Origin of the sequence: Alloalcanivorax xenomutans, from assembly GCF_900217905.1 — a bacterium.
Taxonomy (GTDB): Bacteria; Pseudomonadota; Gammaproteobacteria; order Pseudomonadales; family Alcanivoracaceae; genus Alloalcanivorax; species Alloalcanivorax xenomutans.
In genome coordinates, this window is record NZ_OBMO01000009.1 from 1 (window position 1) to 57,050 (window position 57,050).

Sequence of the window (57,050 nt, forward strand, 5' to 3'; positions counted from 1 at the left end):
CAAACTCGCTCGCATCGCCTTCGCCCTGATGAAGCACAAAACCACCTACCAATCGGAGACCCAAATCGCTTGATCTCCAACATAGAATCTCCCACGGTGGCTTCGTAGCACAATTGTAGGAGCCAGCCCTGCTGGCGAACCGCTTTCCTCAACTCCTCATCAACTCTCCGCCGGTTCCGGCAGTGCCTCCGTCCCTTCGTCACCGTGCCCTTCGTTGCGGCCCAGCAGCATGTACATGGCCGGTACCACGAACAGGGTGAACAGGGTGCCGATGGTCATGCCGGCGGCCACCACCAGACCGATGGCGAAGCGGGCGCCACCGCCGGGGCCCGCGGCGATCAGCAACGGAATCATCGCCAAGACCAAAGCGGCGGTGGTCATCAGCACCGGACGCAGGCGCACGGCGGCGGCGTGTTCGATGGCCTCCCGCTTGCCCATGCCCTCTTCCTGCATCTTGTTGGCGAACTCCACGATCAGAATCCCGTGTTTCGATATCACCCCGATCAGAGTCACCAGCCCCACCTGCGTGTAGATGTTGAGCGTGGCCAGACCGAGGCTGACGAAGATCATGGCGCCGCACACGGACATGGGCACCGTGATCAGCATAATGATCGGATCACGGAAGGATTCGAACTGGGCCGCCAGAACCAGATAGATCACGATCAGGGCGAAGAAGAAGGTGATCATCAAATCGCTGCCTTCCTTCTTGAACTGCCGCGACTGGCCGGAATAATCCACGCTGTAGCCGGGGGGAAGCACTTCCTGTGCCGCGCTTTCCAGGATGCCGAGCGCTTCGCCCAGTGTCACCCCGGGGCGTTGTACGCCGGAAATGGTCACCGAGTTCAGCTGTTGGAAGCGTTTCAACTGTTGCGGCTGCACGGTTTCTTCCAGGCGCACCAGAGTGGCCAGTGGAATCAGATCGCCGGAGCCGGTGCGAATGTAGTACTGCTGCAACTGCTCTGGCGTCAGCCGGTCGCCGCGCTGAACCTGGGGAATCACTTTGTAGGACCGGTTTTCCAGGGAAAAGCGGTTGGCGTAGGCGCCGGACAGCATGGCGCCCAGTTCCTGCGCCAACTGGCGCATGGTGATGCCCAGCGACGCGGCTTTCTCCCGGTCGATCAGAATGTTGTAGCGCGGTTTGTCGATCTTCAGGTCCGTGTCCAGGAAGATGAACTTGCGGCTCTCCTGGGCTTTGCCCAGGATCTGGTTGGCCAGTTCCTGCAGATTCTCGGTCGGTTCGGTGGTGCCGATGACGAATTCCACCGGCAACATGCCGCCGCCGCTGGGCAGGGACGGCGGGACAAACACCGCTGATTGCAGACCGGCGATGCTGTTCACCTGCCCGGACAACTGTTCCTGGAATTCATTGGTGGTGACGTCCCGCTCATTCCAGCTGTCCAGTACGAAACCCGCCAGGGCGGTGTTGGAGGCGGCGGTGCCGGCGCCGCCGCCGAGACCATTGAGCAGGAAAATGTTTTCCACCGCCGGGGTGTCGGCGGCAATCTGTTCCAGCTCCCGGGTGAACGGCTCCAGATAGTCCAGCGTCACGTAGGGGTCGGCGGTAGCGGACACCAGCACAAAGCCCTGGTCTTCCTTGGGTTCCAGTTCGCTCGGCGAGGTGACGAACAGGAAGTAACAGGACACCAGAATGATCAGACCGAACACCAGCACCGTGGGCACGTCGTTCAAAGCGCCGTGCAGTCGCCGCTCATAGCTGCCGGCCAGTTTCTCGAACTGGCGATTCAGCCAGGCCTCGAAGCGATTGCCGCGATGCTCCGGGTCGTGGGCCTTGAGAATTTTGGCGCACATCATCGGCGACAGGGTCAGTGCCACCACGCCGGAGAGCAGCACGGCGCCGGCCAGGGAGAAGGCGAATTCCACGAACAAGGTGCCGGTGAGCCCGCCCATGAAACCAATTGGCAGGTACACCGCCACCAGTGTGGTGGTCATCGCCACCACCGGCCAGGCCAGCTCGCGCGCGCCTTTAAGTGCCGCGTCCTTGGGCGAGAGCCCTTCCTCTACATGGCGATGCACGTTTTCCAGAACAATAATGGCGTCGTCCACCACGATGCCGATGGCCAGCACCATGGCCAGCAGGGTCAGCAGGTTGATGGAGAAGCCCATCAGCAGCATCAGGAACAGCGCGCCGACCATGGAGAGCGGCACGGCGATGGCCGGGATCAGTACCGACCGCAGAGAACCGAGGAACAGGTAGATCACCAGGATAACGATGATCACCGCTTCCACCAGGGTCTTCACCACCTCATCGATGGAGTCCTGGATATACTCGGTGCCGTCGTAAGGAATATTGCCTTCCAGGCCCTCCGGCATTTGCGGGAAGATCTCGTCTTCCAGAACCTTCCTTACCTCGGCGATCACGTCCAGGGAGTTGGCGTCCGGCGCCACTTCAATGCCCATGAACGTGGCCTTCTGGCCGTTGAAGGTCACCGAGGCGGCATAGGACTCCGAACCCAGTTCCACGTCGGCCACGTCCTCGAGACGCACGATGGCATTGTCCTGGGCGCGGATTACCAGACGGCGGAAGCCGGCGACGTCGTTGAGGTCGGTTTCCGCCTTGAGATCCAGAGCCACATTGGTGCCCTTGGTGCTGCCCACCGCGGCGAGAACATTGTTTTGCTCCAGCGCGGCGTAAACGTCGGAAGGGGTAATGCCCAGCGCCGCCATGCGCTCCGGTTTCAACCAGGCGCGCATGGCGAAGGTGCGGTCACCGAGAATTCGTGCCCGTTGCACGCCGTTGATGGTGGCCAGTTTCGGCTGCACCACGCGCACCAGATAGTCGGTGATCTGATTGTTGTCCAGCACCTCGGAGGAAAACGACAGGTACATGGCGGCGATATCATCGCCGATGGCCAGCTCCACCGTGGGGTCCTCGGACTCCTCCGGCAGTTCGCTGCGCATCTTGTTCACCTTGGCGACGATCTGCGTCAGAGTTTCGTTGGGATCCTGGCCCAGCCGTACATAAGCCTGGATTGAGGACGCCCCCTGCAGGGAGGTGGAAACCAGATAGTCGATGCCGTTCGCCGAAGCGATTTCCTGTTCCAGCGGCGTGGTGATAAAGCCCTGAATCAGATCCGCGTCGGCACCGGTATAGATCGTGGTGACGGTGATCACCGCGTTTTCCAGCTCGGGATACTGGCGCACGTTCAGTTCCGTGGCGGCGCGTAACCCGAGCAGGAAAATAAACAGGCTGACCACCGAGGCCAGAACCGGTTTATTGATGAAGATATCCGTGAATTTCATGAGCGACCTCAGCTGTTCGCCGGCTCGGGCGTGGCTTCCGCGGAAGGCTGTACGTCATTCTCAATGGCCACCGGTGCATCATTGCGCAACTTGAGCAAGCCACTGGTGGCAACGATTTCTCCGGGTTCCAGACCGGATTCCACCACCACCAGGTCGCCGCGCTGGCGGCCCAGTTTCACGAACCGCTTGCGCACTATCTTGCCGGCGCCGTCCCCGCTTTGCTGTTCGGCCTGTTCGCCTTCTTTCGCCGGCGCGTCCTGGATCACGAACACCGCGTTTCCGTAAGGGGCGTAGGCCACCGCCGTACGAGGGATCACCACCACCGGTTCGGATTGCGGCAACTGGATCGTTACGTTGGCGAACATGCCCGGACGCATACGCTGATCCGCGTTCTCGAAGGATGCCTGAATGGTGACGTTGCGGGTGGTCTCGTTGACGCCCGGTTCGATGGCGGTGATGGTGCCCTCGAACGTCTGATCAGGGTAGGCGTCCAGAGAAGCGCGGACGGTCAGGCCGGTTTCGATTTTGCTCAGCGTTTGTTCGGGCAGGGCGAAGTTGACGAAGATCGGATCCAGTTGCGCCAGGCTGACCACCGGGGTGCCGGGTTGCAGGTACTGGCCGATATCCACGCGGCGGATCCCAAGGACCCCGTCGAAGGGCGCGCGAATGGTCTTGTAGCTGAGCTGCTGCCGCTGCGCGTCCGCCTGGGCCATGGATTGATCCCGCTGGGCGCGCCGGTTGTCCAGCTCGGATTGCGAGATCGAGCCTTGCTTGAATAGCCGCTGATAACGATCGTATTCCTGGGCGGCCAACTGAGCGGTGGCTTGCAACGCCTTCAACTGAGCCTGGTCGGCGCGGGATTCCAGCCGCACCAGCAGGTCGCCTTTTTTCACCTGGTCGCCGGAGGTGAACTCGATGGCCGCCACTTCGCCGCCGACCTGGCTGGTGACGTCGACGCCGTTGACCGCTTCCACGGTGCCCACCGCTTCCAGTGACAGCGCCCATTCGTCCCGGGTCGCCTCGGCGGTGGAGACGTTCGCCACCGGCATGGGCATATTGTCGAAGAAGCCCGTCATCATATGGTTGATGAACGCCTTCCAGCCAAAGATGGCGCCGAACAATACGCCAACGCAGACCAGCATAATCACCATGCGTTTTGTCATGATCCAAACCCCGATGTGCAACCTGCTTGTTTAGATATTTTCGTTGCCTGCCAGCTTTCCACGGACCGGACTACGAAGCCGCTGTGGGAAGCGGCCTTGGCGCGAATGCGCCTGGGCCGTTGGTCATTCGCTTGCAAGCAAGCTTCCCACAGCGGCTTCGTAGCATGATCCGTGGAAGCCGGCTTGCTGGCGAATGGCGCGCTGGAGCTTGCAAGGCAGCATACAAGCTCCTACAGCGGCCCTGATACCTGCCGATGGCTATGAATCATTTGGCGAACCGGCGAAACCGGAAACGGATAAAGCTGCGTCCCTGTGGTTTTGATTTTTTCTTTCCTGGCTGGGTCGCTCGGGGCAAGGGCAAATCGACAAAGCGGATCGGAATAATGAGGGCAAACCCGGCGGCCACGGCGTCCAGAATGCCCGAGTGTGCCCAGAAATCAGGCAGGCATCAAGAGGCAGAGAGGGATTCCCCAATAAGCGCCAACACGGTGTTGAGGTGGCGTAATCCCAAAGCGGTGCAAACGATTTGATCCGGATCCGGTTGCAGCAGGTCGCGTTCACGCAAGGGCGCCAGCAGGGCCGCGATGCGTTCCTGATCCACGCCGCTGTTTTGGCTCAATGTGCATGAGGGAACGCCGTTGGTCAGACGCAACGCGTTCATCAATGCTTCGAACAGAGGATCTTCTATGGCGGTGATACTACGGCGTGTCTGTTCCGGTGTCCGAAGATAGGCTTCCGGTTGCCGGGTTTTTTGATAGCGTAAACGTTGTCCGTCACGGCGTGTCAGTTTGCCGTGGGCGCCGGCGCCGATCGCCAGATAGTCGCCGAAGCGCCAGTAGTTGAGATTATGACGGCAGCGGCGATCCGGCCGGGCAAAGGCGGAAACTTCATAACGCTCATAGCCATGGCGCCGCAACAGGGCAAACCCCTGTTCCTCGATGTCGGCCATGGTGTCCTCGTCCGGCTGGGTCGGAGGGGCGCGGTAGAAGGCGGTATTCGGTTCAATGGTGAGTTCATACCAGCTCAGGTGAGCGGGTGACAACTCGATGGCCGCTTGCAGATCCGCCAGCGCCTGGGCCGGCGTTTGTCCGGGCAGCGCGTGCATCAGATCCAGATTGAAATTATCGAAACCGGCGGCGCGGGCCAGGGCCACGGCACGGCGGGCTTCCTCGGGGCCGTGAATACGCCCAAGAGCCGCGAGCTGGCCGGGATCGAAGCTCTGTACGCCGATGGACAGGCGGTTGATGCCGGCCTCGCGGAAGCCTTCGAAGCGGCCCGCTTCCACGGTGCCGGGGTTGGCCTCCAGGGTGATTTCCACGTCGTTGGCCATTGGCAGGCGCTGGCGTAGGCCATCCAGCAGGCGCCGGTAAAAATCGGCGCTCATCAGGCTCGGTGTGCCGCCGCCGATAAAGATCGAAACAACGGGCCGGTCCAACTCACCTTCCAGCCAGCGCCGGTCCGCGTCGAGATCCGCCAGCAGGGCGTCGAGGTATTGGGTTTCAGGGAGTGTGTCGCGCTGATGGGAATTGAAATCGCAATACGGACATTTGCGCACGCACCAGGGTACGTGCACGTATAACGCCAGGGGCGGCCGCTCCGGGGTCACGGCAGTGGATGCTCCCGCAGTTGCGCGATCAGCTGCTGCAGAGCGCGAGCGCGATGGCTGACGCGGTTTTTCTCTTCCGGCGGCATCTCGGCGGCGGTGCGGCCGTCACCACTGATCTGAAAGTGCGGATCGTAGCCAAAACCGAACTCGCCGCGTGGTTCAAGAACGATTTCCCCTTCCCAACTGCCCTGGCAGACCAGCGGCGTCGGATCCTCGGCGTGGCGCATCAGTACCAGCAGCGCCTGATAACGGGCGGTGCGGGGAGCGTCGGGCAGGTCGCCGAGCATCTCCACCAGCAAGGCGTTGTTTTTCGCGTCGCTGGCACCGACACCGGAGAAGCGGGCGGAATAAATACCGGGGGCGCCGTTGAGGGCGTCCACTTCCAGGCCGGAGTCGTCGGCAATGGCCGGCAGGCCGGTGTGCCGGGCGGCATTGCGGGCCTTGAGAATGGCGTTCTCGACGAAGGTCAGACCAGTCTCTTCCGCTTCCGGCACATCGAAATCGCTCTGCGGCACGATGGTCATGTCCAGCGGCGCCAGAATGGCGTTCATTTCCTCCAGCTTCTTGCGATTGCCGGAAGCCAGAACCAGGGTTGCCATGGTCTCTCCTTGAATAGGGGGGGCGGTTACCGGGTCACCCGATAGATGGCGATCTCGCCGAACAGATTTGGCAGCAGCCGGGGCAGGGTGCTGCTGCGGTGATCGCGGTTGACCACTTCCCGCTGAATGATGCGGATGTCGTTTTTGCGACAGTGCGTCTCGAAGTCATTCACCGTGCACAGATGAATGTTGGGGGTATCGTACCACTCATAAGGCAGCGCGGAAGACACCGGCATGCGGCCCTTGAAGGCGAGATAACTGCGCACCCGCCAGTGGCCGAAGTTGGGAAAGGTGATGATCGCCTCGCGACCTACCCGCAACATTTCCGCGAGGATGCGGTCCGGGCGTAACACCGCCTGCAGGGCCTGGGTCATCACCACGTAATCGAAGCGGTCGTTCTGGAAGTTGTCCAGGCCATTGTCCAGATCCTGCTCGATCACGTTGACGCCGTTCTCGAAACAGGCGGCCAGGTTGTCCTGGTCGATCTCCAGGCCGTAACCGCGCACCCCTTTGTTTGCTTTCAGGTACGCCAGCAGCGCGCCGTCACCGCAACCCAGGTCCAGCACCGTGGCATTGCGCGGAATCCAGTCGCTGATCAGGCTCAGGTCGTTACGCTCCGGCATCCACTCGCGGATCCGCCGTACATCATTGGCCATCGGCATCCACCTCATCGGCCACCCGGCGCAGGTAGGCGCCGAACAGTTTCACATACTCCGGGATCGGCAGCAGGAACGCATCGTGCCCCTTGGGCGTATCGACCTCGGCGTAGCTCACGTCCCGGCCCACATGGGTCAGAGCGTTGACGATCTCGCGGCTGCGCTCCGGCGAGAAGCGCCAGTCGGAATTGAAGGACATCACCAGGAAGCCGCAACGGGTACGCTCCAACGCTTGTTCCAGGGTCCCGCCCTGCTCGCGGGCGGGATCGAAGTAATCCAGCGCCTTGGTCATCAGCAGGTAGGTATTGGCGTCGAAATTGCGGGAGAAGGTTTCGCCCTGGTGACGCAGATACGACTCCACCTGGAATTCCACATCGAAACCGAAATGGAAGCGGCCGGAGCGCAAGTCGCGACCGAATTTCATGCGCATGGCGTCGTCGCTGAGATAAGTGATGTGCCCGACCATGCGCGCCAGGATCAGGCCCTGACGGGGATAGGTATCGTGCAGATAATAGCGGCCGCCATGGAAGTTCGGATCGGTGAGAATGGACTGCCGGGCCACCTCGTTGAAGGCGATATTCTGCGCCGACAGTTTGGGCGCCGCGGCAATGACCACGGAATGGCGCAGGCGCTCCGGGAAATCAATCGCCCATTGCAGGGCCTGCATGCCGCCGAGGCTGCCGCCAACCACCGCCGCCCATTGCTCAATGCCCAGTGCATCCGCCAGCCGCGCCTGGCTCTTGACCCAGTCCTTCACCGTCATCATGGGAAAATCCGGGCCCCAGAGCTGGCCGGTCTCCGGATTGGTGGAGGTGGGGCCGCTGGAACCGTGGCAGCCACCCAGATTGTTCAGGCACACGACGAAGAAACGGTTGGTGTCGATGGGCTTGCCCGGGCCGATGCAGCTGTCCCACCAGCCCGGACGTTTCTCGTCCATGCTGTGATAGCCCGCGGCGTGGTGATGGCCGGACAGGGCATGGCAAATCAACACCGCGTTACTGGCGCTGGCATTGAGGTTGCCGTAGGTCTCGTAGACAAGATCGTAGGATGGCAACTGACGCCCACATTCCAACTCCAGCGGCTGGTCCACATGGAGGGTATGGGGCTGTACCAGGCCCACGGAGTCCTGGGGGATTGATTCGGGCATTTCGGGTCATCATCCAAAGGTGAGGCAAAGTCTATCGACCCCCCCCAAGGCATGCAATGCGGCCACCCCGGTATCGTGGTCCATGGACTCCGGGTTACCACGCCGCTGTGGGAGCTTGCCTGCAAGCGAATCGGGCTCCGAGCCCCAAAAAATTCGCTTGCAGGCAAGCTCCCACGGCGGCTTCGTAGTGTAATCTGTGGGAGCCAGCTTGCTGGCGAATACGGCTTCCGGTGTTGGGACATTCGCTTGGGTGAAAAGGGGACATGATGAGCAACGGGAACGTTCATGGCGCGGGGACGCGGGCAACGGTGGACCGCCTTTATGCCCTGGTCGCCAACGACGAGGATGCGCGTACCTGTACCGATATCAGTGAAGAAGCCTGCCGCGAGGTGCCAGGCAACTTCTTCAAGATCATTGTCGCCAATCTGCTTTCCAAGGTCGGAGATCTGCTGATCAATCCGAAAACCATCCTCGCCTGGCTGATCGGCGCGGTGGGGGCGCCGGGGTTTCTCACCGCCGCCTTGGTGCCGATCCGCGAATCCGGATCGCTGATTCCGCAGTTGCTGATCGGCGCCTGGATGCGCCGGCATCCGGTGCGCAAGGGGTTCTGGGTGCTGGGTTCGGTGATCCAGGGGATCTGTGTTCTGGGCATGGCGTTGTCGGTGTGGCAGTGGCAGGGGTTGGCCGCCGGTCTGGCCATCGTCGGTTTGCTGGTGGTGTTCAGTCTCGGGCGGGGCTTCTGCTCGGTGGCGATGAAGGATGTGCAGGGCAAATGCATTCCCAAGGCCCGGCGCGGCCGTCTTACCGGCCTTGCCGCGACCCTGTCCGGTCTGGTGACCCTCGGGGTTGGCGTGGTGCTGTTCCGCGGTGGCCAGGATCCGGGCATGGTGTTCTATTCGGTGTTGCTGGTGGGGGCGGCCCTGGCGTGGCTGCTGGCGGCGGGAGTATTCGCCTCGGTGGATGAATTCGCCGGCGAAACCGCGGGTGGCGGACACGCCCTGAGGGATGCCTGGCGCAGCCTTGGGTTGCTGATCAGCGATGCGCCTTTCCGTAACTTCGTGATCGCCCGGGCTCTGCTGATGGCGTCCGCTCTGGGTTCGCCGTTTCTGGTGGTGCTGGCGCAGAAACAGAATTCCGGCGCCGCGTTGCTGGGTGGGTTTCTGGTAGCGTCGAGTCTGGCCAGTACCGTCTCCGCCAGTGTCTGGGGGTTCATGGCCGACGCCTCCAGCCGCAAAGTGATGATTCGCGGTGGCGGTCTGGCCTCGGCCACCTGCCTGCTGGTGGCGGTGTTGGCCCTGGCCGGCGAAGGCGCCGCCGCCTGGTTTTATCCTTTTGCCTTCTTCGTGCTGGCTATTGCCCATGCCGGTGTGCGTATCGGCCGCAAGACCTATCTGGTGGACATGGCCGGTGGCACCAAGCGCACCGACTACACCGCGGTGAGCAATACCGTGATCGGTGTGCTGCTGCTGGTGGCCGGTGGTATCAGCGCGGTGGTGTCGCTGCTGGGCACTGAGTGGGCGTTGATCAGCCTCGGTGCGATGGGCGTGCTGGGGACGCTGTGGTCGTGGAAGTTACCGGAGGTGGAGTAGAGCGCTGTCGTGGGTTGACTGAGTGTGGATAGGGCGCTGTTTTTTCGGCCTTGGCGTCACGGTGACCTGTGCTAGGATTTGCGCTTCGGCCTCGATTTGGGGGAGGCCGGATCACAATAACCAACGGAGGGAAACCGTGAAAAAATCAATTGTCCAAATACCCGTTGCTCTGGCCGCTATCGCGGCGACGCTGTCCCCTCTCGCCCATGCCGAGGACCCGCGCCTGCTGGTCGGCGGCTCGCTGATGCGTGACGAGAGTAATCTGGATGAGGTGGTGGAAAGTATTGATCCGCTCATCCGTGCCAGTGCGCCTGATGCGGAATGGGGGACGGACCTTTATGTGGGGGTCGCCTTCAATCAGTATTTTCAGGTCCGTTTCGGGCATCGCCTGTTTGGTGATTCCGAAACCCGGATTTACGGCGGCAAGATGGAGGTGGAAGCGGACGGGGTCTATGTGGCTCTGGATGGTCTGATGCCGGTGACGGAACGGTTGTCACTGGGGGGGACGCTCGGCATACAGAGTGTGGACGTCACCCTGAAAGTCAGCGATGGCTACAACGGCTTTAAGGACGATGACGATGCCCGTGATTTCTTCTACGGCTTGCGGCTGCAGTATCTGGTAACCGACCAGCTCGCGCTGACCGCGGCCTATAATCGCTACAAGTTCGAGATCGACGCCAACGGCGTGGATGATCTGGAATATGACAGCGTGGGGATCGGCGCTCAATACCGGTTCTAGGCATTACTGACCGGACTACGAAGCCGCTGTGGGAGCTTGGTCCGGGCGGCGGGCCGCTGCAAGCGAATCTTTTTCCGAGAGCCCATTCGCTTGCAGGCAAGCTCCCACGGTGGCCTTAAGGACCGAGCCACGGTTCGCTGGTTATACCGCCTCGAACAACAGATCCCAGACGCCATGCCCAAGCCGCTCGCCGCGGCGTTCGAACTTGGTTTCCGGCCGCCAGGCGGGGCGTTCGGAAAACTGGCCGGTGCCGGCGAGATTGCGGAAGCCCGGTGCCTGGTTCATTACCGCCATCATGTGTTGCGCGTAGTCTTCCCAGTCGGTGGCCATGTGCAGCGTGCCGCCTTCCTTTAATTTGCCGCGCACCAGCGCCACCCACTCCGGTTGGACAATGCGGCGCTTGTGATGCTTCTTCTTGTGCCACGGATCGGGGAAATAGAGCTGCACCCGTGACAGGCTGTGATCGGGGATGCACAGTGTGAGGATGTCCACCGCGTCATCGCAGTAGCTGCGCAGGTTGCTCAGACGCTGTTCCTCGATCTCCATCAGCAGCGCGCCGACACCGGGCCGGTGCACTTCCACGCCAATAAAATCCTGCTCCGGGGCGGCCGCCGCCATGGTGGCGAGGGAATGGCCCATGCCGTAGCCGATCTCCAGTACCCGGGGGGCGTCGCGGCCAAACACCGCTTCCGGTTCCAGCTGGCCGCCGGCACGTTCCAGACCATAACGCGGCCACAGTGTTTCCAGGGCGTGACGCTGGCCAACGGTAAGGCGGCCTTCACGTAGAACGAAGCTGCGCACCTTGCGCATCACCTTGCCGGTGACCGGGTCTTTGTCCTGGTTGATGAAATCGAGCATGGCGATTACCGGCTCACGCCATCCAGCGGCGAGGACGCGGCGGCATAGGCCTTGCGTGGCATGCGGCCGGCCAGGAAGGATTCGCGGCCGGCTTCGATGGCCTTGCGCATGGCGGAGGCCATCAGAACCGGCTTGTTCGCATGGGCCACGGCGGAGTTCAGTAGCACACCGTCACAACCCAGCTCCATGGCGATGGCGGCGTCGGAAGCGGTGCCCACCCCGGCATCGACGATGATCGGCACTTCCGCCTCTTCCAGGATCAGGTGGATATTGTGCGGGTTGAGGATGCCAAGGCCGGAGCCGATCAGCGAGCCCAGCGGCATCACCGCCACGCAGCCCATGGATTCCAGTTCCTTGGCCACGATCGGGTCGTCGTTGGTGTACACCATCACCTTGAAGCCGTCGTCCACCAGGGTTTGGGCGGCTTTCAGGGTGTGGGTGATATTCGGATACAAGGTCTTCTGGTCGCCCAGCACTTCCAGTTTCACCAGGTCATGACCGTCCAGCAGTTCCCGTGCCAGCTTGCAGGTGCGCACCGCGTCGTCGGCATTGAAGCAGCCGGCGGTGTTGGGAAGGATGGTGTACTTGTCCGGGCTGACGAAGTCCAGCAGGTTGGGTTCGTCGGCGTTCTGCCCGATATTGGTACGGCGAATCGCCACGGTGACGATTTGCGCGCCGCTCTCCTCGATGGCCGATCGGGTCTCCTCGAAATCCTTGTACTTGCCGGTGCCGATCAGCAGCCGGGAGGAATAGGTTTTTCCTGCGATATCGAGTAGGTCGGACATGATGGCCTCGGTTGAGATGGGTGGGTTAAGGAGAAGGGGGAGCCGGAGGCTCACCCACCCCCTATGGCGTGCACGATTTCCACGACATCCCCGTCGCTCAGCAGATGATCGGCGTGGGCGCTTTTGGGGACGATATCCCGGTTCACTTCCACCGCCAGCCGTCGTCCGCTCAGGTTCAGGGCCTGAACCAGGTCGGCCACGGTACGGCCGGAAAGGGAAAAGGGTTCGCCGTTAACGGTCAGGGTGGTCATCATTCAATCCACGGAACGGAACAAAGCCCAGGCCAGCATCAGCCAGCCCACGATCAGGGCGACACCGCCAAGGGGTGTGATCGCGCCGAGCCAGCGTTGGCCGCTGAGTACCAGTACATACAGGCTACCACTGAACACCACCATGCCGGCAAACATCACCCAACCGGCGGTGATGGCGGCGCCGGCGGAGAATTGACGGGCCAGCAGGCCAGCCAGCAACAGGGCCAGGGCATGATAGAAGTGGTATTGGCTGGCGGTCTCCCAGATGGCCAGATCGGCGGGACTGACCCGTGCCTTGAGACCGTGGGCGCCGAACGCGCCCAGCATCACCGCGAGGGCACCGTTGAGCGCGCCGAGAGTGAGTAACGCATTCATTGAGAGTCATCCCTCATGCGTGGGTGATCGGGAGAGTGTCGCCGGGTAGCGGAAAAACGCCGGGATTATAACGCAAACGCCACCCGGAGGTGGCGTGCAAAAGGCAGAAAAAGCAAACAAAGCAAAAGTAACAAAAACAAAATCAGCGCATTACGGGTTCGTGCAACGATCAGGCAGCTATGGCGTTACGCAGCTTTTTGATCGCGTTGTTCTCCAACTGGCGGATCCGCTCGGCGGACACGCCGTACTCATCAGCCAGCTCTTGCAGGGTGGACTTGCTGTCCGCCAGCCAGCGGCGTTCGAGAATGTCGCGGCTGCGATCATCCAGCGCCAGCAGGGCGGAGCCCAGCTTGCGGGAGTTACGGTCCTGATCGTCCTGCTCGGCAAGCAGTTCAGCGGGGTCGCTGTTGTCGCTGTGCAGGTACGCGGCCGGTGACGGAATGGTGTTGTCCTCATCGTCGTTGATGGGGCCGTCGAAGCTGGCGTCATAGGCGCCCAGCCGACCTTCCATTTCCTTCACCTGTTCCGGGGTTACCCCCAGATCATCGGCTACCCGGGCGGCTTCTTCCGGCGTCAACCGGCCCAGACGTTTCTTCTGACCACGCAGATTGAAGAAAAGTTTCCGCTGGGCCTTGGTGGTGGCCACTTTGACGATACGCCAGTTACGGATCACGTATTCGTGAATCTCCGCTTTGATCCAATGCACCGCGAAGCTGACCAGGCGCACACCCTTGGCCGGATCAAAGCGTTTCACCGCCTTCATCAGACCCACGTTGCCTTCCTGGATCAGATCGCCCAGCGGCAGACCGTAGCCGGTGTAGCTGCGTGCGATATGCACGACAAAGCGCAGATGGGCCAGTACCAGATTGCGGGCGGCATCCAGGTCTTCCTGAAAGTACAACCGCTCCGCCAGTACCCGCTCTTCCTCGGCACTGAGCACCGGCACGGCGTTGACCGCGCGGATATAGGCGTCCAGGTCATTACCCGGTACCGCCAGCGGCATGGCCTGTGCACGTTGCAGTTGTGTGTTCATGTATCCCTTCTCCCTTTTGGATGGGAAAGATATTAGCACTCGGTCCCTTTGAGTGCTAATAAGGGTTTTGGTTCCCCGCTATCGTCGGAATCAATAATGACCCCGCTCTCCCCATCGGACCCCGATCTGGATCAATGATTCCATGGTTGGATGACGAATGGATGTAACGGGAAGTAAAAAAGCAGGATCGCGAACTCGGATATGGCTACGAAGCTCCCACAGCGGCCTCGTAGTCCGGTCTTTGGATAGCCGGCTGTCCGGCGCCTAGAACTGCGGCTCGATCTCGCCCAGGTGCCTGCTCACCGCCAACCAGGCGCCGAGCAGGCCCAGGGCGCCGCTGAACAGCGGCAGGATCAGAGCGGTTGCCGGGGACATCCCTGTGAGCGAATGCTCACTTTTGTACAGATCCAGCAACTGATTGACCGGGCCGCCCAGCCACCACAGGGCGGTGCCGACCAGGATCAGCGCCCCCAGCCCGCCGGCGAAACCGCAACAGAAGCCGCTATAAAGGAAGGGACGGCGGACAAAGCCGTCGGTGCCGCCGACGATCTTGATCACCACGATCTCTTCGCGGCGGCTCTCGATGGCCAGCCGTACCGTATTCACCACCACCAGCACCACGGCGGCGGCCAGGGCCAGGGTCAGCACGCCGATCAGGCGCTGCCCCAGCTCGATAATGGCATGCAGGCGCCGCACCCAGGCCACATCCAACTGTGCCAGATCCACTTCCGGCAGCTTCGACAGGCGTTGCTGCAGGGCCTCCAGCGCCGCCGGCTCATTGTTGGACGGGAACACCACGATCAGCGGCGGCAGCGGGTTGTCCGGCAGGGCTTCGAGCACGTCACCGAAACCGGATTGTTCACGGAATTCATCCAGCGCCTGCTGGCGGGTGATGACTTCGGTGTCCGCCACGCCGTCCAGGGCTGCCCAATCCTTGGCCAGAGCCCGTTGCCGCTCCTCGTTGACATCCATCTTCAGAAAGACGGACAGATGGGCGCGGCCATCCCAGCCCTGGGTGATGACCCGGGCGTTGTCCAGCAGCACCGACAGGCCGGTGGGCAGGGCCAGGGCGATGGCGATCACCAGGATGGTGAGCAGAGTACTGCCGGGAGTACCGCGCATGCGCCCCAGCGCGTCCGCCAGCGAGTCCCGGTGATGGTGCCGCCAGGCGGTGAAATGATCGCCCAGGGAGGTGCGGGCGCTGCGGGCGCCGGCGGGGCGTTTCGGGTTACGCGCCATACCAGTCTCCCGCGGCCGGGGTGGCGCTCTCGACGCCATCGTGGATCAGATTGCCTTCGCGCAGAGTCAGCAGGCGGTGGCGGTAGCGGGCGATCAGCGACAGGTCATGGGTGGCGATCAATACCGCCACGCCAACCCGGGCGAAGTCGTGGAACAGGTCCATGATTTCCGCGGACAGGGCCGGGTCCAGGTTGCCGGTGGGCTCGTCGGCCAGTAGCAGAGGTGGCTTGTTGACCACCGCCCGGGCGATGCCCACCCGCTGCTGTTCGCCGCCGGAGAGCATGATCGGATTCTGCTTCTCCTTGCTGAGCAGGCCCACTTTGTCGAGGGCGGCGCGCACCCGTTTGCCGATATCCGCCTTGGGGAAACCGGCGATCACCAATGGCAGGGCCACGTTGTCGAACACACTGCGATCGAACAGCAACTGGTGGTTCTGGTGGACCATGCCGATTTTGCGGCGCAGCAAAGGGATATGGCGGTTGCCGAAGCCATTCAGGTTTTGCCGGCCGACGAAGATCTGCCCCTGAGTCGGGCGCTCGATCATCATGATCAACTTGAGCAGGGTCGATTTGCCGGCGCCGGAATGGCCGGTAAGAAAGGTGAGCTGCCCGGCGGGCAACTCGAACGACACCCTGCGCAGGGCATCCTTGCCGCTGGCGTAGCGCTTGCTGACCCGGTCGAATTTGATCATGGATGCTGGTCTCGTTGAGCGTGCTGGGGAGCTTCGATCAGGAGGTCACGTCCTCGAACAGGGCCTGCACGAATTCCTCGGCGTTGAAGGGCCGCAGATCCTCCAGGCGTTCACCGACACCAATGAAGCGGATCGGCAGACCGGTGCGTTTGGCCAGAGCGAACAGGATACCGCCTTTGGCGGTGCCATCCAGTTTGGTCAGCACCAGGCCGGTGACACCGGCGGTCTCACGGAATTCCAGGGCCTGGTTGATGGCGTTCTGGCCGGTACCGGCGTCCAGCACCAGCAGCACCTCGTGGGGCGCTTCCGGGGACAGCTTCTTCATCACCCGGGTGACCTTGGACAGCTCCTCCATCAGGTTGCCGCGAGTATGCAGGCGGCCGGCGGTGTCGGCGATCAGTACATCCGCCTGGCGGGACTGGGCGGCCTGCACCGCGTCATAGATGACACTGGCGGAGTCGGCGCCGGTATGCTGCGCCACCACCGGAATATCGTTGCGCTCGCCCCATACCTGCAATTGCTCCACGGCGGCGGCGCGGAAGGTGTCGCCGGCGGCCAGCATCACATTGCGGCCCTCCGCCTTGAAGCGGCAGGCCAGCTTGCCAATGGTGGTGGTCTTGCCGACGCCGTTCACGCCCACCATCAGGATCACGTGGGGTTTGTGCGCGCCGTCGATGACCAGAGGCTGATCCACCGGCACCAGCAGCTTGCGCAGTTCTTCCTGCAGCGCTTCATAGAGGGCATCGGCATCCACCAGCTCCTGGCGGCCGACGCGCTCGGTCAGCGCCTGGATGATCACGTCGGTGGCTTCCACGCCGACGTCCGCCACCAGCAGCTGGGTCTCGATCTCCTCGAAGATCTCGTCGTCGATCTCCTTGGCGCCCACCAGCAGATCCGCCAGACCCTTGCCCAGGTTCTTGCTGGTCTTGCTCATGCCCGCTTTCATGCGGGCCCAGAAACCGGCCTTGTCTTCTTCCTCGCTCGCTACCGGCGCGGTGGCTGGAGGCTCGGGCGCGGCCACGGGTTTCTCCGGTTCCGCGCTTTCCGCGGGCTCCGGTGTGGTTTCACGCCGCTCCGCCGGAGGGGCGGTGGAGGCCGGTTCGCTGGACTCTGTCTCGTCCGCGGCGGGTCCGGCCGGAGCCGCTTCCTCGCGGTCGCGGCGGAACATGCGCGAGAAGAAACCGCCTTTCTTTTGTTCCTTCTCGGCAGGGTTATCGTCGTCGCGGGAAACTTCGTCGTTCATGATCAGTCGTATCCATCGGGTTGTCCGGCCGCGGCCGGAAGAACCCGCCCTGGTGGCGGATTCGGAAAAAGCGTCGCCCGCGTCGGCGGGCGAGCGGGTATCCTACCACTGTCGCGGAGCCTGTTCATGGCCTATGCGACGCCACCGTGAACGCGGTATGGCGGCCGCTGCCCAACCGGCCGTTGGTGAATAAGGGGGGAGCCGGCGCGCTGGTGGTGTGAGTCCGGCATTTCCGATCAGAGTATGAGAGGACGTTTGATGAGAATCCTGGTGGTAGCGTTAGTGTTGGGGATGTTGTCATCCCTGGCCCGGGCGGACTTGCCGACCCACGAATTCAGTCTGGATAACGGTCTGCGCGTGCTGGTGCGCGAGGATCACCGGGCGCCGGTGATCACCGTGATGATCTGGTTCAAGGCGGGCAGCATCGACGAGGCCCCCCATGAAACCGGGCTGGCCCATTTACTCGAGCACATGATGTTCAAAGGCACCAAACATCTGGGACCGGGAGAATACTCACGGATCGTGGCCCGCTTTGGCGGTAGCGACAACGCCTTCACCAGTTACGATTACACCGCTTATTTCCAGCAGTATGAGTCCTCGCGTCTGCCCCTGGCGCTGGAGCTGGAAGCGGAGCGCCTCAAGAATCTGGAGATCGACGACCAGGAGTTCCATCGTGAGCTGCAGGTGGTGATGGAGGAGCGCCGGCAGCGCACCGACGATAACCCCAATGCTCTGGCCTGGGAGAAGTTCCAGGCGGTGGCGCGGCCCGGCACCGGTTACGCCCACCCGATCATCGGCTGGCGCGACCTGCTGGCCCAGCTGCAACCGGAGCAGGCGCGCAGCTGGTTCCAGCGCTATTACGTGCCGTCCAACGCCACCCTGGTGATTGCCGGCGACGTCACCGAGGAACAGGTACGGCCACTGGTACAACGCTTTTTCGCCAAGCTGCCGGCCGGGGAGACGCCGCCAAGGCCGAAACTCAGTCTCGAGCCGCCCGCCGGAGAGCGGCGCCTGTCCCTGCGTCTGCCGGTAAAAGTGCCGGCCCTTTACATGACCTATAACGTGCCGTCGCTGACCACCGCCGAGGACAAGAAAGTGTTCTATACCCTGACCATGCTGGCCGGGGTTCTGGATGGCGGCCTCAGCGCCCGCATTGAAACGGAACTGGTGCGGGGGCAGCGTCTGGCCGCTGGCGCCGGCGCTGGTTACAGCGGTTTGCAGCGGGGCAGTGGGACCTTCACCTTCACCGCCACGCCCAATCCGGAGGTAACCCTGGAGCAGTTGGAACAGGCCTTGCTGGATCAGATCCGTGCCCTGGCCGAAACGCCGCCCAGTGCGCGGGAAATGGAACGGGTGCGCGCCAGTGTCACCGCCAGCCAGGTGTATCAGCGGGATTCGGTGATGGGCCAGGCCATGGAACTGGGCATGCTGAGCACACTGGGTCTGGATTGGCGGCTGGCCGGCGAGTTCGAGGCCAACCTTGCCAAGGTCACCGCCGAGGATGTGCGGGACGCCGCCCGCCGGTGGCTGGTGGATGAGCGCCGCACCACCGCCTTTGTGTTGCCAGAGAAGGCGCAGCCAGAGAATGCACAGCCGGAGGAACAATAATGCGCGCGATGAAAGTAGCGATTTGGAGTGTGATGTGCGCGTGGTTGTTGGCCGGCTGCGCCAGCTTCCCCGCCTCGGAGCGGCAGGTGCGCCAGGCGGAGCCGGCGGCGCCGGAGCTGGATATCCAGTCCTGGCATACCTCCGGAGGCGCCCGGGTGATGTTCGTCCAGAGCGAGGCGCTGCCCATGCTGGATGTGCGTCTGGTAATGAACGCCGGAGGCGCCCGTGACGGCGATCTGCCGGGGCTGGCGGCCATGACCAGCGCGCTGATTGGCGAGGGGGCCCAGGGGTTGAGCGTGGACGATATCGCCCGGGGGTTCGAGGACAAGGGCGCGCAGTTTTCCTCTGGCAGTTACCAGGACATGGCCGTGATCAGCCTGCGTACCCTGTCCGAGCCGCAATGGCGGGACCCGGCTCTGACCCTGCTGGCGCGGGTGGCGGGCCAGCCCACTTTCCCGCGGGACGCTCTGGAGCGCATTCGCACCCAGATGCTGCAGGGACTGAAAATGGAGCGGCAGGTGCCGGGCCCGCAGGTTCAGAAAGCATACCAGAAGCTGCTGTTCGGCGATCATCCCTATGGGCATGCGGAGGGTGGCACCTTGGAGAGCCTGCCGCGTATTCAGCGTCAGGATCTGGTGGATTACCACCAGCGCTATTACACCGCCGGCAATACCGTCATCGCCCTGGTTGGCGATGTCAGCCGGGCACAGGCCGAGCGGATCGCCCAGCGTCTCAGCGATGCTTTGCCACAAGGCGGCGCGGCGCCGGCGTTGCCCCGCGCCAGGACGCTGTCCGCCCGCAAAGTGGAACATCTGACTTTTCCGTCCACCCAGACCCATATTCTGCTCGGCAACCAGGCCACCTGGCGTGGTGATCCGGACCATGTCGCCTTGTATGTGGGCAATTACATTCTCGGCGGCGGCGGCTTCGCTTCCCTGCTGACCCAGGAGGTGCGCGAAAAGCGCGGCTATGTGTATGGCATTTCCAGCCACTTCAAACCCATGGCCGCCGGCGGTCCGTTCACAGTACAACTACAAACCGCCAACGATAATGCCAGCGATGCGCTCGCTCTGACCCTGGATCAGATCCGTCGTTTCATCGCCGAAGGGCCCAGCGAGGAAGAGCTGGCCATGGCCAAGGACAACATTCTTGGTGGCATGGCACTGGAAACCGCCGACAACAGCGATATCATCGGCCAGCTCGGCGCCATCGGCTTCTACGATCTGCCTCTGGACTATCTGCAACGGTTCAACCAGCAGGTGCGGGATCTGACCGTGGCGGACATTCAGGCGGCAATGCGGAAGGCGGTGGATCCGGATCATCTGGCGATTGTCAGTATCGGCCCGGAAGCGCCCGCCCTGCCCGCCATGCAAACGGTCGAAAGTAATGAAAGCCAAGGGAAAGACCAGTAAAGGGCAGGTGCGGATCATCGGTGGCGAATTTCGCGGCCACCGTCTGCACTTCGTCGACCAGGGGGGCGATCTGCGCCCCTCCGGGGACCGCCTGCGCGAGACCCTGTTCAACTGGTTGCAATGGGAGTTGTCCGGGGCCCGGGTGCTGGATCTGTTCGCCGGCTCCGGAGCTCTGGGCGCGGAAGCGCTGAGCCGAGGTGCCGAGCGTGCCATCCTGGTGGAGAAAAAAAAGGAGCGCTGTTCCGACCTGTCCCGCCAACTGCGCCCCTTGTTCGGGGAGCGGGTGGTGATACAGTGCGCCGACGCTTTGAAATGGTTGCCGAGGACGGCGGAGCGCTTTGATCTTGTGTTCGTTGACCCGCCCTATGATCTGGGGCTGGCGGAACCCGCCTGCCGCGCCCTGGAGGCGCTCAAGCTGCTGATGCCGGAGGCGTTGATCTACGTCGAATCCCGGCGCCAGGACGGAGCGCCGGAAGTGCCGGAGAATTGGCGGCTGCTGAAGGAAAAGAGCGGCGGCGACGTGCTGGCCCGGCTGTTCCAGCGGGAATGATGACTGGGATAAGGGCGCTACAAGGCCGCTGTGGGAGCTTGCCTGCAAGCGAATGGGCACTGAAGCCCGAAAAAATTCGCTTGCAGGCAAGCTCCCACAGCGGCTTCGTGGTGACCCGGAACTGCGGCGTGCCAGCGAATTGCGAATAGCAGCGGTCCTCTTCATGGAAGAAGGGAGCGCGAGGTTTCAAAAACACTGAGGAAAGTATATGTGGCTTGCCGTGGCGGCAGTGGTTGCCGGCCTGATTGTTCTTGTCTGGAGTGCTGACCGGTTTGTTGATGGCGCCGCCACCACGGCCCGTTACGCGGGCATGCCGTCCTTGCTGATCGGCATGGTGGTGATCGGTTTTGGCACCTCGGCGCCGGAAATGGTGGTATCCGCCCTGGCCGCCGCGGATGGCAATCCGGGGTTGGCATTGGGTAACGCCTACGGCTCCAACATCACCAATATCGCTTTGATCCTCGGCCTGGTGGCGGCGATCAGTCCGATCGCCGTGCATTCCTCTGTGCTGCGCAAAGAACTGCCCATACTGCTGGTGATCACTCTGCTGTCCGCGGCGCTGATCCATGACGATCTGGTCAGCCGCATGGACGCGGTGGTGTTGCTGCTGGTCTTCGCGGCGCTGATGGGGTGGTCCATCTATCAGGGCATGCGGGGAGAAGGCGACCCTCTGGGTGGAGATGTGGACCAGGAGGCGTTCGCCCATCCGATGAGCAAGGGACGGGCTCTGTTCTGGATGCTGCTGGGGCTGGCCTTGCTGGTGGTCAGCTCCCGTATTCTGGTCTGGGGCGCGGTGGAAATTTCCCAGGCGCTGGGGGTCAGTGACCTGATCATCGGTCTGACCGTGGTCGCCATCGGCACCTCCCTGCCGGAACTGGCCTCCAGCCTGGTGGCCATCCGCAAAAACGAGCACGATCTGGCGCTGGGCAATGTGCTAGGCTCCAACCTGTTCAATACCCTGGCGGTGGTGGGGATCGCCGGCGCGATCCATCCGGTGGCGGTGGAACCGGCGGTGCTTTATCGGGACTGGGCGGTGATGACCGGCCTGACCCTGCTGCTGTTCGTGTTCGGGTATGGCTTCCGTGGCCGGGGGCGAATCAATCGCTTGGAAGGCTCGGTATTGCTGGTTATTTATCTGGCCTACACCGGTTATCTTGTGACCACCATGGTGCCTTGACGCGGTGACGATGGCGGCGAGCAAAAGAAGGTGGGCCGCCGGGGGGCGCCCGGCCGTGAAAGCCACGGCGAAAAGAGGACAATGGAATGCGTGAGCGTCTGGAGCAGCAGTCTTTTCTGGCTTTTCTGATTCTGGTGACGGTGGCCTTCTTGTTGCTGCTGCGCCCTTTTTATGCGCCGGTGTTCTGGGCCTTCGCGGTGGCACTGATCTTTTTTCCGATGCAGCGCCGTCTGTTGGCGCGCTGGCCGGGGCGGCGCAATCTGGCCGCCATGATCACCTTGCTGTTGAGCATCGTGGTGGTGGTCATCCCGGTGCTGGTGGTGGCGGCCTCCTTCATCCGGGAAGGGCTGGCGGTGTATGACCGCGTGCAACAGGGGGAATTTGATCCGGCCAGCTATCTGCAAAAACTGGAGATGGCCTTCCCTTCCGCCCATTACTGGTTGCAACGTCTGGGGGTGGATTTCTCCGATCTGGGCGCGCAGTTGATGTCGGGCCTGAAGGCCGCCGGCCAGTTCCTGGCCAAGCGGGCGCTGGATGTGGGGCAGAATACGTTCCAGTTCTTCGTCAATCTCGGCCTGATGTTGTATCTCACCTTCTTCCTGCTGCGTGACGGCCCCGCTCTGGTGAACCTGTTGATCCGGGCGTTGCCGCTGGGCGATGACCGGGAGCGGATGATTTTCAGTAAGTTCGCCGAAGTGACTCGCGCCACGGTGAAGGGCAACCTGGTTATCGCGGTGATACAGGGGGCACTGGGGGGCCTGATCTTCTGGATCCTGGGTATGCCGGCGGCGGTGTTGTGGGCGGTGGTGATGGCGCTGCTGTCGTTGATTCCGGCCCTGGGGGCCAGTCTGGTCTGGGTGCCCGTGGCGCTTTATATGTACGCCGTCGGAGACGTCACCGAGGCGCTGATTCTGGTGTTGTTCGGTGTATTCGTCATCGGACTGGTGGATAATCTGTTGCGCCCGGTCCTGGTGGGCCGGGACACCAAGCTGCCTGACTATCTGGTGCTGTTTTCCACCCTGGGTGGATTGACCCTTTTCGGCATCACCGGTTTCGCCTTGGGGCCGTTGCTGGCGGGGCTGTTCGTCTCATTCTGGCAAATCTTCATTCAGGAGTTCAATGTGGAGCCGGCCGGGAACCTGGCCGCCACGGACGGGTCCACTGAGGAACAATCGGTGCCGGAAACCGAAGTCCGGATTCCGGGGGGAAATAAGGACGACAACGGTAATAACGAGGGATAATGATGAAATTCCTGCTGCTGCCCATGCTGCTGCCTTTTTTGATGGCCATGACCATGTCCGGTTGCGAGGACGAGGATGGTGATGGCGGCGGCCGCTTCCGGTCCGAGGCCACGATTCACTATTACAATCAAATTACCAGTCAGGGTGCGGCGGATGAGAACAATCTGACCGCGAATATCACACTGGAAAACGAAGACGAGAGCGACAGCGCCACTGGGATCGGCTACTCACGGGAAAGCGAAGGCCCGGAATTGTCCGTGCGTATCGATGATACCAACGACAATGAAGACAACAGCGTGTCATTTGAAGGCGTTAATCCCAACGGAGGGCAGCTTTTCCGTGAGCGCCTGCGCCTGGCCAATGACACCCGCTACACGGCGGTGTCTTACGGTGATACCTCCACGGGTAACACCGACGCGCTGGTGATCCAGCAGGATCAAAGTGATGTGGAATCCGGTTCGTCCCGTTTCCGGGTGATCAACACGGTGGACCCGGACAATGTCGGCGCCTTCTCCTTTGATCTGCGCTATAACGATGCCGGTTCCGGCAACTACTTCGCTTCCGACCTGGATCGTGGCGAGGATTCCGGCTATCAGACCACCAATGCCGGAGGCCTTAATCTGGTGGTGGTCAGCAATGGCTATTCCCCTGAGCGCGTCCTGGCTCGGGTGGACTGTTCATTGAGCGGCGGGCGCGCCTACGATGTGATCCTGGCGGCGAGCGATCCTCTGAACCCGCCGTTGACCGAGGGGGAGGCGGAGGACGGACTGGTTATTTATTGCCATCCTCATGAACGCGACTGATTGACCTGATTCGCCCGTGGTGATCGCCGCGGGCGCAAGCCCCGCCACACTACTCGCCCGCTATGGCGCCCGCCCGGCTCCGGTATATACTCGCGCTCCTTTGATCCTGTTCCCATCCCGTTCCGTGGAGACCGTCGATGTTCAAGGTTAACGAGTATTTCGATGCCAAGGTGGCGTCCATTGCCTTCCAGACCGAGGATAAGCCCGCCACCGTCGGCGTCATGGCCCCGGGCGACTATGAATTCGGCACCAGCCAGCATGAAACCATGACCGTGGTCAGCGGTGCCCTTACCGTGCAACTGCCGGGCGCGGAGGACTGGCGCACCTACGCCGCCGGCGAGACCTTCGAAGTGGAGGCCGATCAGCGCTTCCAGGTGAAAGTGGCGGTGGATACCGCTTATCTGTGCCTGTACGGCTGATCGAAAAACGCGGTATTCGCTGGCAAGGCAGCTTCCCACGGAGGGATACTACGGAGCCGCTGTGGGAAGCTGCCTTGGCAGCGAATCGGCGTGTGGAAGTGCTCGCCCCATGCTCCCCCACTTTTGCCCCACCTCCCCATTCTGATTAGTATTCCCTGCTTTCCAACGCCAGGAGTTGACGGTGCCCGCTATCCATACCCGCGAACCGGCCCTGATCCTTCGTGCCGGTGATGAGGCCATCGCGCACATCCGCGAGCATGGGCTGCGCGCGGAAGACATCGAGGTGCTGCCCGGTGCCGCCGGCGGGCCCAAGGGAATCGGGATTGCTGGTCTGGATCAGGCTATTTTCGGCGACTTTTTGTCGCGGGCGCCGCGCCGGCGCACCTTGATCGGGGCCTCCATCGGCAGCTGGCGCTTCGCCGCCGTGGCCAGTGGCAAGGATGGCGCCGCGCGCTCCGGGGCGCTGGCGCGGCTGGCGGAGCTGTATACCCGCCAGCGTTTCCCCAAAGGCATTACCGCCCACGAGGTCACTCGCCGTTGTGCCGCCATGCTCTCCGAGCTGCTTGATGAGCAGGACCACACCATCCTCGACAACCCGGACTATCGTTTGGTGGTGGTGGTGATCCGCAGCCGTGGCCTGATGACGCGGGACGGCGGCCTGGGGTTGGGGTTGGGACTGGCCGGAGTGATTGGCGGTAATTTACTGAGCCGCCGGGCGCTGGGTGCTTTCATGGAGCGTGGCCTGGTCTACACCGGTGGCCAGGACAACCTGCCGTTGGCGCCGCTGGCGGATTTCGCCACCCACCATGTGCCATTGACCGCCGACAACCTGCGTGCCGCCCTGCTGGCCAGCGCCGCCATTCCCATGGTGCTGGAAGGGGTGCGGGATATTCCCGGGGCCCCGCCAGGCGTCTACCGGGATGGCGGCATGCTCGATTACCATCTGGACTTGCCGTACCGCACGGAAGGGCTGGTGTTGTATCCGCATTTCACCGACCGGGTGATTCCCGGCTGGTTCGACAAGCCGCTGCGCTGGCGCAATGGCGACCCCGGGCGTTTGTCCCGCACCGTATTGGTGTCGCCGTCACCGCAGTATCTGGCCAGCCTGCCGCATGGCAAGCTGCCGGATCGCACCGACTTCAAGCGTTATCTCGATGATGACGCCGGCCGTGAACGCTATTGGCGCATGGCCATCGATGAAAGCCGGCGCCTGGGAGATGAATTTTTGCAACTGGTGGAGAGCGGTCGTTGCGCCGATCGCCTGCATCCTCTGCTGGGCCGCCGGCCCGCGAACTGATTTGGCCCGCAGGTTGCACGGCCAGGCTCCGTGTTTTCCTCATAGTCACGGAGTTTGTCATGTCCTCATCCGATGATTACCCGCTGAGCGCTGTTCCCGAGGACCAGCGTAAGGGGTTGCTGTCCACCTCGGTGGTGCTGCTCGGCTTCACGTTCTTCACCGCCACCATGTGGGCCGGCGGCAACCTGGGGACCGCGTTCTCGTTCCCTGAACTGCTCATGGTGATCCTGGTGGGCAACCTGCTGCTGGGAGCCTACGCCGCCGCGCTGGCCTATATTGCCTGCCGCAGCGGACTGAACACCGTGCTGATGGGGCGCTACTGTTTCGGGGAGAAGGGCAGCAAGCTGTCTGACTGCTTGCTGGGCTTTACCCAGATCGGCTGGTACGCCTGGGGTACCGCCACCATCGCCATTGCTCTGGTGAAGATGACGCCGCTGCCGCAATGGCTGGAGTTGCCGTTGATGGTGGTGTTCGGCTTTGGTTTTTGTGTCACCGCCATGGTGGGGTATCGCGGGCTGGACTGGCTGTCCCGGTTCGCGGTGCCGGCCATGCTGCTGTTCATCGGTGTCAGCCTCTACCGGGGCGTGGTCGATGTGGGCGGATTCGAGGCGCTGAGCGCTCGCGCCGGCGGCGGTGATATGGGCTTTGCCGCCGCCATCACGGTAGTGATTGGCACTTTTGTCAGTGGCGGTACCATGGCGACCAACTGGAGCCGCTTTGCCCGCAATGGCCGTATCGCGGTGATCGCCACCCTGGCGGCGTTCTTCCTCGGCAACGGTTTGATGGTGCTGGTCGGCGCCATGGGCACGCTGATTTACCAGCAGGCCGATATCGTCGACGTGATGATTACCCAGGGCTTCGTGGTGCTGGCGCTGTTGATGCTGTTCCTGAACATCTGGACCACTCAGGACAATACCATCTATAACTTCTCGGTGGCCGGCTGCAATCTGCTGCGCACCGACCGGCGTCGTGTGGTAACCGTCGCCGGGGCCGGTATTGGTACGCTGCTGGCGGTGTTCGGCATGTACGATCTGCTGGTGCCGTTCCTGATCCTGCTCGGCACCTTCATTCCGCCGCTGGGCGGGGTGATCATGGCCGACTTCTGGGTGCGTTTCCGCGGCCAATACCCTTCTCTGGAGGGTACGGTATTGCCGGCTTTCCAATGGTCTGGTCTGGGCGCCTACGCTCTCGGCGCCCTGGCGGCCTGGAGCTCGCCGGTATTGCCGCCGGTGGTCGGGGTGGGGGTGGCCTTCCTGGCCCATGCCCTGATTTCCCGCCTGTTTCCAGCGGCGGAGGGCGTCCCGGAGCAATCGTGAGCTTTTTTCAGCCTTGAGCCCGTTTTTGGAGTGATCATGGAAATCGTCAACGTCCGTCTGCGTCAGCAACCTGATCTGTACACTTTGCGTATCGAGGAGGGGCGCTTCGCCGCCATCGAGCGCCAGCCGGGTTCGGTGGCGGCGGCACAGGGGCAGCGGGATGGTCAGGGACGGTTGGCCTGTGCGCCTCTGGTGGAACCGCACATCCATTTGGACGCGGCCTTTACCGCCGGTGAACCGGCCTGGAACCAGAGCGGCACCCTGTTCGAAGGCATCGAGCGCTGGAGCGAACGGCGCCCCATGCTCAGCAACGAGGACGTGCGCCAGCGCGCGCTACGCACCATGGAACTGCTGGTGGGACGGGGTGTGCAGCACATCCGCACCCACGCCGACACCACCGATCCGGACCTGGTGGCGCTGCGGGCGTTGTGCGAACTACGCGATGAATTGAAGGATTATATCGACCTGCAGGTGGTGGCGTTTCCCCAGGAGGGGCTTCTGTCCAGCCCGGGTGGGTTGGAGCGCATGGAGCAGGCGCTGGAAATCGGCGCCGACGTGGTCGGCGGCATTCCCCATTTCGAGTTCACCCAGGAGCTGGGCAACGCCTCGATGAAGAAAGTCATCGAACTGGCGATCCGTTATGACCGGCTGGTGGACGTTCACTGCGACGAGATCGACGATCCCAATTCCCGTTTCCTGGAAGTGCTGGCCAGCGAGGCGCTGTTCAACGGGCTCGGCGGGCGTGTCACCGCCAGCCACACCACCGCCATGCATTCCTATGACAACGCCTATTGCTCCAAGCTGTTCCGGTTGCTCAGGCAGTCCGGCATCAACTTCATTTCCTGTCCCACCGAGAGCCTGCATTTGCAGGGGCGTTTTGATAATTATCCGAAACGGCGCGGCCTGACCCGGGTGAAAGAACTGAACGCGGCGGGCATCAATGTGTGCTTCGGCGAGGACTCCATTTTTGACCCCTGGTATTCCCTCGGCAACGGCAGTTTGCTGCGAACGCTGGATTTCGGGCTGCACATCTGCCACATGATGGGCTATCAGGACTTCAGCCGGGCGTTGGACCTGATCACCGACAACAGCGCGCGAACCCTGAACATCCATGACCGCTACGGCATCGCCGTGGGTAAGCCGGGTAATTTCATTCTGCTCGATGGCGAAGACGACTATTCGGTGCTGCGGCGTCAGGGCGAGGTGCTGCTCTCGGTGCGCGGCGGCAAAGTGATCATGGAGCGCGAACCTTCCCGCCTGCTGACGCCCGCCTATCTGCCCGGCGCGGAATAATCCGCGCCGGGAATCTGTGCTACTCTTGCTCACCGCTTCCGCGATTCGCTGGCACGCACACGACAAAGGCAACTACAAGGCCGCTGTGGGAGCTTGCCCGCAAGCGAATTGGACTCGCTTCTGAAGAATTCGCTTGCGGGCAAGCTCCCACAGTGGCTTCGTAGCCCCTCCCGTGGGAAGGGCTGATCAACAGCGACAACCTGACTCTCAACCCTTGACCGATTCGTGCAATCACAGTCTCTGACACGCCAAATATGGCGGCAAACCTGGCCGATGACCCTGGGCGTGATGTCGCTGCTGGGGTTCAATCTGGTGGACAGCGTTTTCGTTGCCCGCCTGGGCACCGAGCCGCTGGCGGCGCAGTCGTTTACCTTCCCGCTGGTGTTTCTCAGCATTGGCGTGCAGGTCGGCGTGGGCATCGCCATCGCCGCGCTGATCTCCCGTGCCATCGGCGCGGGCGAATCACATCGGGCCGGGCGCCTGGGATTGCTGGTGCTGGCCGGCGGTGGTGGGCTGATGGCGTTGTTACTGGCGCTGCTGTGGCTGGTGCAGGAACCGGCTTTCTCTCTGCTCGGCGCCAGTGAGTCGATTCGTGAGCTGATCCGGCCATTCTGGACCGTGCAGGTGGTGGCGTCCTGGCTGGGCGCCCTGGCGTACTTTGGCTACAGTCTGTTCCGGGCGCACGGTAATACCCGTTTTCCCGGCACCATGATGGTGCTCACCAGCCTGATCAACCTGTGTCTGGACCCGTTACTGATCTTCGGCATCGGCCCCTGGCCGGGGCTGGGGCTTATCGGCGCCGCCTGGGCGTCTTTGCTGGCGTTTGGCTGCGGTGTGCTGGTGGTGGCCTGGGCGCTGCGCGGCCGTGGCTGGCTGGAGCGGGTGGGGGCCTGGCGGGAAGCGCGTGCCTCGGCGCTGCCGTTCGCCCATATCGCCGGCCCGGCCATGATCAGCCAGTTAATGCCGCCGCTGGCCTCGATGCTGGCCACCGGCCTGGTGGCGCGCCTCGGCGAAAGCGCGGTGGCGGCGTGGGGGCTGACCAGCCGTCTGGAGAGCTTTTCCATCGTCCTGGTGCTGGGTATGACCATGGCGTTGCCGCCCTGGCTGGGCCGTTGTTACGGTGCCGGCAACTGGGCCGAGGTGGAGCGGCTGATGGCCAGCGCGGCGCGCATGGTGCTGTTCTGGCAGCTGGCGCTGGGCGTGGTCTTCGCCCTGGCGGCACGGCCATTGGCGTCGGCACTGGTGGCCAGCGGGGAAGTGCGGGACACCCTTACTGTCCTGATTCGTGTCCTGCCGCCCAGTTATGGCCTGCTGGGGGTCTGTATGCTGGTGGTTTCGGCCAGCAACGCCCTGGGCTGGCCCTGGCGGGCCATGGGGATCTCGTTCCTGCGCCTGTTCGCCTGTTATCTCCCCCTGCTGTGGTTGGGATCGGTGCTGGCCGGTTTCACTGGCCTCGCGCTGGGGGCGGCCCTGGGCAATGGATTGGCTGGGGTGATGGCCTGGCGAATGTACCGGGGCGCGGTGGCGCCGAAGCTTGTCGGCCGGACGTCTGAGGCCTGAAGTCCGGCTTTCTTCAAAAATTCGTCGTCTTTTGCACTTGGCAGGCCCGCCGGTATGGGGAAAAGTGTTCGGATGCCTGTTGGCGTATCACAAGAACATAAGAAAGTGCACAAGGAGAGACCATGAACCTGAGATCCGCGATCCGAGCCCCTCTGGCCGCCGCCGTGCTGTTGGCGGGCACTGCTGTTCATGCCGCCGATACCGGTCTGGTGGAACGGGTGCAGCAGCTGGCCGAAGCCCAGAGCGGCGACCTGGAAAAGACCTTCAAGCATCTGCATGCCAATCCGGAACTGGGGTTCCATGAAACCGAGACCGCCGCCATGGTGGCCAAGCGCCTCAACAAGCTTGGGTATAAGGTGCACACCGGTATCGGCGGTACCGGCATCGCCGCGGTGCTCGAGAACGGTGACGGTCCGGTGGTCATGTTCCGCAGCGATATGGATGCGCTGCCGGTGAAGGAAGACACCGATCTGCCTTATGCCAGCGACAAGCAGGTGACCCTGCCCGACGGCAGCCAGACCTATGTCATGCACGCCTGTGGCCATGACAGTCATGTCAGCTGGTTGTTGGGGATCGCCAAGGTGATGAAGGAAACCCGCAAGGACTGGTCCGGCACCCTGGTGCTGGTGGCGCAACCGGCGGAAGAGTTGATCGAAGGCGCCCAGGCCATGGTGGACGACGGGCTTTACGACAAGGTGCCTGAGCCGGAATTGCTGATCGCCGCCCACGTCTTCCCGATCTGGGCATCGGGCACGGTGGCGGTGCGCGCTGGCCGCCGCATGGCTGGCTCAGATGCTCTGGATGTGACCCTGCATGGCGTCGGCGGCCACGGCTCCTCGCCGCAGCACACTGTTGATCCGGTGGTGCTGGGAGCTCGTTCGGTGATGGCCTACCAGACCATTGTCAGCCGTAATGTGGATCCGCAACAGCCGGCGGTGTTGACCGTGGGCAGTGTTCAGATCGGTGAGGCCAACAACGTGATTCCGGATAACGGCGTGCTCAAGCTGAACCTGCGCTGGTACGAGAAGCCGGTGCGCGAACAACTGATCAGCGCGATCAAACGGGAAACCAACGGTCTGGCCAAGGCTGCCGGAGTCCCCGAGGACCGTATGCCGGAATACACCATGAAAGGGTACGCCGAGCCGGTCTATAACGATGAAGCCTTGGTGGACTGGGCCAAGCCGGTGCTGGCCTCGGTGTTGGGTGAGAAGGCGCTGATGCCGGGCTTCCCGCCGGTAATGGGGTCCGAGGATTTTCCGCTGCTGGTATCCGGTCTGGAGAATACCAAGACGCTGTTCATGGAAGTGGGCGGGGGCGCTCCGGACGTGACCAAGGTCTACATGGAAACCGGTAAGCTGCCACCGCTGAACCATAACCCGAAGTTCGAGATCAAGAACCCGGCGCTGGCGATCACCACCGCGGTGAAAGCCGGCAGCATGCTGCTGCTGGATTCGTTGAAGCCGAAGGGCTGATACCGCGGGTCAGCCAAACCCCACTAGGGCGCTGCTGTAGGAGCTTGCCTGCAAGCGAATTGTTTGGGTCGAAAGCCGATTCGCTTGCAGGCAAGCTCCTACAGTGGCTTCGTGGCGTGGCTCACGAGCCGCGATCCTGTTTGACCCTTCAGGCGCTGCGCAGATGATGCGCGTGATAGCGCAAATGGTCGTCGATAAAGCTGGCGATGAAGAAATAGGAATGGTCGTAACCGGGTTGCATGCGCAATGTCAGCGGCACTTCCGCTTCCTTGCAGGCGGCCTGTAAGGCTTCCGGCCGCAGCTGTCCGTCCTGGTAGAAATTATCGGCGTCCCCCTGATCAACCATCAACGCCAGATTGCTGCCACGGCTTTTTACCAGTTCACAGGCATCCCATTCCCGCCAGTTGGTCTGATCCTTACCTAAATATCCGCTGAACGCGGACTCGCCCCAGGGACACTGGCTCGGGTTGCAGATCGGGGCGAACGCGGACACCGAAGTGTAACGCCCCGGGTTCTTGAGGGCGCAGATCAAAGCGCCATGCCCGCCCATGGAGTGGCCGCTGATGGCCGCCTTGCCATTCAGGGGGAAGTGCGCTTCCAGCAGCGCCGGCAGCTCCCCGGTAACGTAGTCGTACATATGGTAGTGCCGGTTCCAGGGGGATTCGGTGGCGTTGATATAGAAGCCGGCGCCGGAGCCGAAATCATAGCGATCGTGTTCTCCGGGGAGATCGGTGCCACGGGGGCTGGTATCCGGGCAGACGATGGCAATGCCCAGCTCCGCGGCTATGCGCTGGGCGCCGGCTTTCTGCATGAAGTTTTCGTCGGTGCAGGTGAGGCCGGACAACCACCACAGCAAAGGCACGGATTTTTCTTCCGCCGCCGGTGGCAGGTAGATGGCGAAGATCATTTCGCAGTACAGCGCTTCACTGCGATGCTTGTAGCGTTTCAGCCAGCCGCCGAAGGACTTGGTGGCGGAGATCAGCTCCAGCTCGTCGGACATCGTTTTCCCTCCTTCGTGGGAGAGGCCGGGCACGCCGGGCCTCTCCGGCCAACAGATACTTTAGTAGAGAATCACCGAGCGAATGCTTTTGCCTTCATGCATCAGGTCAAAGGCGGTGTTGATCTCGTCCAGCGGCATGGTGTGGGTGACGAATTCATCGATCATGATTTCGCCCTTCATGTAGCGTTCCACATAGCCGGGCAGCTCGGTACGGCCCTTCACTCCGCCAAAGGCGGAGCCCTTCCAGACGCGGCCGGTGACCAGTTGGAACGGGCGAGTGCTGATTTCCTCGCCGGCGCCGGCGACACCGATGACCACCGATTCGCCCCAGCCTTTGTGGCAGCACTCCAGCGCGGAGCGCATGACATTGACGTTACCGATGCATTCGAAGGAGTAGTCCACGCCGCCGTCGGTGAGTTCGACGATCACTTCCTGGATGGAAGCGCTGTGGTCATTCGGGTTGACGAACTCGGTGGCGCCGAACTGACGGGCCAGGGCTTCTTTTTCCGGATTGATGTCGATGGCGATGATACGTTCCGCCTTGGCCATCACCGCGCCCTGGATCACGGCCAGGCCGATGCCGCCGAGACCGAACACCGCCACAGTGGAGCCGGGCTCCACCTTGGCGGTGTTCAGCACCGCGCCGATACCGGTGGTGATGCCGCAGCCGAGCAGGCAGATTTTGTCCAGCGGCGCTTCCTTGCTTACCTTGGCCAGGGAAATCTCCGGCAGCACGGTGTATTCGGAAAAGGTGCTGGTGCCCATGTAGTGGTGCAGCATCTTGCCTTTATGGGAGAACCGGCTGGTGCCATCGGGCATCAGGCCCTGGCCCTGGGTGGCACGTACCGCTTGGCACAGGTTGGTCTTGCCGGAGAGGCAGAACTTACACTTGCGGCACTCGGCGGTGTACAGCGGAATGACATGGTCACCGGGTTTCAGGCCGGTGACGCCTTCGCCCACCTCCTGCACCACACCGGCGCCTTCGTGGCCGAGGATGGAGGGAAACAGACCTTCGGGATCGGTGCCGGAAAGGGTGTAGGCATCGGTGTGGCAGACGCCGGTGGCGGCAATTTTCACCAGCACCTCACCGGCCTTCGGGCCGGCCACGTCCACTTCCTCGATCACCAGGGGTTTGCCTGCTTCCCAGGCTACGGCGGCTCTTGATTTCATGTTTCTCTCCATCTCCAGGCTGGGTGCACGATTCGCGGGGGGGCTGGCGGAGGGACCAGCCGTTCCCGTGATTATCAGAGGATGCTGGCAGTGTAGTGCAGCGCCGAGGGGAGGATTAAGGCATTATGGCGCAATTGATTATTGCCTGGGAGCAACAATGCAGCATTGGGATCGTATCGAGGCGTTCGTGGAAGTGGTGCGACGCGGGTCCTTTGCCGGTGCCGCCAAGCGATTGGGGGTGTCCAGTTCCCATGTCAGCCGGCTGGTGGCACGCCTGGAAACCCAGCTGGAAACCCAGCTCTTGTACCGTACCACCCGGACCTTGAAGCTCACCGATGCGGGTTCGGTGTATTTCGAGCACTGCGCCCAGTTATTCGACGGTTTCCAGGAGGCCCTGGCGGCGATTGGTGATTATCAGCAACAACCTTCCGGGGTGCTGCGGCTGACCTGCGCTTCCACCTTCGGTGAGAAGTACATCGCGCCGGTGGTTAATGACTTCCTCGCGCGACACAGCCGTTTGCAAGTCCATATGGAGTTCACCAACCGCCGTGTGGATATCGTTGATGAAGGCTTCGATGTGGCGATCCGCACCGGTGCCCTGCCGGATTCGTCCTTGATCGCCCGGCGCCTGTGCGACCGCCGGGAGTACATTGTTGGCTCGGCGGAGTATTTCGAACGGCACGCCCGCCCCCATACCCTGGGGGAACTGGCGGCGCACAATTGCCTGCACGGTTCCCTGGATCACTGGACCTTCGATGTGGAGGGTCAGCATCGCACCCAACGGGTCCAGGGCGGCTGGCGTGCCAACTCCGGCCTGGCGTTGCTTGACGCGGTGCGCAAGGGGCTGGGGCTGGCGCAGTTACCGGATTACTACGTGGAAGAAGATCTGGCCTCCGGGCGGCTGGTGTCGGTATTGGACCAATACGCCTGTGCCCACACCGCGGTGTGGGTGGTTTATCCCCGCCACCGGCACCTGTCGCCCAAGGTGCGTCAATTCGTCGATTTCCTCATCGAGAACCGGATTCGCTAGCGCCGCTCCCTGGCTGTCTGCACCTCCCTGCTCCTTCAGTGACGCATGGCGAAGGAGATGGATTCCGGTCGGCTCAATTTGAGGAAATCCCCCATGCCCATCTTGATCACCTCCGTATGGGAGCCGGCATTGAACGCCAGCCAGTCCTGCTTGAGCAGGCTTTCATCAATGAAGACGCGCATGTTGTAAAGGGGGCCGAACGGCGGTTCGCCGCCCACTTCGCAGAGTGGGAAACGGTCCCTGAACTGATCTTCCCGGGCCAGGGACAGATGGCGGGCGCCCAGGGCCTGGCGCAGACGGTCCGGGTCCACATACTCATTGGCGGGCAAGACCGCCATGGCCAGCTCGCCATCCACGGACACGATCACCGTTTTCGCCATGTGATCACCGGGGATGTGCGTGGATTGCGCGGTCTGCGCCGCGGTGGCGGTGGGGGGATGGTTATAGCAGTGGTAGTTCACCTGGTTGCTGTCGAGCAACTCGGTCAAAGCGCGTACGGCCATGATGCACCTCCTGCCGGTAGCGAAAACCGTGTTTCCTCCAGAATAGGAAGGGCGGGCCGGTGGGGAAAATACCGTTGGGCTATATGGGCATATCGGCATACAACCGCGGGGCATGAGCCCGCGAGGGGCGGCCGAAGCCGCCTCCGGGGGCGGGGCGGGATTACAGGCCCAGATTGTCCAGAATGCGCAGGCTCGCCTGGGCCTGGTTCATGGTGTAAAAGTGCAGGCCCGGCGCGCCCATGGCCAGCAGGCGCTCGCACAAGCGCGTCACCACTTCCTCGCCGAAGGCTTTCACCGCCTGCTCATCGTCCTTGATGTCGTCCAGCTTGCTGCGCAGCCAGCGTGGAATGTCGGCGCCACAGACGCCGGAAAAGCGGATCAGATTGGCCACATTGAGGATCGGCATGATGCCCGGGTAGACCGGAGCGTCGCAGCCGGTGCGGCGCAGGGCGTCCATGTAGTAGCCGTAGGCGTCGGCGTTATAGAAGTATTGGGTCAGCCCGCTGTTGGCACCGGCATCGATCTTGCGTTTGAAGTGAGCGATGTCGTCCTCGAAGCTGCGCGCCTGCGGGTGCATTTCCGGATAGGCGGCCACTTCCAGAGTGAAATGGTCGCCGGTTTCCTCGCGGATCAGGCGGACCAGGTCATCGGCGTATTTCACTTCGCTTTGCGCGTAGCCCATGCCGGAGGGCAGATCGCCGCGCAGAGCGACGATACGGCGCACGCCGCTGTCACGGTAACCGCGCACCAACTCCAGGATTTCCTCCCGGCTCTGGCCGATGCAGCTCAGGTGTGGCGCGGTATCGGCGTGCTGCTCGCGCAGTTTGCCGACCATTTCACGGGTATTGTCACGGGTGGAGCCGCCGGCACCGAAGGTGCAGGAAAAAAAGGCCGGCTTCTTCGCCAGCAGCTTTTGCTGTGTGGTCAGCAGTTTGGTACGTCCTTCATCCGTTTTCGGTGGGAAGAACTCGAAACTGATGCGTTTCATTCGGTGCCTCGCATTGCGAGGCGCCTGACGCGTGATGCCGGGCGCAAACCATCGCGGTCCTGTTCATACAGACCTTTTCATACAGAAAAGGACGGCGATTTGTTGTTTGCGTCCGGCCCTCGGCGTCCGACGCCTTTAGTACTTGTAATGATCCGGCTTGTACGGGCCGTCGACGCTGACGCCGATGTAGTCGGCCTGTTCGGCGGTCAGCCTGGTCACCACGCCACCAAAGCCCTGCACCATGTACATGGCCACTTCTTCGTCGAGATGCTTGGGCAGCACTTCCACCTTCAGCATCTTTTCCTTTACCGCGTCGGAATGGTTGGCGTAGCCCTGATCGAACAAGTACATCTGGGCCAGTACCTGGTTGGCGAAGGAGCCGTCCATGATCCGGCTGGGGTGGCCGGTGGCGTTACCCAGGTTCACCAGGCGGCCTTCGGAAAGCAGCAGCAGGAAGTCGCCATTCGCTTTGTCGCGCCATACCTTGTGGACCTGGGGCTTCACCTCTTCCCATTCCCAGGTCTTGCGCATGAAGGCGGTGTCCACTTCATTGTCGAAATGGCCGATGTTGCACACCACCGCGCCTTTCTTCAGCGCCTTGAGCATGTTGGCGTCACAGACGTTGAAGTTACCGGTGGTGGTGACCAGCAGATCGGTGTTGCCGAGCAGATCGGTATTGATGGAGGCGGCGGTGCCGTCGTTGACGCCATTTTTATAAGCGCTCACCACTTCAAAGCCGTCCATGCAGGCCTGCATGGCGCAGATCGGGTCGATCTCGGTCACTTTGACGATCATGCCTTCCTGGCGCAGGGACTGGGCGGAGCCCTTGCCCACGTCACCGTAGCCCACCACCAGTGCTTTCTTGCCGGAGAGCAGGTGGTCGGTGCCGCGTTTGATGGCGTCGTTGAGCGAGTGACGGCAACCGTACTTGTTGTCGTTCTTGCTCTTGGTGACGGAGTCGTTCACGTTCACCGCCGGTACCTTGAGGGTGCCTTTCTTGAGCATGTCATACAGACGATGCACGCCGGTGGTGGTTTCCTCGGTGATGCCGTGGATGTTATCCAGCATCTCCGGGTAGGTATCGTGAATATAGGCGGTCAGGTCGCCGCCGTCGTCCAAAATCATGTTGGCGTCCCACAGATTGCCGTTACCGTCGCGGCAGGTCTGTTCGATACACCACATGTACTCTTCCTCGGTCTCGCCCTTCCAGGCGAACACCGGCACACCCGCGGCGGCGATGGCGGCGGCGGCGTGATCCTGGGTGGAGAAAATGTTGCAGCTGGACCAGCGCACTTCCGCGCCCAGTTCCTTCAGCGTTTCGATCAACACCGCGGTCTGAATGGTCATGTGAATACAGCCGATGATGCGGGCGCCTTTCAGCGGTTGCTCGGCACGATACTTATCGCGGATCGCCATCAGCGCCGGCATCTCGGTTTCCGCGATCTCGATTTCCGCGCGGCCCCACTGGGCCAGGGAGATATCCGCGACCTTGTAATCCTGCAACGTTTCCGGTTGTGCGTTCATTGCTCTCTCCATTCGTGGTTAGCGAATGGGCGCCGTTGAAATGTCGCGCCGTTCCCCCGAGCCTCGCGGCCCTCGCCGCTGCAGCGCCCCTCGGGGGAGTGGCGGAGTTCGTCGTCAGAGCGCGTTCTTCAGCGCGTCCGCCTTGTCGGTGCTTTCCCAGCTGAAGCCTTCCCGGCCGAAATGGCCGTAGCTGGCGGTGGGGCGGTAGATCGGACGGCGCAGGTCGAGCATTTCGATGATGCCGCGCGGACGCAGATCAAAGTGCTCGCGTACCAGTTGCGCGATCTTGTCGTCGCTGATCTTGCCGGTGCCGAAAGTGTTGATGGAGATGGAGGTGGGCTCGGCCACGCCGATGGCGTAGCTCACCTGAATCTCGCACTTGTCGGCGAGGCCGGCGGCGACGATATTCTTGGCCACGTAGCGGCCGGCGTAGGCGGCGGAACGGTCCACTTTGGACGGATCCTTGCCGGAGAAAGCACCGCCGCCGTGGCGCGCCATGCCGCCGTAGGTGTCGACGATGATTTTGCGTCCGGTCAGGCCGCAATCCCCCATCGGGCCGCCGATGACGAAGTTGCCGGTGGGGTTGATGTGGTAGAGCGTATCCTTGTGCAGCCAGTCCGCCGGCAGCACCGGTTTGATGATCTCTTCCAGCACCGCTTCGCGCAGATCGCTCAGCTTGATCTCCGGAGCGTGTTGGGTGGACAGTACCACCGCTTCCACCGCTACCGGCTGGCCGTTTTCGTAGCGCAGCGTGATCTGGCTCTTGGCGTCCGGACGCAGCCACGGCAGGGTGCCGTTCTTGCGCAGTTGCGCCTGGCGCTCCACCAGACGGTGAGAGAAATAGATCGGTGCCGGCATCAGCGTGTCGGTTTCATTGGTGGCGTAGCCGAACATCAGACCCTGGTCGCCGGCGCCGAGGTCTTTGTTGTCCGCCTCATCCACGCCCATGGCGATGTCCGCGGACTGTTTGCCGATACCGTTGAGCACGGCGCAGCTGGCGCCGTCGAAGCCCACATCGGAGCTGTCGTAACCGATGTCCAGGATCACCTGGCGGACGATGTCTTCCAATTCAACGTAGGTATTGGTGCGCACTTCCCCGGCGACAATCGCCATACCGGTTTTCACCAGTGTTTCCACGGCCACGCGGGCGTGGGGATCGTCGGCGATGATGGCGTCCAGAATCGCATCGGAAATCTGGTCGGCCATTTTGTCCGGGTGGCCTTCGGAGACCGACTCGGAGGTAAAGATGCTGTATTCACTCATTACCGGTTTACTCCCTCGATTGGGGGTTGACGTTCCACACGGACCTCAGAGTCTGTTGTCGATCTCTGCGCCACCGCGTTGAAAACTGCGCACTTGCACCTGGAACCCGTTGCGCAGGGCCAGGAACAAACTATCGCGCAAAACCAGGCCGGCACGACCAGCCCAACTCACCAGATCGGCTTCGTCGAAGCCGAGCCAGAAATCACCGCAGGCCTCCACGGCCCACTTTTGGTTATGACGACACAAATCGGTGACCACCACCACCCCGCCCGGAGTTAATTGCTGGGCGGCGGCCTGCAAAGCGGCGGCGGGGGAGGCCAGATGGTGCAGCACCATGTTCATCACCACGGCGTCCACCGGCGGTAGGGCCGCTCCCGCCTCCGGCCATTCGCCCAGTATCAGACGCACATTGTCCAGGCCCTGTTCCGCCACTTCCCGGCGGGCCCGCTCCAGCATGGCCTCGGCGTGATCCAGGGCCAGCACCTGCTCGAAACGCTGTGCCAGCGGCACCAGGAAACGGCCGTCGCCGGGCCCGATCTCCAGCACCGTGCCGGTGCCGCCGGCGGCCGGACTGCCCGCGGCCCGATCCAATAACTCGCAGGCCTGCTCGGCGTACTGTTCGTGTTCGGCGATCAGGTCCTGATGGCGTGCCAAATCATCCGCGTGACGCACGAAAAACGCCCGGCTCTGGGCCGCCCGCTGCGCCTGCACGCCTTTCAGGCGCTGCGCCGTCACCGTATCCAGCGGGGTCTGATCCAGTTGCTCGAACAAAGCCCCGTGCAGAGCGCCGGTCCGGGTATCCGCCGGCGGCAGACGGCGCCGATAGAAGATGGAATTCCCCTCCCGGCGCTTCTCCACCAGACCGGCCTGGGCCAGCACCTTGAGGTGATGACTCATGCCCGACTGCTTCATGGCCATGATCTCGCACAGCTCCAGCACGCCGAAGCTGTTCTGGCCGAGCACCTGCAAAACCTCCAGACGCAAACCGTCGCCGGCGGCCTTGAGAAAGACCGTCAGACCGTCGAGTCCGGATTGTGTGGCTTCAGCGGGTGCCGTCATGGCGGCGAGTGTAGCCTATTGCCGTGAGTGCATCAAAATAAATTGATATAGGTTGGATGGGGCGTCCGGCGTACTCCGTGATCAATATGAACAAAACGCCCAAAACACAAAGAACGCCCATTATCGCCATTACATTTCACACTTTTTCAGTGGGGGGTAGCGTGCCGGCTGTAGAGAAACACTTGTTTCTCCGTTCAAGGCCGGGTGGCGCCTCCGTCTCCCCGGTGGCCGGTGCGCCGCGGCGCGCATAAACAAAAGAAAAGGAACGCCCGATGATGCGAAGCTCCATGACTTTGGTGCTGGTGTTTGTTGGCCTCTGGTTGAGCGCCGGAGTCCGTGCCGACGATGACCTGTCCCGCCTCAAGCAGCAGATCGAGGAACTGAATCAAAAGGTCGATGCGCTCAGTCAGCGCGAAACCGCCGCCTCGCCTTGGGACGGCCTTGAGATCGGTGGTGCTCTGCAACTCGACTACAACCATTTCGATGGCGCCTACAACGCAACCCATGAGGGCCGTACCGGCTCTGATCTGTTCCCTCGTCGGGTGCGCGCCTATATCGGCTCCGAGCACGGTGACTGGGACTACAAGCTGCTGATGGACTTCTCCGAGGATGCCGAGATCGTCATGGCGCGCCTGCGCTACAGTGGTTTCGAGCGTGGCCCGGTGGTCCAACTGGGGAAACTGCGTGAGGACATTTCGCTGGAAGCGTTGTCCAGCAGTGCCCATCTGGTAATGATCGAGCGGTCCAGTCTGGCCAATACCGTCTCACCCTATTTTCGCTGGGGCGCGTCGGCTTATCAGTTTTTCCCTTCCAGTGGCCTGCGCTATGCCTTCGGCGTGTATAAGAATGACGCCTTCGGTGACAGCGGCAAGGACGACAGCGAGCGTCTCAACTACGCTACCAGTGGCCGGCTCACCTGGGCTCCCAAACGTGATCAGGGGCAGGTGCTGCATCTGGGGTTCTGGGCTTCCTACCGGGACATGTCCGGCGATGAGCTGAGTGCGTCCTGGGCCCGTGGCGAGGTTCGCGAAACGCCCGTCAGACTGGTGGATTACGCCGCCGGTGGCGCGCCAGTGGCGGTGGACCACCTGACCCAGCAGGGGCTGGAGCTGGCGGCTCAATGGCACAGTCTGCTGTTCCAGGCGGAATACGCCCGCCGTGAACTGAGCACCGAGGATAGCGCTTCCGACCTGGACGGACGGGATTTCGACGGCTATTCCGCCTCACTTAGTTACTTTCTCACGGGGGAATCCCGCGCCTATAAGGCCAGCCAGGGCGTATTCCGGCAGCCGGACGGCGTGCGCAATGCCTGGGAAGTGGCGGCGCGCACCTCGCGGGTGGACGCCAGCAGCGCCAACCAGGGCACCGATGTCACCAGCCACACCCTGGGCCTGTCCTACTACTACGACGCCAATCTGAAATTCATGCTCAATCTGATCCGTTCCCGGGTCAGTGGTCCCGGCGCGCCCGCGCTGGTGGGCAGTGAGCGTGATGCCAATGCCGTGGTGTTGCGGACGCAATACCAATTCTAGGAGGTTGCCATGACGTTGCCTGCTCACGCCGGTTGCCGGCGTCTGTGTCGCGGTCTGCTGGTGCTGTCGATGATGCTCGGGGCCGTGGCGGCCCGGGCGGATCTCCATTTTCTGGTGCCTGGCGGCCCCGGCGGCGGCTGGGATACTACTGCCCGGGCCGCCGGCGAGGCACTGATCAAGTCCGGCCTGGAGAGCAATGCCTCGTTCCAGAATATGTCCGGTGGCGGGGGCGGCCGCGCTATTGCCTACATGATCAAAATGGGCACCAAGCAGGGCGACATGGTGATGATCAATTCCACCCCCATCGTGCTGCGGGCCCTGTCCGGGCAAATCCCCAACAGCTTTCGTGATCTCAAGCCGGTGGCCAATCTGATCGCCGACTACGGCGCCTTCGTGGTGACCGCCAACTCGCCTTATCAGAGTTGGGAGGAAGTGATGGACGCTTACCGCCGCGATCCCCGCCTGGTCAAAGTGGCCGGCGGTTCCGCCCGCGGCAGCATGGATCACCTGGTGGCGGCGCAGGCGTTCCAGGCCTCCGGGGGCGACGGCCGCAAGCTGGCGTACATTCCCTATGACGCGGGCGGCCAGGCCAAAGCCGGGTTGTTGTCCGGGGAAGTGCAACTGCTGTCCACCGGTTTCAGTGAAGCGCTGGAGCTGATGCGCTCCAGTGATGCCCGTATTCTCGCCATCACCGCGCCGGAGACCATCGCCGACTACCCGGAGATTCCGACCCTGAAATCGCTGGGTTACCCGATGAGTTTCGTCAACTGGCGGGGGCTGTTCGCCGCTCCGGATACCCCGGACGCAAAAGTGGCGGCGTACTCCGCGGTATTCCGCAAACTGCTCGAGACCCCTGAGTGGGAAGCGGTACGCAAGCGCAACGGCTGGCTCAACAACTACGAGACGCCGGAGCGATTCCTCGAATCCCTGAAACAGCAGGAAGAACAGATGGCGCGAGTGATGCGTGATCTGGGCTTCATCCGCTGAAGGAGAGGACATGTTCATCACCAAAGATCGCATCGGTGCTTTTCTGTTTCTGGTGTTCTCCTGTGCCTATGGCGTTTACGCCTGGCAAATCCCGTTGTTGCCCACCGAGCAGGGCATCGCGGTCAGTGCGTCGACCTTGCCGAAAATCTATGCCGTGGTCGGGGTAGTGGTAAGCCTGCTGGCGCTGGCCGGGTCCTTTCTGCAACAGGCGGCGCGGCCGCAAGGTGGCTCCGGTGCGCTGGCACTGGGGCGCACGGTGCTGCTGTTGGTACTGATGGTGCTCTACGCCCTGATGCTGGATCCGCTCGGCTTCCTGCTGGCCACCGAAGTGTTCCTGCTGGCCGGCTACCTGTTGATGGGTGAATACCGCCCGAAGGTGCTGTTCTGGGCCTCGGTGCCGGTGGTGGTGGTGTTCTGGTTGATCATGACCCGTGTGCTGGGGATTTACCTGGCGCCGGGCACGCTGTGGAGCTGAGACCATGATAGAAGGCATGTTGACCGGTTTGTCCGCGGCGTTGAGCTGGCAGGGCATCCTCTACGTAATGATGGGGTGCCTGGTGGGCACCTTTATTGGCATGTTGCCAGGGCTGGGGCCGATCACCGCCATCGCCCTGATGATTCCGGTGACCTACAGTATCGACCCTTCCTACGGCATGATCCTCATGGCCGGAGTGTACTACGGTGCGATTTTTGGCGGCTCCACCTCGTCGATTCTGATCAATGCGCCGGGGGTGGCCGGTACCGTGGCGACCTCTTTCGATGGCTATCCCCTGGCGCGCAAAGGGCAGGCTGGCAAGGCGCTGGCGCTGGCCGCTTATGCCTCGTTTTCCGGCGGTACCCTGGCGGCGGTATTCCTGATGGTGGCGGCGCCGCTGCTGGCCAAGGTGTCGCTGAGCTTCTGGTCGGCGGATTATTTCGCGCTGATGGTCATGGGGCTCACCGCCATCGCCGCGTTCTCCAATCGGGGGCAGTTTCTCAAGGCGGTGATGATGACCCTGCTTGGCATCATGCTCGCCACCGTTGGTATCGACCCGTCCTCCGGCGCCGAACGGTTCACCTTCGGCTCCAGCGATCTGCTCGACGGCATCAGCTTCCTGCTGGTGGCGATGTCGATCTTTGCCTTGTCCGAGGCACTCTCCGGCGTACTGCGCCCGGATCATAAAAAATTGCCGGGAGCAATTTTAAACGTTGCTTCAGCAACGGCCCGCAGGGTGGCCGCCAGGGACGGTGGCCATAAAAAAGCGCCGGCGCCGTCCTCGAAGATGGGCGATCTGCGCTTGAGCAGGGAAGAGGTCAAGGACGTGGTGCCGGTGATCGGCCGTTCCTCCATTCTTGGTTTTCTGATAGGCATTCTGCCCGGTGCCGGTGCCACCATTGCCAGCTTCCTGGCCTACGCCACCGAGCGCAATCTGGCCCGGGGCGAGAAGAAGAAACAGTTTGGGCAGGGTTCCCTGCGTGGTCTGGCGGCGCCGGAAACCGCCAACAACGCCGCGTGCACCGGCTCCTTCGTGCCGCTGCTGACCTTGGGTATTCCCGGTTCCGGCACCACGGCGGTAATGCTTGGCGCTTTGATTGCCTACGGACTGCAACCCGGTCCGTTGTTGATGCACGATAACCCGGATGTGTTCTGGGCGGTGATCATGTCCATGTATGTGGGCAACGTGGTGCTGCTGTTCCTCAACCTGCCAATGATCCCGTACATCGCCAAGACGCTGGCGCTGCCGAAACCGCTACTGACCGTGCTGATCCTGTTCTTCAGCCTGATCGGTGTGTATCTGGTGTCGTTCAATACCTTCGATCTGTATCTGATGGTGGGCTTCGCGGTGTTGTCGCTGATATTGAGGCAGTTGAATTTCCCCATGGCACCGTTGATTCTGGGCTTTATTCTCGGCGGCATGCTGGAGAGTAATTTCCGCCGGGCGATGATGATCGCCGACGGTTCCATCGCGTTCCTGTGGGAGCGGCCGCTGACCCTGTGCATCACGCTGGTGTCCCTGGCGCTGCTGCTGGTGCCGCTGATGGATTTCCTGCGCGGACTGAAACGGCCGGCGCCGGAGGCGGAGCTGTCCGATAACCTGTAAACCCTTGCTGGCCGGGAGGAACCATGCGTCGCAGGCGTATTCAACGGTTGGAAACCCGGCTGATTCTCTGGGTGCTGGCATTCAGTCTGCTGCAGGTGGTGCTGTTCGCTGCTCTGGGGCAGTACCTGCTGGAGCGGGGTGTGCGGGAGGAGGCCGGCCGCAAGGCGCTGGACCTGGCGCAACTGGTGGCGGAGTTGCCGCAGGTGCGCCAGGCGCTGGTGGCCGGCATCGGCTCCCCGGCCGGTGACGCACTGGCGCCGTTCATCGATCACCTCTGGCGGCGAACCGGCGCGGACTTCATCGTGGTTGGCGACACCCGGCTGCGGCGGCTGGCGCATCCGCAGCCCGACCGTCTGGGTAAGACCATGCAGGGCGGTGACAGTCAGGAGGTGCTGGCCGGTAACACCATTATTTCCGAAGCTCGGGGTTCCCTGGGCTTTTCCGTGCGTGGTAAGGCGCCGGTGCTGGATGCTGGCGGCAATGTCATCGGTCTGGTATCGGTGGGGTTTCTCAACCGTTCGGTGGAATCCATCGTCGCCGGGCGCTATCTGCAATGGCTGCCGGTGGTGCTGGCGGTGTTCCTGGTGGGCATTCTGTCCTCGCTCTGGATCGCCCGCCGTGTGCGCGCCGCTTTGTTCGGTTGGCAGCCCCATGAAATCGCCCGGGTATTCGCCGAGCAGAGCGCCATGCTGGATACGGTGCGCTCGGGCATTGTCGCTCTGGATCTGGACGGCTGGGTGCAGCGCAGCAATCGCCGGGCCCGGCAATTGTTGGGGGTGGACACATCACAGGAAAGCGCGCTGCACTTGCGGGATCTGTTCCCCGACCAGGCCGGTTTTCTGTTGCGGGATGTGGAGCAGGTGCTGGATGGCGTGGAGTTGTACGCCGCCGGCCAGGAACTGGTGCTGTTCCGGCGGCCGTTGCGGGTGGGCGGCACGGTGCGCGGCGTGTTTCTGAGTTTCCGTCCTCAGGACGAAGTTGCCCATGTGAGTCAACAACTGGCCCAGGTGGAAGCGTTCGCGGAGCTGCTGCGGGTGCAGACCCATGACTATTCCAACAAACTCAATACCCTGGGCGCGTTGATCCAGATGGGCGCCTACGGCAAGGCGGTGGAGCTGATCGGCCTGGAAAGCCAGGGCCATCAGGCCATGGTCAACCGGCTGCTGGACAGTACCGGGGAGCCGCTGCTGGCGGGATTGTTGTTGGGCAAATATCACAAGGCCAAGGAGCAGGGTGTCTCGTTCGAGGTGGCGGAAGAGAGCGTGCTCGACGCGGCGGCGCCCAAAGCCCTGCTGGAGCGGCTGGTGTCGATTCTCGGCAACCTGATCGACAACGCCATCGAAGCGGCGCGCGTCGGGCCGCGCCAGCCGGCGCGAGTTCGGGTGACGTTCGACGATCTTGGTGACCATCTGATCTTCGATGTGGAAGACAGTGGAGAAGGGTTGCACCGAGAACGGCTGGAGGCGCTGTTCCGGCCGGACTATTCTTCCAAGAGCGGGCGTCAACACGGTGTCGGCTTGTATCTGGTGAAGACCTACGTGAGTGCCCTGAAGGGCACTCTGGAAGTGGGTCAGGCCGATCTGGGCGGCGCCCGGTTCACGGTGTACCTGCCCCGCCGGCCAACGGACGAGGACAACCGGTCATGACCTATTCAGTAGTGATCGTGGAGGATGAAAGCGAGGTGGCCCGGCTGCTGGCGGAATACCTGCAGCGGGACGATCAGTTCCGGGTCACCGCGGTGGTTGGCGATCTGGCTGGCGGACGGGCCTTGCTGGAGCGTTACCAGCCCGATCTGCTGCTGCTCGACGTCTACCTGCCCGATGGCAGCGGCCTGGACCTGCTGGCGGAGTTGCGCGCCGCAGGCCACGGTTGTGAAGTGATGATGGTGACCGCCGCTTCCGAAGTGGCCGCTTTGGAAAGGGCCTTGCAGTTGGGAGCCTTTGACTTCCTGGTGAAACCGGTGCTGTTGCAGCGGCTGGACCGGGCATTGAACACTTTCATGCAACGCCAGCGGCGCTTGCGCCAGTCACCGGCGATCACCCAGTCCATGGCCGATGCACTGTTTTCCCGGGACGCGGAGGGCGAACCGGCGGCCCCGACGAAGGGCGGGCAGGCACGCCTGCCCAAGGGGATCGATGCGCTTACTCTGTCCCGGGTTCGGGCGGTGCTGGCCAAGGTTCCCCGGGACTTTCTCAATGCCCAGGAGGTGGGCAAGCGTGCCGGCGTCAGTCGCTCCACCGCCCGCCGCTATCTGGAATACCTGCTCCAGCGCCACGAACTGGAAGCCGATCAGACCTACGGCAGCATTGGTCGCCCGGAGCGCCGTTACCGGCCTCTGTCCCGTCAGGACGGTTAGGCCGGCGCCGGGTCCTTCTGATTCAGGAAAAAGCATGTGAAAGGATAAACGCGGTGGTGAAACCGGCGGCGGTGATCAGTCCGGCCGCGTTATGGGTTTCATCGAAGGCCTCGGGAATCATGGTGTCGGCGATCATGGCCAGCATGGCGCCGGCGGCGACCCCCTGGGCCACGGCAATGTACTGCGTCGGCGCGTTATCGAAGAGAAGGTAGCCGCCCACGGCGCCGAGGCCGCATAACAAAGCGATGGCCGTCCACAGTCCGAACACATAGCCGAACGACATGCCGGCCCGTTTCATGCCGACGGTACTGGACATGCCCTCGGGCACGTTGGAGAGGAAGATGGCGGCGACGATCGGGATCGATACGCCATTACCCTCGAGCAGGCTCAGGCCGATCACCATGGACTCCGGTATGCCGTCGAACACGGAGCCCAGAGCGATGACCAGGGCGGCACTGGCCGTGGCGGCATTGGATTTATTCGATCGCTTACGGTGGCGGGCGCCGTTGTTGGCGAGGATGACGGCACCGCCGGTGAAGGCGGCGGCGCCGGCCAGAAAGCCCGCCGCCGAAGCCAGCAAGCCGCCTTTGTGCAACGCCTCATCCATAAGATCGAAGGCGATGGCGGAAACCAGAACACCGGAGCCAAACGCCATCACCGCCGCGGTCACCCGAGCCGGCGGCCTGGTGAACCAGCCCAGCAGTGTGCCAACCAGCAGGGCACTGCCTCCCGCCAGTCCCCAGAGCAAGGCGGTCATCAGATGCATGGTGGATGCCTCGTCAACATCAAGGTTATTGCGACTGGAATACCAGCACGCGATTGTTTCCAATCTCGGAAACCAGCAGCTTGTCCTGGTGAAAGTAGACGCCCGCGGGGAAGTTCAACACGCGGGCCGAGGCGGCGCCGTCATCCTCGCCGTCCTGGTCGTCGTCGTTTGCTTGATTGTGGGCGAAATCGCTCTGCCCCAACACGATATCGGCCTGTTGGAAGTGGCTGCTGGGGAAGCTGTTCCAGATCAGAACACGATGATTGCGGCTGTCGGCGACCGCCAGTTGCTCGCCATTGGAATCAATGCCGTAGGGGGTGTCCAGAGTGTCCACGGAGTCGGTGGCCGAGGTGAAATCCTCCTGGCCCAGCACGATATCAGCGGGTTGGAAGTGGCTGGTGGGGAAGGTGTTCCAGATCAGCACCCGATTGTTGTCATTGTCAACCATCGCGAGTCGTTGACCGTCCGTCCACAGGCCTGTGGGGTAATCGAACGCACGGGCGGAATGGAGGACGCTGCCGCCACCGGGATTGTCCTCATCTGGGGCGCAGCGGGTAAAGTCGGGCTGGCCCAGCACCAGATCCGCGGGCTGGCCGTGGGTGGTGGGCAGAGCGTTCCAGATCAGCACTCGATTGTGGCCGGAGTCGGCCACCACCAGCTTGCCGTCCACTGTGAAGGTGGCGGCTTCGGGGCCGTTCAGGTGGGTGGCATCGCAGGTGTCGTCCTGAGAATCGAAGTCCGCCTGCCCGACCACGACATCGGGTTCGGCTCCGCCGCTGGTGGGGACCGTGTTGTAAATCAAGACGCTGTTGCCGTCGCCGTCCGCCACCACCATTTTGCCGCCCGTTATCGAGACCTCTTCCGGGCGGGACAGCTCACCCGGTTCGCTGCTGGTGAAATCCGGCTGGCCCAGCACGAAATCGGCGGCGGCGGTGTTGACGGTGGGGAGGGCGTGGTAGCCCAGCACCCGGTAGTTGTCGGTGTCACTGATGAACAGCGCGCCGGAAGCGCTTACCGCCGGATTGCCGTACGGGGAGGCCAGAGAGTCGGCGGCCGGTGTGTAATAGTCCGTCCCCTTGTTGGGGCCGGTGCCGGTGAAGTCGGCCTGGCCGATAACGATGTCGGCCGGCTGGAAATTGCTGAGGTTCAACAGCGGCGGGAGGTTTTCGCCACCCCCGCCGGAACCGCCGCCCCCTCCGCCTCCCCCGCAAGCCGGGAGAGTGAGGGCGGCGGCCAGGCCCAATACCGTCAGGCCGCGCGGTGCCATGTTGATGAAGTCCTTGTCGCTCATCGATCTTCCTTGTGCGTTTTGGCGGATACAGTCTTTTTTAGGGTTACCACAAATGAGTCGGGCTCACGAGGTTGCAGCTCGCTTCGAGGATGGGTTTTACAAAGTGGTCGCCGTCCCGGAAGGGGCGGACAGGGCGATGTTCCGGCGTTCGGGGCCGGTCACCGCTTTATTTGCCCGCGACTCGCCCATGGGCGACAATAGCGCCCCTTTTTCAGCCACCAGTCAGTTTGGAGCCCTGCATGTCCAGTGCCCCCGCCAGCCGTGATCTCGCCAATGCCATCCGTGCGCTCAGCATGGATGCGGTCCAGCAAGCCAATTCCGGCCACCCCGGCGCGCCCATGGGCATGGCGGACATCGCCGAAGTGCTCTGGCGCGGTTTCCTCAAGCACAATCCCGGCAATCCGCAATGGCCGGATCGGGACCGCTTCGTGCTGTCCAACGGCCACGGTTCCATGCTGCTGTACAGCCTGCTGCACCTGACCGGCTACGGCGTCAGCCTGGAAGACATCAAGAACTTCCGGCAGCTCGGCAGTCCCACCGCGGGTCATCCGGAATATGGTGACGCGCCGGGCATCGAGACCACCACCGGCCCGCTGGGGCAGGGCATCGCCAACGCCGTGGGCATGGCGCTGGCGGAGAAGGTGCTGGCGGCGCAGTTCAATCGCGAAGGCCACCGGATCGTCGATCACCATACCTACTGTTTCCTGGGTGATGGCTGCATGATGGAGGGGATTTCCCACGAAGTGGCGTCCCTGGCCGGCACTCTGGGGCTGGGCAAACTGATCGCTTTCTATGACGACAACGGCATTTCCATCGATGGCGAGGTGGAAGGCTGGTTCACCGACGACACAGTGGAACGCTTCCGCGCCTACGGCTGGCAGGTGATCCCCAATGTGGACGGCCACGATCCGGAAGAGATCCGCATGGCGGTGGAAACCGCGCGCAAGAACAGCGAACAGCCCACCCTGATCTGCTGCAAGACCATCATCGGCTTCGGCAGCCCCAACAAGCAGGGCAAGGAAGAATCCCACGGCGCCGCGCTGGGCGAGGACGAAATCGCCCTGACCCGTGAAGCCCTGGGGTGGCGGCATGGTCCGTTCGAGATTCCCGAGGATATTCGCCAGGCCTGGGACGCCCGCGACACCGGTGCCGGGCAAGAGGCCGAATGGCAGGCCCGGTTCGACGCCTACCGGGCGGAATTCCCGGAACTGGCGGTCGAGTTCCAGCGCCGTATGGACGGCAAGCTGCCCACCGGATTCGATCAGGCCGCCCAGGCCTTCATCAAGGCGTGTCAGGAAAAGGGCGAGAAAGTGGCCAGCCGCAAGGCCAGCCAGAATGCCCTGGACGCCTACGGTCCGCTGCTGCCGGAACTGCTCGGTGGCTCCGCTGATCTGGCCGGTTCCAACAACACTTTGTGGAAAGGCTGCAAGGCAGTGAACGCCGCCGACGCCAGCGGTAACTATGTGCATTACGGGGTGCGCGAGTTCGGCATGACCGCGATCATGAATGGCGTTTGCCTGCACGGTGGCCTGCGCCCTTACGGCGGCACCTTCCTGGTGTTCATGGAATACGCCCGCAACGCCGTGCGCATGGCGGCGCTGATGCACCAGCCCAATATCCTGGTCTACACCCATGACTCCATCGGTCTGGGCGAGGACGGCCCGACCCACCAGCCCATCGAACAGCTGGCCAACCTGCGCATGACGCCGAACATGAGTACCTGGCGCCCCTGTGACACGGTGGAAACGGCGGTGGCCTGGAAACACGCTCTGCAGCGCCAGGACGGCCCTACCGCGCTGATCTGTTCCCGCCAGGGGCTGGCCTGCATGCCCCGGGACGAGAGCGTTCTGGCCCAGGTGGAAAAGGGGGGCTATACCCTGCTGCAAACCGGGGAAGGCACCCCGGACGCGCTGATCATCGCCACCGGCTCGGAAGTGGAACTGGCGGTGAAAGCCGCGGAAACGCTGGGCGCCGCTGGCCGCAATGTACGCGTGGTGTCCATGCCCAGCGTCGATGCTTTCCTGTCGCAAAGCGCGGATTATCAGGAAAGCGTGCTGCCGGCGGCGGTCAGGGCGCGGGTGGCGGTGGAAGCCGCCATCACCGATTACTGGTATCGCTTTGTCGGTCTGGACGGCAAGGTGGTGGGCATGACCGGGTTCGGGGCTTCCGCCCCCGCCGGAGACCTGTACAAGCATTTCGGCATCACCGCCGAGGCGGTGACAGAGGCCGTGGAGAGCCTGCTTTGAGAAGAGAGAGTCCGACGCTCGGCGTCCGACCATTGTCATGAAAGTCGCCATCAACGGATACGGTCGTATCGGGCGCTCTTTCGTCAGGGCCCTGGCGGAGCGCTGGGAGCGGGGTTGGCAGGCGCCGTTTGCCCTGACGGCGATCAACGACCTCGGTGAGGCGGAGGATCTGCTGTACCTGACCCGCTACGACACCACCCACGGCCGTTTGCCGCAGGAAGCCAGCCTGCGGGACGGCCGTTTGTCTCTGGCGGAGCAGACGCCCTTGCTGCTTAACGAGCCGCAACCGGCGCGTCTGCCCTGGCGGGAACTGGGCGTGGATCTGGTGTTGGAATGCTCCGGGCATTTCCGCGCTTACCGGGACGCCGCGGTGCATCTGGAGGCCGGTGCCGGGCGGGTGATTCTCGGCGCGGTGCCGTTCGACCACGCTGATCAGGTGGTGGTGTACGGTGTCAATCAGGAGCAGGTGGGCAGCGGTGACCGCATCCTTTCCGCGGCCTCCTGCACCACTCACTGCATCGCCCCGCTGCTGCGGGCGCTGCACGCGGATTTCGGGGTGCGTCAGGCGCTGATGCAGGAAACCCACGCCTACACCTCCGATCAGACCCTGCTGGATCACGTGCACCGGGATCCCCGCCGTGGCCGGGCCGGCGCGCAAAACATCGTGCCCACCACCAGCAGCGCCATCGGCGCGGTGCAGCAGGTATTGCCGGAATTAGCCGGGCGTATCAGCGGTCACAGTATTCGTGTGCCGACGCTCAACGTGGCCATGGTGGAACTGACTCTGTCCCTGGAACGCCCCCCGGGCGGCAACGATCTGGATCCCTGGCTGCGCCGGCTGGCGGCGGACAGCAATGGCCTGCTGGGCTACAACGACCAGCCGCTGGTCAGCGCCGATTTCAACCACCGGCCGGAGTCCGCCATCATCGACGGCTCCTTGAGCCGGGTGCAGGGCGAACTGGTGCAATTGGTGGCCTGGTACGACAACGAGTGGGGTTATGCCAACCGGCTGCTCGACTGGGTAAGTGAGTTGTCCAGGGCGTCGAACGTCTGACGCCCGGCGGAATCTTCGAACCGACAAGTTTTCATCATCCCGGATGGATGGTTTTAGACGAGGTAGCAAGACCATGAACTTCAAACGCATGACCGACCTGGATCTGAAGGGCAAGCGGGTACTGATCCGTGAAGACCTGAATGTGCCGGTCAAAGAGGGCAAGGTCACCAGTGATGCACGCATCCGTGCTTCCCTGCCGACCATTGAGCACGCGCTGAAGGCCGGTGCCCGGGTGATGCTGATGTCCCACCTGGGCCGCCCCAGTGAAGGGGAGTACGAAGAGCAGTTTTCCCTGAAGCCGGTGGCCGAACACCTGGGAACCCTGCTGGGCCGGGAAGTGCCGCTGGTGAAGGACTGGCTCGACGGTGTCGACGTGGCGGAGGGCGAGGTCGTGCTGTGCGAGAACGTGCGGTTCAATAAAGGCGAAAAGAAGGACGACGAGGCGTTGTCACAGAAGATGGCGGCGCTGTGTGATATCTATGTGATGGATGCCTTCGGCACCGCGCACCGTGCCCAGGCGTCCACCCATGGGGTGGGCAAGTTCGCCCCGGTCGCCTGTGCTGGTCCGCTGCTGGCCAATGAGCTGGATGCGTTGTCCAAGGCGCTGGACAACCCGGCCAAGCCGCTGGTGGCGATCGTCGGCGGTTCCAAGGTGTCCACCAAACTGGAGGTGCTGGAAGCGCTGGCCGACAAAGTGGATCAACTGATCGTCGGCGGTGGCATCGCCAATACCTTCCTGGCGGCGGAAGGGTTGCCGGTGGGCAAATCCCTGCATGAGCCGGATTTGCTCGACGCGGCTCGCAAAATCGCCGCCAAGGTGCACATTCCGCTGCCGGTGGATGTGGTGGTGGCCACGGAATTTTCCGCCGACGCGGAAGCGGTGACCAAGAAGGTGGAAGAGGTGGGCGAGGACGATATGATCCTCGATGTGGGCCCGCAGACCGCCCACGTCTTCGCCGCGCTGATGAAGGAAGCCCGCACTATCATCTGGAACGGCCCGGTGGGCGTGTTCGAGTTCGATCAGTTCGGTGAGGGCACCCAGGAAATGGCCGAGGCCATCGCCGACAGCGAAGCATTCTCCATCGCCGGTGGCGGTGACACCCTGGCCGCGGTGGACAAGTATGAAATCGCCGACCGCATCAGCTACATTTCCACCGGCGGCGGCGCCTTCCTGGAGTTCGTGGAAGGCAAGACCTTGCCCGCGGTGGCCATGCTCGAGGCCCGGGCCAAGGATTAAGTCAGATCGTGAGAGCGCGGAGGCCCGCTGACCGGGCCCGCTCCCACGGAGTTTGTTCAGACAAACGGATTGCGAAGGAGAATTCCCCATGGCACTGATCAGCATGCGCCAATTGCTGGACCACGCCGCCGAGCACGGCTACGGCGTTCCGGCGTTCAACGTGAACAACCTGGAACAGATGCGCGCCATCATGGAAGCGGCGGATAAAACCAATTCCCCGGTGATCGTGCAAGCCAGCGCCGGTGCCCGCAAATACGCCGGTGCCCCGTTTCTGCGTCACCTGATTCTGGCGGCGGTAGAAGAATTTCCCCATATCCCGGTGGTGATGCACCAGGATCATGGCACCAGCCCCGCCGTGTGCCAGCGTTCCATCCAACTGGGCTTTTCCTCGGTGATGATGGATGGCTCCCTGGGTGAGGACGGCAAAACCCCCACCGACTACGAGTACAACGTGCGGGTGACCCGACAGGCGGTGGATATGGCTCACGCCTGCGGCGTCTCGGTGGAAGGGGAACTGGGCTGCCTGGGCTCCCTGGAAACCGGCCAGGCCGGCGAGGAAGACGGCATCGGCGCTGAAGGCACCCTGAGCCATGAGCAGATGCTCACCGACCCGGAAGAGGCGGCGGACTTCGTCAAGGCAACCCATGTGGACGCCCTGGCCATCGCCATCGGCACCAGCCACGGTGCCTACAAGTTCACCCGTCCGCCCACCGGCGACATTCTGGCCATCGAGCAGATCAAGGCGATCCACGCCCGTATCCCGGATACGCATCTGGTCATGCACGGTTCCTCTTCCGTACCGCAGGACTGGCTCGCCATCATCAACGAGTTCGGTGGCGAGATCCCGGAAACCTACGGGGTGCCAGTGGAAGAGATTCAGGAAGGTATCAAGTACGGGGTTCGCAAGGTCAATATCGACACCGACCTGCGCCTGGCGTCCACCGGTGCCATCCGCCGCTTCCTGGCCACCAACAAGGCCGAGTTCGATCCGCGCAAGTACCTGAAGGAATCCGTGACCGCCATGCGTGATATCTGTATCGCCCGGTACGAAGCGTTCGGTACCGCCGGTAACGCCGACAAGATCAAGCCGGTAAGTCTGGAAGTGATGTTCCAGCGTTACGAAGACGGCGAACTGGACCCGCGCGTCAAGTAAGCCCCTAATTCGCTGCCGGCCTCTTTCCACGGTGGAGCTACAGAGCCGCTGTGGGAAGCGGCCTTGGCAGTGAATCGTGCATCTCCTGTCCTCAACCCTCCCTTCCCCATCGCCTTTCTTCTTGCTGTGCTGGCTTGCCTGAAAATGCCGTCCGCTTGGCGGATACTCCAGCGGGCGCTATGATGGTTACCTGGTGTTACACATAACAATAGTCGTAACTCATCTAAGCGACGCGAAATTTTCAGGGAGAGCCTCCATGGCGATCGACAGTTGTGAAAACCTGCCCGGACAACGCGGGCCCGCCGACCACGAGCGGCGTACACAGATTCTGCAGGTGGCGGATGAACTGTTCCGAGTGCACGGTTACCGCAAGACCTCGGTGACCGACATCGCCAAGGCGATCGGAGTGTCCAGCGCCTATCTGTATCGCTTTTTCGATTCCAAACAGGCGATTGGCGAGTCGGTTTGCGCGCTGGCGCTGTCGACCATGGGTGAGGCCATCCGCGCTGTCGCCGAGCGCGACGCCTCCGCCACTCAACGCCTGCGCGACATGCTGCACACCTTGCTTTCCGAGGGGATGCGGCTGTTTCTCAAGGAGCGGTGCATACACGATATTGTTGTTGTCTCCATTGAGAATCAGTGGGCGGTCACCGAAGAACACAATAATGAGATCTACGAGGCGATCGAGAAAATCGTCTCGGACGGCCGTGAAAGCGGGGAGTTCGAGCGCAAGACGCCATTGGATGAGGTTTGCATGGCGATCCGCGTCACCGCCGCCGCTTACGCTCACCCGGTGCTGCTCAACCGGCTGGGGAACACCGAGGAGATGGAAACCAAGCTGGCGGCGGTCACCAACCTGATTCTCCGGAGTCTGGCGCCCTGAAAATAATCGCGAGTTACAAGTTGACAATAACGTAACCTGTAACTATACTGGCTCCATCAGCGTGGGAGACCAGCAAGCACTCGCGAAATCGCCCTGACCTCCCGCGACATTCCCTGAATGTGAACGTGAGGAAAGGATGATGAAAAACGTAGCCCGTTTGTCCGTTGCCGCCCTGGTCGTTGCTGGTCTGGCTGCCGCACCGCTGGCCCAGGCCAACAGCTTCGAAGATCAGGTTCGTGCCGATTACCTGAGCGCCCGTGAGCAGATCGACTCTCCGGCGCTGATTGACGGCCAGGTGCAAAGAGCCGCCAGCGATCGCCTGCAAGCAGAGCAGCGTGGTCAGTCCCAGGGTGAAGGCCGTGACTTCCTGAGCGTCCGTGAAAATATCGACTCCCAGGACTACATCGCTTACCGCTCCCAGGAAGCTCAGCACAATCTGGCGGTCGCCAAGGAACGTGCTCCCCTGGCCAGCCAGACTCCGGTGGATCACCTGGGTCACCGCCTGAACCTGGACTCTCCGGAGAATCTGCAACGTGTCATCTCCGAAGTGCAGGCTCAGCAAGCATTGCGGGCCCAGCAGGCACAGCTGTAAGGGACTCGCCAGCAAACTCCGTGGAGTTTGTGATACTCCGCCCGGCTTCCTTGGCCGGGCCCATCAAAGCGCCCTTGACCGGGCGCTTTGTGGTTCGGGCGATGGCGTGCCGGGCACGGAGTGCCTATCATTGACGGTTGTCATACACCGCCTGAATCGAGTTTCCCGCCTATGTCGATACCGTTTTCCCGCGACGCCATCACCCGCAGTTGGCATCCTCTGAATTGGGAACGGTTCGCCCCTCTCGATGACCCCAGCCTGGACTATGTCAGCTACTACGGCATTGATTTCGCCGCGCGGCTGCCGCGGCTGGAGCACGGCTTCGGCTATTTCGATGCCGCCGGCCATACTCTCGGCATCCACGTCTGGCGCCCCCCGTCGCCGAAGGGCTCGGTGTTCGTATGCCACGGTTACTTCGATCACGTCGGTCTTTACGGTCATGTCATTGGGCATCTGTTGGAAAAAGGCTTCGCCGTGGTCGCCTATGATCTTCCGGGGCATGGCCTCAGTTCCGGTCCGCCGGCGGATATCGACGACTTCAAGGTGTATCGGGACGTGCTGGAGCAGTGTCTGAGCCTGGCCCGGACACATTTGCCCAAACCCTGGCATGTGGTGGCGCAGAGCACCGGCGGCGCCATTGTCATGGATTTCCTTCTGCATCACCGGTTCGACGCGGGCAGGGCGCCGTTTGAGCAGGTTATTCTGCTGGCCCCCCTGGTGCGTCCATTCAAATGGGGCACCGCCCGCTGGCTGCATACCCTGATTCGTCCTTTTGCACGCTCGATAAAGCGGGTTTTCACCATTAACTCCGGAGATCCCGATTTTCTGGATTTCCTGGAAAACCGGGACCCCCTGCAGCCCCGGCGGCTGCCGGCCAGCTGGGTGACCGCGCTGAAGCGCTGGTTGCCGGGATTCGAGCGGGCGGCCCCGGTGCCGTTGTCGCCGGTGGTGA

51 protein-coding genes and 1 riboswitch (1 of these 52 running past the window's edge) are annotated in these 57,050 nt (G+C 62.6%); of the genes, 28 read left to right on the top strand and 23 right to left on the bottom strand.

The window, feature by feature from the left end; all coding sequences use genetic code 11:
- Positions 1-159: 159 nt before the first annotated feature.
- The 6 genes from CRO06_RS08325 to metX all read right to left on the bottom strand — a co-directional run bounded on the left by CRO06_RS08325 (position 160) and on the right by metX (position 8,432).
- Positions 160-3,261, bottom strand: a complete 3,102-nt coding sequence (locus tag CRO06_RS08325; RefSeq protein ID WP_097058207.1) for an efflux RND transporter permease subunit — start codon at positions 3,259-3,261, stop codon at positions 160-162.
- An 8-nt stretch (positions 3,262-3,269) separates the two neighbouring features.
- Complete coding sequence (locus CRO06_RS08330; RefSeq protein ID WP_097058208.1) at positions 3,270-4,424, bottom strand: efflux RND transporter periplasmic adaptor subunit; 1,155 nt, start codon at positions 4,422-4,424, stop codon at positions 3,270-3,272.
- A gap of 448 nt (positions 4,425-4,872) precedes the next feature.
- The gene (gene hemW / locus CRO06_RS08335) at positions 4,873-6,030 is read right to left on the bottom strand and encodes a radical SAM family heme chaperone HemW (RefSeq protein WP_097058209.1); all 1,158 of its coding nucleotides are present in this window, start codon (positions 6,028-6,030) and stop codon (positions 4,873-4,875) included.
- Positions 6,027-6,629: an RdgB/HAM1 family non-canonical purine NTP pyrophosphatase gene (rdgB, locus tag CRO06_RS08340; RefSeq protein WP_022997249.1), complete on the bottom strand. Its 603-nt coding sequence runs from the start codon at positions 6,627-6,629 to the stop codon at positions 6,027-6,029. Before rdgB ends, hemW begins: the two co-directional genes overlap by 4 nt.
- A gap of 26 nt (positions 6,630-6,655) precedes the next feature.
- Complete coding sequence (metW, locus tag CRO06_RS08345; protein ID WP_425319671.1) at positions 6,656-7,285, bottom strand: methionine biosynthesis protein MetW; 630 nt, start codon at positions 7,283-7,285, stop codon at positions 6,656-6,658.
- Positions 7,275-8,432, bottom strand: coding sequence for a homoserine O-succinyltransferase MetX (gene metX, locus CRO06_RS08350; protein WP_097058210.1), 1,158 nt, complete (start codon positions 8,430-8,432; stop codon positions 7,275-7,277). The genes metW and metX overlap by 11 nt, the downstream gene beginning before the upstream one ends.
- Positions 8,433-8,698: 266 nt before the next feature.
- Between metX and CRO06_RS08355 the strand changes: the two genes are divergently transcribed.
- Both CRO06_RS08355 and CRO06_RS08360 read left to right on the top strand, forming a co-directional pair.
- Positions 8,699-10,021 (top strand): MFS transporter, encoded by a 1,323-nt coding sequence (locus tag CRO06_RS08355; RefSeq protein ID WP_022995860.1) that lies wholly within the window; start codon positions 8,699-8,701, stop codon positions 10,019-10,021.
- 136 nt (positions 10,022-10,157) lie between these two features.
- Entirely contained in the window at positions 10,158-10,760 is a 603-nt protein-coding gene (locus CRO06_RS08360) for a porin family protein (protein WP_179746527.1), read from the top strand.
- 141 nt (positions 10,761-10,901) lie between these two features.
- Here the strand turns inward: CRO06_RS08360 and trmB are convergent, their stop codons facing one another.
- From trmB to ftsY, 8 genes are all read right to left on the bottom strand, one after another.
- Positions 10,902-11,618, bottom strand: coding sequence for a tRNA (guanosine(46)-N7)-methyltransferase TrmB (gene trmB / locus CRO06_RS08365; protein WP_055098922.1), 717 nt, complete (start codon positions 11,616-11,618; stop codon positions 10,902-10,904).
- A gap of 5 nt (positions 11,619-11,623) precedes the next feature.
- Entirely contained in the window at positions 11,624-12,403 is a 780-nt protein-coding gene (locus CRO06_RS08370; protein WP_097058212.1) for a thiazole synthase, read from the bottom strand.
- Between the two features lie 50 nt (positions 12,404-12,453).
- A complete protein-coding gene (gene thiS, locus CRO06_RS08375; RefSeq protein WP_097058213.1) occupies positions 12,454-12,657 on the bottom strand; it encodes a sulfur carrier protein ThiS in 204 nt (67 codons plus the stop codon).
- Positions 12,658-13,029 (bottom strand): DUF423 domain-containing protein, encoded by a 372-nt coding sequence (locus CRO06_RS08380; protein WP_097058214.1) that lies wholly within the window; start codon positions 13,027-13,029, stop codon positions 12,658-12,660.
- Positions 13,030-13,198: 169 nt separating this feature from the next.
- A complete protein-coding gene (rpoH, locus tag CRO06_RS08385; RefSeq protein WP_022997091.1) occupies positions 13,199-14,062 on the bottom strand; it encodes an RNA polymerase sigma factor RpoH in 864 nt (287 codons plus the stop codon).
- 264 nt (positions 14,063-14,326) lie between these two features.
- A complete protein-coding gene (gene ftsX / locus CRO06_RS08390) occupies positions 14,327-15,301 on the bottom strand; it encodes a permease-like cell division protein FtsX (RefSeq protein WP_026948372.1) in 975 nt (324 codons plus the stop codon).
- Complete coding sequence (gene ftsE / locus CRO06_RS08395; RefSeq protein WP_022997089.1) at positions 15,291-15,992, bottom strand: cell division ATP-binding protein FtsE; 702 nt, start codon at positions 15,990-15,992, stop codon at positions 15,291-15,293. Before ftsE ends, ftsX begins: the two co-directional genes overlap by 11 nt.
- A 37-nt stretch (positions 15,993-16,029) precedes the next feature.
- Positions 16,030-17,235, bottom strand: coding sequence for a signal recognition particle-docking protein FtsY (ftsY, locus tag CRO06_RS08400; RefSeq protein ID WP_097058215.1), 1,206 nt, complete (start codon positions 17,233-17,235; stop codon positions 16,030-16,032).
- Between the two features lie 258 nt (positions 17,236-17,493).
- Between ftsY and CRO06_RS08405 the strand changes: the two genes are divergently transcribed.
- The 12 genes from CRO06_RS08405 (at position 17,494) to CRO06_RS08460 (ending at position 31,383) form a co-directional block, all read left to right on the top strand.
- A complete protein-coding gene (locus CRO06_RS08405; protein ID WP_097058216.1) occupies positions 17,494-18,843 on the top strand; it encodes a M16 family metallopeptidase in 1,350 nt (449 codons plus the stop codon).
- Positions 18,843-20,255, top strand: a complete 1,413-nt coding sequence (locus tag CRO06_RS08410) for a M16 family metallopeptidase (RefSeq protein WP_097058217.1) — start codon at positions 18,843-18,845, stop codon at positions 20,253-20,255. The genes CRO06_RS08405 and CRO06_RS08410 overlap by 1 nt, the downstream gene beginning before the upstream one ends.
- Positions 20,230-20,805, top strand: coding sequence for a 16S rRNA (guanine(966)-N(2))-methyltransferase RsmD (gene rsmD / locus CRO06_RS08415; RefSeq protein WP_026948376.1), 576 nt, complete (start codon positions 20,230-20,232; stop codon positions 20,803-20,805). Before CRO06_RS08410 ends, rsmD begins: the two co-directional genes overlap by 26 nt.
- A 208-nt stretch (positions 20,806-21,013) precedes the next feature.
- Positions 21,014-21,982, top strand: coding sequence for a calcium/sodium antiporter (locus CRO06_RS08420; RefSeq protein WP_097058218.1), 969 nt, complete (start codon positions 21,014-21,016; stop codon positions 21,980-21,982).
- A gap of 86 nt (positions 21,983-22,068) precedes the next feature.
- The gene (locus tag CRO06_RS08425; RefSeq protein ID WP_097058219.1) at positions 22,069-23,223 is read left to right on the top strand and encodes an AI-2E family transporter; all 1,155 of its coding nucleotides are present in this window, start codon (positions 22,069-22,071) and stop codon (positions 23,221-23,223) included.
- On the top strand, positions 23,223-24,026 hold the full coding sequence (locus tag CRO06_RS08430; protein WP_022997081.1) for a DUF4397 domain-containing protein: 804 nt from the start codon (positions 23,223-23,225) through the stop codon (positions 24,024-24,026). Before CRO06_RS08425 ends, CRO06_RS08430 begins: the two co-directional genes overlap by 1 nt.
- 137 nt (positions 24,027-24,163) lie before the next feature.
- On the top strand, positions 24,164-24,445 hold the full coding sequence (gene ppnP / locus CRO06_RS08435; protein WP_022997080.1) for a pyrimidine/purine nucleoside phosphorylase: 282 nt from the start codon (positions 24,164-24,166) through the stop codon (positions 24,443-24,445).
- Between the two features lie 181 nt (positions 24,446-24,626).
- Positions 24,627-25,742 (top strand): hypothetical protein, encoded by a 1,116-nt coding sequence (locus CRO06_RS08440; RefSeq protein WP_022997079.1) that lies wholly within the window; start codon positions 24,627-24,629, stop codon positions 25,740-25,742.
- A 59-nt stretch (positions 25,743-25,801) separates the two neighbouring features.
- A complete protein-coding gene (gene codB, locus CRO06_RS08445) occupies positions 25,802-27,058 on the top strand; it encodes a cytosine permease (protein ID WP_022997078.1) in 1,257 nt (418 codons plus the stop codon).
- 36 nt (positions 27,059-27,094) lie between these two features.
- Positions 27,095-28,351, top strand: a complete 1,257-nt coding sequence (codA, locus tag CRO06_RS08450; RefSeq protein WP_097058220.1) for a cytosine deaminase — start codon at positions 27,095-27,097, stop codon at positions 28,349-28,351.
- A gap of 273 nt (positions 28,352-28,624) precedes the next feature.
- Complete coding sequence (locus CRO06_RS08455; protein WP_022997076.1) at positions 28,625-29,911, top strand: MATE family efflux transporter; 1,287 nt, start codon at positions 28,625-28,627, stop codon at positions 29,909-29,911.
- A gap of 122 nt (positions 29,912-30,033) precedes the next feature.
- A complete protein-coding gene (locus tag CRO06_RS08460; protein ID WP_022997075.1) occupies positions 30,034-31,383 on the top strand; it encodes an amidohydrolase in 1,350 nt (449 codons plus the stop codon).
- 148 nt (positions 31,384-31,531) lie between these two features.
- On the opposite strand, the gene fghA is transcribed toward CRO06_RS08460, so the two are convergent.
- Positions 31,532-32,383, bottom strand: a complete 852-nt coding sequence (gene fghA, locus CRO06_RS08465) for an S-formylglutathione hydrolase (protein ID WP_055098916.1) — start codon at positions 32,381-32,383, stop codon at positions 31,532-31,534.
- A gap of 60 nt (positions 32,384-32,443) precedes the next feature.
- The gene (locus CRO06_RS08470) at positions 32,444-33,553 is read right to left on the bottom strand and encodes an S-(hydroxymethyl)glutathione dehydrogenase/class III alcohol dehydrogenase (RefSeq protein ID WP_022997073.1); all 1,110 of its coding nucleotides are present in this window, start codon (positions 33,551-33,553) and stop codon (positions 32,444-32,446) included.
- Between the two features lie 157 nt (positions 33,554-33,710).
- Between CRO06_RS08470 and CRO06_RS08475 the strand changes: the two genes are divergently transcribed.
- Entirely contained in the window at positions 33,711-34,583 is an 873-nt protein-coding gene (locus tag CRO06_RS08475; RefSeq protein WP_022997072.1) for a LysR family transcriptional regulator, read from the top strand.
- A 35-nt stretch (positions 34,584-34,618) separates the two neighbouring features.
- Here the strand turns inward: CRO06_RS08475 and CRO06_RS08480 are convergent, their stop codons facing one another.
- The 5 genes from CRO06_RS08480 to CRO06_RS08500 all read right to left on the bottom strand — a co-directional run bounded on the left by CRO06_RS08480 (position 34,619) and on the right by CRO06_RS08500 (position 39,920).
- Entirely contained in the window at positions 34,619-35,086 is a 468-nt protein-coding gene (locus CRO06_RS08480; RefSeq protein ID WP_022997071.1) for an aminoacyl-tRNA deacylase, read from the bottom strand.
- Positions 35,087-35,246: 160 nt separating this feature from the next.
- Positions 35,247-36,074 (bottom strand): methylenetetrahydrofolate reductase [NAD(P)H], encoded by an 828-nt coding sequence (metF, locus tag CRO06_RS08485; protein ID WP_026948382.1) that lies wholly within the window; start codon positions 36,072-36,074, stop codon positions 35,247-35,249.
- Positions 36,075-36,209: 135 nt separating this feature from the next.
- On the bottom strand, positions 36,210-37,598 hold the full coding sequence (gene ahcY / locus CRO06_RS08490; RefSeq protein ID WP_097058221.1) for an adenosylhomocysteinase: 1,389 nt from the start codon (positions 37,596-37,598) through the stop codon (positions 36,210-36,212).
- 20 nt (positions 37,599-37,618) lie between these two features.
- Positions 37,619-37,696: riboswitch (S-adenosyl-L-homocysteine riboswitch) on the bottom strand.
- 16 nt (positions 37,697-37,712) lie between these two features.
- The gene (gene metK / locus CRO06_RS08495) at positions 37,713-38,861 is read right to left on the bottom strand and encodes a methionine adenosyltransferase (protein WP_026948383.1); all 1,149 of its coding nucleotides are present in this window, start codon (positions 38,859-38,861) and stop codon (positions 37,713-37,715) included.
- Between the two features lie 45 nt (positions 38,862-38,906).
- On the bottom strand, positions 38,907-39,920 hold the full coding sequence (locus CRO06_RS08500) for a metalloregulator ArsR/SmtB family transcription factor (RefSeq protein WP_022997067.1): 1,014 nt from the start codon (positions 39,918-39,920) through the stop codon (positions 38,907-38,909).
- A 272-nt stretch (positions 39,921-40,192) separates the two neighbouring features.
- Here CRO06_RS08500 and CRO06_RS08505 point away from each other — a divergent pair, with 272 nt between their 5' ends.
- The 6 genes from CRO06_RS08505 to CRO06_RS08530 are packed head-to-tail and all read left to right on the top strand — an operon-like array spanning position 40,193 to position 46,876.
- The gene (locus tag CRO06_RS08505; RefSeq protein ID WP_097058222.1) at positions 40,193-41,452 is read left to right on the top strand and encodes an OprO/OprP family phosphate-selective porin; all 1,260 of its coding nucleotides are present in this window, start codon (positions 40,193-40,195) and stop codon (positions 41,450-41,452) included.
- Positions 41,453-41,461: 9 nt separating this feature from the next.
- Positions 41,462-42,439 (top strand): Bug family tripartite tricarboxylate transporter substrate binding protein, encoded by a 978-nt coding sequence (locus CRO06_RS08510; RefSeq protein ID WP_097058223.1) that lies wholly within the window; start codon positions 41,462-41,464, stop codon positions 42,437-42,439.
- Positions 42,440-42,449: 10 nt separating this feature from the next.
- Positions 42,450-42,914: a tripartite tricarboxylate transporter TctB family protein gene (locus CRO06_RS08515; RefSeq protein WP_097058224.1), complete on the top strand. Its 465-nt coding sequence runs from the start codon at positions 42,450-42,452 to the stop codon at positions 42,912-42,914.
- Positions 42,915-42,918: 4 nt separating this feature from the next.
- Positions 42,919-44,520, top strand: coding sequence for a tripartite tricarboxylate transporter permease (locus tag CRO06_RS08520; RefSeq protein ID WP_063140189.1), 1,602 nt, complete (start codon positions 42,919-42,921; stop codon positions 44,518-44,520).
- 23 nt (positions 44,521-44,543) lie between these two features.
- Positions 44,544-46,166 (top strand): ATP-binding protein, encoded by a 1,623-nt coding sequence (locus CRO06_RS08525; RefSeq protein WP_022997062.1) that lies wholly within the window; start codon positions 44,544-44,546, stop codon positions 46,164-46,166.
- Positions 46,163-46,876 (top strand): response regulator, encoded by a 714-nt coding sequence (locus tag CRO06_RS08530; protein ID WP_097058225.1) that lies wholly within the window; start codon positions 46,163-46,165, stop codon positions 46,874-46,876. Before CRO06_RS08525 ends, CRO06_RS08530 begins: the two co-directional genes overlap by 4 nt.
- 22 nt (positions 46,877-46,898) lie before the next feature.
- On the opposite strand, the gene CRO06_RS08535 is transcribed toward CRO06_RS08530, so the two are convergent.
- Both CRO06_RS08535 and CRO06_RS08540 read right to left on the bottom strand, forming a co-directional pair.
- Positions 46,899-47,642 carry a ZIP family metal transporter gene (locus CRO06_RS08535; RefSeq protein ID WP_097058226.1) on the bottom strand — a complete coding sequence of 248 codons (744 nt, stop codon included), beginning with the start codon at positions 47,640-47,642 and terminating at the stop codon, positions 46,899-46,901.
- Between the two features lie 25 nt (positions 47,643-47,667).
- Positions 47,668-48,933 (bottom strand): NHL repeat-containing protein, encoded by a 1,266-nt coding sequence (locus CRO06_RS08540; RefSeq protein WP_097058227.1) that lies wholly within the window; start codon positions 48,931-48,933, stop codon positions 47,668-47,670.
- 239 nt (positions 48,934-49,172) lie between these two features.
- On the opposite strand from CRO06_RS08540, the gene tkt reads away from it, so the two are divergent.
- From tkt to CRO06_RS08580, 7 genes are all read left to right on the top strand, one after another.
- Positions 49,173-51,179, top strand: coding sequence for a transketolase (gene tkt / locus CRO06_RS08550; protein ID WP_055100120.1), 2,007 nt, complete (start codon positions 49,173-49,175; stop codon positions 51,177-51,179).
- A 37-nt stretch (positions 51,180-51,216) separates the two neighbouring features.
- Positions 51,217-52,233: a type I glyceraldehyde-3-phosphate dehydrogenase gene (locus tag CRO06_RS08555; RefSeq protein ID WP_022997054.1), complete on the top strand. Its 1,017-nt coding sequence runs from the start codon at positions 51,217-51,219 to the stop codon at positions 52,231-52,233.
- Between the two features lie 73 nt (positions 52,234-52,306).
- Complete coding sequence (locus CRO06_RS08560; RefSeq protein WP_080530214.1) at positions 52,307-53,470, top strand: phosphoglycerate kinase; 1,164 nt, start codon at positions 52,307-52,309, stop codon at positions 53,468-53,470.
- 88 nt (positions 53,471-53,558) lie between these two features.
- Positions 53,559-54,623, top strand: coding sequence for a class II fructose-bisphosphate aldolase (fba, locus tag CRO06_RS08565; RefSeq protein WP_022997052.1), 1,065 nt, complete (start codon positions 53,559-53,561; stop codon positions 54,621-54,623).
- 256 nt (positions 54,624-54,879) lie between these two features.
- Complete coding sequence (locus tag CRO06_RS08570) at positions 54,880-55,506, top strand: TetR/AcrR family transcriptional regulator (protein ID WP_022997051.1); 627 nt, start codon at positions 54,880-54,882, stop codon at positions 55,504-55,506.
- A 139-nt stretch (positions 55,507-55,645) separates the two neighbouring features.
- Complete coding sequence (locus tag CRO06_RS08575) at positions 55,646-56,098, top strand: hypothetical protein (RefSeq protein ID WP_055100123.1); 453 nt, start codon at positions 55,646-55,648, stop codon at positions 56,096-56,098.
- 171 nt (positions 56,099-56,269) lie between these two features.
- Positions 56,270-57,050, top strand: the 5' portion of a protein-coding gene (locus tag CRO06_RS08580; RefSeq protein WP_097058229.1) for an alpha/beta hydrolase. The gene runs 197 nt beyond the window's last position; the window shows 781 of its 978 coding nt (coding positions 1-781); the start codon lies at positions 56,270-56,272; its stop codon lies off the right edge, out of view.

Bases quoted from the DNA above. Each gene is read 5' to 3' on its own strand.
- CRO06_RS08470 (WP_022997073.1), bottom strand. From the start codon at position 33,553: ATGAAATCAAGAGCCGCCGTAGCCTGGGAAGCAGGCAAACCCCTGGTG.
- ftsY (WP_097058215.1), bottom strand. From the start codon at position 17,235: ATGAACGACGAAGTTTCCCGCGACGACGATAACCCTGCCGAGAAGGAA.
- codB (WP_022997078.1), top strand. From the start codon at position 25,802: ATGTCCTCATCCGATGATTACCCGCTGAGCGCTGTTCCCGAGGACCAG.
- CRO06_RS08535 (WP_097058226.1), bottom strand. From the start codon at position 47,642: ATGCATCTGATGACCGCCTTGCTCTGGGGACTGGCGGGAGGCAGTGCC.
- CRO06_RS08430 (WP_022997081.1), top strand. From the start codon at position 23,223: ATGATGAAATTCCTGCTGCTGCCCATGCTGCTGCCTTTTTTGATGGCC.
- CRO06_RS08510 (WP_097058223.1), top strand. From the start codon at position 41,462: ATGACGTTGCCTGCTCACGCCGGTTGCCGGCGTCTGTGTCGCGGTCTG.
- metX (WP_097058210.1), bottom strand. From the start codon at position 8,432: ATGCCCGAATCAATCCCCCAGGACTCCGTGGGCCTGGTACAGCCCCAT.
- CRO06_RS08460 (WP_022997075.1), top strand. From the start codon at position 30,034: ATGAACCTGAGATCCGCGATCCGAGCCCCTCTGGCCGCCGCCGTGCTG.
- CRO06_RS08500 (WP_022997067.1), bottom strand. From the start codon at position 39,920: ATGACGGCACCCGCTGAAGCCACACAATCCGGACTCGACGGTCTGACG.
- fghA (WP_055098916.1), bottom strand. From the start codon at position 32,383: ATGTCCGACGAGCTGGAGCTGATCTCCGCCACCAAGTCCTTCGGCGGC.
- CRO06_RS08570 (WP_022997051.1), top strand. From the start codon at position 54,880: ATGGCGATCGACAGTTGTGAAAACCTGCCCGGACAACGCGGGCCCGCC.
- CRO06_RS08575 (WP_055100123.1), top strand. From the start codon at position 55,646: ATGAAAAACGTAGCCCGTTTGTCCGTTGCCGCCCTGGTCGTTGCTGGT.
- CRO06_RS08330 (WP_097058208.1), bottom strand. From the start codon at position 4,424: ATGACAAAACGCATGGTGATTATGCTGGTCTGCGTTGGCGTATTGTTC.
- trmB (WP_055098922.1), bottom strand. From the start codon at position 11,618: ATGCTCGATTTCATCAACCAGGACAAAGACCCGGTCACCGGCAAGGTG.
- fba (WP_022997052.1), top strand. From the start codon at position 53,559: ATGGCACTGATCAGCATGCGCCAATTGCTGGACCACGCCGCCGAGCAC.
- CRO06_RS08420 (WP_097058218.1), top strand. From the start codon at position 21,014: ATGTGGCTTGCCGTGGCGGCAGTGGTTGCCGGCCTGATTGTTCTTGTC.
- CRO06_RS08410 (WP_097058217.1), top strand. From the start codon at position 18,843: ATGCGCGCGATGAAAGTAGCGATTTGGAGTGTGATGTGCGCGTGGTTG.
- CRO06_RS08520 (WP_063140189.1), top strand. From the start codon at position 42,919: ATGATAGAAGGCATGTTGACCGGTTTGTCCGCGGCGTTGAGCTGGCAG.
- CRO06_RS08405 (WP_097058216.1), top strand. From the start codon at position 17,494: ATGAGAATCCTGGTGGTAGCGTTAGTGTTGGGGATGTTGTCATCCCTG.
- metW (WP_425319671.1), bottom strand. From the start codon at position 7,285: ATGGCCAATGATGTACGGCGGATCCGCGAGTGGATGCCGGAGCGTAAC.
- ftsX (WP_026948372.1), bottom strand. From the start codon at position 15,301: ATGGCGCGTAACCCGAAACGCCCCGCCGGCGCCCGCAGCGCCCGCACC.
- CRO06_RS08370 (WP_097058212.1), bottom strand. From the start codon at position 12,403: ATGTCCGACCTACTCGATATCGCAGGAAAAACCTATTCCTCCCGGCTG.
- CRO06_RS08560 (WP_080530214.1), top strand. From the start codon at position 52,307: ATGAACTTCAAACGCATGACCGACCTGGATCTGAAGGGCAAGCGGGTA.
- CRO06_RS08515 (WP_097058224.1), top strand. From the start codon at position 42,450: ATGTTCATCACCAAAGATCGCATCGGTGCTTTTCTGTTTCTGGTGTTC.
- CRO06_RS08425 (WP_097058219.1), top strand. From the start codon at position 22,069: ATGCGTGAGCGTCTGGAGCAGCAGTCTTTTCTGGCTTTTCTGATTCTG.
- CRO06_RS08525 (WP_022997062.1), top strand. From the start codon at position 44,544: ATGCGTCGCAGGCGTATTCAACGGTTGGAAACCCGGCTGATTCTCTGG.
- metF (WP_026948382.1), bottom strand. From the start codon at position 36,074: ATGAAACGCATCAGTTTCGAGTTCTTCCCACCGAAAACGGATGAAGGA.
- CRO06_RS08325 (WP_097058207.1), bottom strand. From the start codon at position 3,261: ATGAAATTCACGGATATCTTCATCAATAAACCGGTTCTGGCCTCGGTG.
- CRO06_RS08555 (WP_022997054.1), top strand. From the start codon at position 51,217: ATGAAAGTCGCCATCAACGGATACGGTCGTATCGGGCGCTCTTTCGTC.
- codA (WP_097058220.1), top strand. From the start codon at position 27,095: ATGGAAATCGTCAACGTCCGTCTGCGTCAGCAACCTGATCTGTACACT.
- rpoH (WP_022997091.1), bottom strand. From the start codon at position 14,062: ATGAACACACAACTGCAACGTGCACAGGCCATGCCGCTGGCGGTACCG.
- ahcY (WP_097058221.1), bottom strand. From the start codon at position 37,598: ATGAACGCACAACCGGAAACGTTGCAGGATTACAAGGTCGCGGATATC.
- CRO06_RS08530 (WP_097058225.1), top strand. From the start codon at position 46,163: ATGACCTATTCAGTAGTGATCGTGGAGGATGAAAGCGAGGTGGCCCGG.
- CRO06_RS08540 (WP_097058227.1), bottom strand. From the start codon at position 48,933: ATGAGCGACAAGGACTTCATCAACATGGCACCGCGCGGCCTGACGGTA.
- ppnP (WP_022997080.1), top strand. From the start codon at position 24,164: ATGTTCAAGGTTAACGAGTATTTCGATGCCAAGGTGGCGTCCATTGCC.
- tkt (WP_055100120.1), top strand. From the start codon at position 49,173: ATGTCCAGTGCCCCCGCCAGCCGTGATCTCGCCAATGCCATCCGTGCG.
- CRO06_RS08380 (WP_097058214.1), bottom strand. From the start codon at position 13,029: ATGAATGCGTTACTCACTCTCGGCGCGCTCAACGGTGCCCTCGCGGTG.
- CRO06_RS08505 (WP_097058222.1), top strand. From the start codon at position 40,193: ATGATGCGAAGCTCCATGACTTTGGTGCTGGTGTTTGTTGGCCTCTGG.
- metK (WP_026948383.1), bottom strand. From the start codon at position 38,861: ATGAGTGAATACAGCATCTTTACCTCCGAGTCGGTCTCCGAAGGCCAC.
- ftsE (WP_022997089.1), bottom strand. From the start codon at position 15,992: ATGATCAAATTCGACCGGGTCAGCAAGCGCTACGCCAGCGGCAAGGAT.
- CRO06_RS08475 (WP_022997072.1), top strand. From the start codon at position 33,711: ATGCAGCATTGGGATCGTATCGAGGCGTTCGTGGAAGTGGTGCGACGC.
- thiS (WP_097058213.1), bottom strand. From the start codon at position 12,657: ATGATGACCACCCTGACCGTTAACGGCGAACCCTTTTCCCTTTCCGGC.
- CRO06_RS08355 (WP_022995860.1), top strand. From the start codon at position 8,699: ATGAGCAACGGGAACGTTCATGGCGCGGGGACGCGGGCAACGGTGGAC.
- rdgB (WP_022997249.1), bottom strand. From the start codon at position 6,629: ATGGCAACCCTGGTTCTGGCTTCCGGCAATCGCAAGAAGCTGGAGGAA.
- CRO06_RS08480 (WP_022997071.1), bottom strand. From the start codon at position 35,086: ATGGCCGTACGCGCTTTGACCGAGTTGCTCGACAGCAACCAGGTGAAC.
- CRO06_RS08455 (WP_022997076.1), top strand. From the start codon at position 28,625: ATGACCCTGGGCGTGATGTCGCTGCTGGGGTTCAATCTGGTGGACAGC.
- rsmD (WP_026948376.1), top strand. From the start codon at position 20,230: ATGAAAGCCAAGGGAAAGACCAGTAAAGGGCAGGTGCGGATCATCGGT.